Consider the following 44369-nt stretch of genomic DNA (forward strand, 5'->3'; position numbering starts at 1 on the left):
GGTTGTGGGAGAGTAGGACGCCGCCGGACAACAATTGGGCAGAGGCCACCTGGTGACAGGTGGCCTCTGCTGCATTTGGTGGCTGCATCTTGGCGCCATCACCAGTACCGTGTCATCGCACGCCCCATCTGACTTACATCTGCACAGTGAGCTAGCACCCCCGAAAGGTTTCTGTCGTGGCCGAGGAACGTCGTAGCCAGCGTCCACCCGCTCGAGGCGGCTCCAAGCCGCCGGCGCGCGGTGGCACCTCCTCCAGCCGGGGCGGAAAGCCGGACACCGGCGGCGGCAAGCCCGACTCCCGCGGCGGTCGTCCTGACGCGCGTGGCGGCAAGCCGACGTCGCGCGACACCCGTGGCGGTGCCGATCGCAAGCGCGAAGGCGACTGGAAGCGTCCCCGTGAAGAACAGCGTCCACGCACGGTCGACCAGGCTGAGTACGACGGTCCGCCGCTGCCCGAGGAGCTCACCGGGCAAGAGCTCGACCGCGCCGTGATCAACCAGCTGAAGGGTCTGCCCGAGAAGCTGGCCGCGCGCGTCGCGCGGCACCTGGCGGCTGCCGGGATGATGATCGACGACGACGCGGAGACGGCCTACCGGCACACCCTCGCGGCGAGGGCGCGCGCCTCACGCATCGCCATCGTGCGCGAAGCCGTGGGCGAGGCGGCCTACGCCGCCGGTCACTACTCCGTGGCGCTGGCTGAGCTGCGCGCTGCCAAGCGGATGAATGGTGCCACCGCCTACCTGCCGATGATGGCCGACTGCCACCGTGCACTCGGCAACCCCGAGCAGTCGCTCAAGCTCGCCAAGAGCCCCTCGGTCGCCAACTTCGCGCCCGACGCCAAGGCCGAGATGACGCTCGTCGAGGCGGGTGCCCGTCGTGACATGGGTCAGCTGGATGCCGCGCTGCGCACCCTGGAGCTGGCCCCGCTGATGTCGAAGAGCCGCTCGCCGTGGGTGGTGCGCCTTCGTTACGCCTATGCCGACACGCTCGAGGTGGCCGGCCGCGAGGCCGACGCACTGGCCTGGTTCCACCGGACCAACGCCATCGACAGCGAGCAGCTGACGGACGCGGCCGAGCGGGCCGAGCTGTTGGAGAAGCGGAACGTCTGAGCGGGCGATCTGCCACGATTCGCCCATGCGCGTAGATCCACCCACCCTCGAGGGGACCGCTGCCGTGCGTGGCGGTCGCCAGCTCAGCTTCGCGGAGTACGGCCCGGCGGACGGGCGACCGATCGTGTGGATGCACGGCACACCGGGCGCCCGCCGCCAGATCCCGATCGAGGCCCGCGCGTTCGCGGCCGAGCTCGGAGTCCGCATCATCGGGATCGACCGGCCGGGCATCGGCGGGTCCTCGCCGTACCTCTACAAGGACGTCCTGGAGTGGACCGAGGACCTCCGGCTGCTGCTGGACGCCCTCGGCGTCGACACGTTCCGCCTGGTCGGCCTGTCCGGCGGCGGTCCCTACGTGCTGGCGGCCGGCGCTGCCATGCCGGATCGGGTACTCGCGGCCGCGGTGCTCGGCGGGGTCGCTCCGACGCGTGGTGTCGATGCGGCGCCGGGCGGGCTGATACAGCTCGCGGTGCGCTGCGCGCCGCTGCTCGGTCCGATGCGCCTGCCCGCGGGGTTCGCCATCACCCAGGGCATCCGCCTCGTGCGCCCCTTGGCGGGCCCCGTTCTCGACCTGTACGGCGCGGTGCAGCCCGCGGGGGACAGGACCCTGCTCGCACGCCCTGAGTTCAAGGCGATGTTCCTCGACGACCTGCTCAACGGCTCGCGCACCCAGATGAGCGCTCCGCTGGCCGACCTGATCCTGTTCACACGCGAGTGGGGCTTCGCCCTGGCCGACGTGCGGGTGCCGGTGCGCTGGTGGCACGGCGACGCCGACCACATCGTGCCCTTCGCCCACGGCCAGCACTGCGTGGGCCGGTTGCCCGACGCCACCATGACCGTGATCGACGGGGAGAGCCACCTCGGCGGGCTGGGCATCACCCGCGACGTGATCACCTCGATCCTGGACGCGTGAGCCGCGCGCGACACGCAGGCGTTCTGGCCTGTCCCATTGGCAAACTCATGCCCCATGGGTCACAATGGGGGTCTAATCACACACGTGTCACTCCCACTCCTTGAAACCGTCGCACAGACCGCTGGGGAAGGCGCATCTCAGCGTCGGAACTTCAAGGAGGTCACGGTGACCACAAGCACTCACGCCCGCCCGGATGTTGCCGGGACCCGGGGCATTCTTTACGTGCACTCAGCGCCCTCTGCTCTCTGCCCTCACATCGAGTGGGCCGTGGGCGGAGTGCTCGGCGTTGCCGTGAGCCTTGACTGGATCCCGCAGCCCGCCCAGCCGGGCAGCTACCGCGCTGAGCTGTCGTGGGTGGGCTCGGTGGGCTCCGCGGCCTCCGTCGCCTCGGCGCTGCGTGGCTGGAACCACCTGCGCTTCGAGATCACCGAGGAACCGAGCAGTGCCAGCGAGGGCACGCGCTTCTCCTACACGCCCGAGCTGGGTGTCTTCCACGCGGTGACCGGCCTGCACGGCGACATCATGATCCCCGAGGACCGGCTCAAGGCCGCGGTCGTGAAGGCCGCCCTCGGCGACACCACGCTGCTCAACGAGATCGACAAGCTGTTGGGCAAGCCGTGGGACGACGAGCTCGAGACCTTCCGGCACGCCGGCGACGGTGCGCCCGTCCGTTGGCTGCACCAGGTCGTCTGAGCATCCGTGGGGCACGGCCACTCGCACTCGCATCGCGCCGTCGACGTTCGCACGTCCGCGCCGGTCACGCGACTGCTGCTGATCCTGCTCGCCTTGACGGCGGTCGCGACGGTGATCGGCCTGGGCGTGCTGTGGCCGAGCGGCGAACGGCCGACCACGCCGTACTCCGCAGCCGGCGTGAGCTATCCCGACGGTGAGGTGCTCCGCGTGGGCGATCCCTGTCCCGTCGTCACCGAGGAGTCCACCGAGTTCCCCGACGTCTGCGACGACGTCGACGTACGCCTCGACGACGCCGGTGAGGTGACCGGGCTGCGGGTGCCGCCCGGCGTCGCGGACGCCGTCCGTGTCGGAGACCGTGTCACGCTCGTCGCCATCCCGAAGGAGGGCGCTGACACGCCCGACTACGGCTGGGTGGGCGTGGACCGCAAGCCGCCGCTGGGCTGGCTGGCGCTGGCCTTCCTGCTCGTCGTCGCGGTGATCGCGCGGGTCCGTGGCCTGCTGGCGATCCTCGGCCTGGTCTTCGCCGGGCTGGTCATGGGCTACTTCATGCTCCCTGCGCTGCTGGCGGGGGAGTCCGGCCTGGCCGTCGCCCTCGTCGGCTCGACGGCGATCATGTTCGTCGTCCTCTACCTCGCCCACGGCCCGTCGGTGCGTACGTCGACGGCGCTGGCCGGCACCCTGGTCGGCCTGCTCATCACCGCCGGCATCGGACTGGTGGCCATCAGCACGGCGCGGCTGAGCGGGCTGGGCGACGAGTCGAGCCTGCTGCTGCGCAACCAGGCCGACCAGCTGGACTTCCGTGGGCTGCTCACCTGCGCCGTGATCGTCGCCGGTCTCGGTGTGCTCAACGACGTGACCATCACCCAGAGCTCGTCGGTGTGGGAGCTGCGCGAGGCCGCGCCGCAGCTCACCAGGCGTCAGCTCTTCACGTCCGGCATGCGCATCGGGCGCGACCACATCGCCTCGACGATCTACACGATCGTCTTCGCCTATGCAGGCACGGCCGTGGCCACGATGCTGCTCATCTCGCTCTACGACCGGCCGTTGATCGACATCCTCAGCGACGAGGCCATCGCGGAGGAGGTCGCGCGGACGCTTGCCTCGGCCATCGGCCTGGTGCTGGCCGTGCCGGTGACCACCGCGATCGCAGCCGCGACCGTGGCGCCAGCGGTTAGGGACGGCTCAGCCGGAACCGCGTGACGGGCACCTTGACCTCGTTGGGCGTGGACGGGTCGTCGTACCAGTTGAGGACCGAGCGGATGCGGAAGGTGCCGGGCACGGTGGCGCCCCGGCACAACCGGTAGGTCAACGTGTCGATGGCGTCGTCGTTGGGGCTGATGATCGCGAACGACGCGACGCCCTTGCCGCGCCGATCGACGATGGACGACTCGAGGGTCCAGTCATCGGTGGGGACCTCGACGTCGTAGGTGATGGAGTAGGTCCGGCAGCCGGGTCGCAGCTTCTGGTCGCGGGCCGTGATGGTGGCGCGTTCGACGATCTCCCCTGACGCCGGCTGCTCCGCCTCCGTGTCGCCGGTCAGGCCGTGGAGGAGGTCGCTGAGCGGGTCGCTCGTGAGCGCATGGGCGGGAGTCGAGAACGTCAGCACGATCGCGGCGCTCGCCAGCGGCGAGACGACGTGGGCGGCGGGACGGCGGGACATCAGGAGCTCCTTGTGGACGTGACCATGGACACAGGGCACAACGCGCGGCAAGCAGAGGCGTTATGCCGGGGCGGCCTTCGGCAGCCTCACAGGGGGATGTTGCCGTGCTGGCCGCGGCGCACTCCCGCGGTGTCGATCTCGTGACGGAAGGCCGCGGCGATGGCGCTGCGTGTGCGGGACGGCTCGACGACCTCGTCGACGACGCCGATCTCGACGGCCTTGTCGACGCCACCGGCGATGCGCTCGTGCTCGGCGGCCAGCTCGGCCTCGACGCGCGGGCGGATCTCGGGGGACACCTCGGCGAGCTTGCGCCGGTGCAGGATCCGGATGGCGGCCACCGAGCCCATCACCGCCACCTCCGCGCCCGGCCACGCCAGGACGCGGGTGGCTCCGAGCGAGCGCGCGTTCATGGCGATGTAGGCACCGCCGTACGTCTTGCGCGTCACCAGCGTCACGCGCGGGACCACGCACTCGCCGAACGCGTGCAGCAGCTTCGCGCCGCGGCGTACGACACCGTCCCACTCCTGGCCGACACCCGGGAGGTAGCCCGGGACGTCGACGAGCACGATGAGGGGGATGGCGAACGCGTCGCACATCCGCACGAAGCGGGACGCCTTCTCGGCGGACAGCGAGTCGAGGCAGCCACCCAGCCGGAGCGGGTTGTTGGCGACCACACCGACGGTGCGACCGCCGAACCGGCCCAGCGCCGTGACGATGTTGGGGGCCCAGCGGGCGTGCAGCTCCTGCATGGTGTCGTCGTCGAGCACCGCCTCGACGAGCGGGTGCACGTCGTAGGCGCGCTTCTTGGACTCCGGGAGGATGGCTTCGAGGTCGCGGTCCTCGACCGAGTCCTGGTCGAGGCTGCCCTGCGCGCCCAGCAGCGAGGCGACGATGCGCGCCCGGTCGAGCGCCTCGTGCTCGGACTCGGTGAGGATGTGGACGACGCCGGACCTGCGGCCGTGCGGCTCGGGACCACCGAGACGCAGCATGTCGACGTCCTCGCCGGTGACCGAGCGGACCACGTCGGGGCCGGTGACGAAGATGCGGCCCTCGGGCCCGAGGATCACCACGTCGGTGAGCGCGGGGCCGTAGGCGGCGCCACCGGCGGCCGGGCCGAGCACCACCGAGATCTGCGGGATCTTGCCGGACGCCTGGGTCATCACCTGGAAGATCCGGCCGACGGCGTGCAGGGACAGGACGCCCTCGGCGAGCCGTGCGCCACCGGAGTGCCACAGGCCGATGATGGGGACGCCGTCGGTGATGGCGCGGTGGTAGGCGTCGACCACGACCCGACAGCCGAGGTCGCCCATGGCGCCGCCCATGACGGTGGCGTCGCTGCAGAAGGCGACCGCCGTGGTGCCGTGCACCCGGCCGATGGCGGCCAGCATGCCTGAGTCGTCGTCCTCGGTGAGCAGCTCGAGGCTGCCCTCGTCGAAGAGCGCGGTGAGGCGGTGGACCGGGTTGCGCGGGTCCTGGTCGCGGGGCAGCTTGGCGGGCTTGGCTGCGGTGGCGGTCATCAGGCGCTGCCGAACGCCACGGCGACGTTGGCGCCGCCGAAACCGAAGGAGTTGTTGAGGGCCACGATGTCGCCGTCGGGCAGGGCACGAGCCGAGGTCGGGATGTCGAGGTCGACCTCCGGATCCTTGTCGTCCAGGTTGATCGTCGGCGGGCTCGTGCGGTTCTTGAGCGCGAGCACGGTGGCGACCGCCTCCAGTGCGCCGGCGCCACCGAGGAGGTGACCGGTCATCGACTTGGTGCTCGTGACGACGCACTGCTCGACGTGCTTGCCGAGAACGGTGTGCAGCATCAGGCCCTCGGCGATGTCTCCCTTGGGGGTGGAGGTCGCGTGGGCGTTGACGTGCACCACGGTGGCCGGGTCGACGTCACCCTCGCGCAGCGCCATCTGGATGGCGCGGGTGCCGCCGCGGCCCTCGGGGTCGGGCTGGGCGATGTCGTGGGCGTCGTTGCTGATGCCGGCACCGAGGGCGTAGGCGTAGATGTGGGCGCCGCGGGCGCGGGCGTGCTCCTCGGACTCGAGGACGAGCACGGCACCGCCCTCGCCGAGGACGAAGCCGTCGCGGGCCGTGTCCCAGGGGCGGGAGACGCTCGTCGGGTCGCCCTCGTTCTTGGAGAGCGCCATCATGTTGGCGAAGGCCGCCATCGGCAGTGGGTGGATTGCGGCCTCGGTGCCACCGGCCAGCACGACGTCGGCGCGGCCCAGGCGGATCAGGTCGATGGCCATGGCGATCGCCTCGTTGCCCGACGCGCAGGCCGAGGTCGGGGCGTGCACGGCGCCGCGTGCGCCGTACTTGAGGCTCACGTTGGCCGCCGGGGCGTTGGGCATGAGCATGGGTACGGCGAGGGGGGAGACGCGACGCGCACCCTTCTCGAGCAGGGTGTCGTAGTTGGTCAGCAGCGTGGTCACGCCACCGATGCCGGAGGCCAAGGACACGGCGAGACGTTCGGGCTCGAGTCCCGAGCCCTCCAGGCCGGCGTCGGCCCAGGCCTGGTCGGCGGCGACCATGGCGAACTGGCTGGCCCGGTCGAGACGGCGCGCCTTGACGCGCTCGAGGACCTCGGACGGCTCGACGGCAACACGGCCACCGATCTTGACCGGGAGCTGCTCGACCCACTCGTCGTCGAGGTGCCGGATGCCGGACCGACCCGCGAGCAGGGCGTCCCAGGTGGAGGTGACGTCACCGCCGACCGGGGAGGTGGCTCCGAGTCCGGTGACGACTACGCGAGTCGAGGTCATGTGGCTGTGTCCGTTCTGGTGGGAGTGCTGGCTGGGGGAAGCAGAGGGGCGGCCGGGCATCGGGTGGGTGCCCGGCCGCCGTGGGCTCAGTCCTGCGAGCGCTCGATGAAGGCGACGGCGTCGCCGACGGTCTTGAGGTTCTTGACCTCGTCGTCGGGGATGGTCACGCCGAACTTCTCCTCGGCGGCCACGACCACCTCGACCATGGAGAGCGAGTCGACGTCGAGGTCGTCCACGAAGGACTTGTCGAGCTGAACGTCGTCGGCATCGATGCCGGCGACCTCGTTGACGATCTCGGCGAGGTCGGCGCGGATCTCTTCAGTGGTGGCCATGGGCCTTCCTTTCAGGAGGGGTGGTGCTGTGGTGGGTGTGAAAAATCGGGGTGGTGCACGGGCTGGAGCGGGTCAGGGGACGGTGACGACCTGGGCGGCGTAGGACAGCCCGGCGCCGAAGGCGATGAGCAGGGCGGTGTCGCCCGACTTGGCGTCACCCTCGGCGATCATCCGGTCGAGCGCCAGCGGCACCGACGCCGCGGAGGTGTTGCCCTGGTCGGCGATGTCGCGGGCGATCCGCACCCGGTCGGGCAGCTTCATCGAGCGGGCCATCGTGTCGATGATGCGCATGTTGGCCTGGTGGGGCACGAAGACGTCGAGCTCGTCGAGAGTGATGCCGGCCTTGTCGAGGGCCTGCTGGCCGACCTTGGCCATGGCAAAGGCTGCCCAGCGGAAGACAGCGCTGCCCTGCATCGTCAGGTGCGGCATCATGCCGCTGCCGGGCTCGTCGACGGTGCCGACGACGTCGCGCCAGTCCTCGCGCTGTCGGATCAGGTCGAACTGCTCGCCGTCCGAGCCCCACACGACCGGCCCGATGCCCGGGGTGTCGCTGGGTCCGACGACCGCAGCTCCCGCACCGTCGGCGAAGATGAACGCCGTGCCGCGGTCGTTGAGGTCGAGGATGTCGGTGAGGCGCTCGACGCCGATGACCAGGACGTGACGGGCGCTGCCGGCGCGGACGAAGTCGGAGGCGAGCGAGATGCCGTGGCAGAAACCGGAGCACGCCGCGGAGATGTCGAAGGCCGCGGCCTGCTCGGTGCCGAGCTCGTGCGCGATCGCGGTGGCCACGGCCGGGGTCTGGAGCAGGTGGCTGACCGTCGCCACGACGACGCAGTCGATCTGCTTGGCATCGAGGCCGGCCCGCTCGATCGCGATCCGGGAGGCGGCGACGGACATCATCTGCACCGACTCCTCGGGCCCGGCCCATCGGCGCGACTTGATGCCGGAGCGCTGCTGGATCCACTCGTCGCTGGAGTCGATCGCCTCGACGACCTCGGCGTTGGGCACCGAGCGCACGGGGCGGTAGGCGCCGATCCCGAGGATCGCGGCGTGCGGAGCGCCGGTGACGGCGGAGAGCGTGCCGGTCATCAGGAGACTCCCTCGGGGTGCAGGCGCAGCAGCGGCTGACCGGGGGAGACGAGGTCGCCGTCCTCGACGAGCCACTCGACGACGCTGCCGCCGTGGCGGGCCGAGACGCGGGTGCTGTCGCGGGTGCTGGCGACCTCTCCGATGGTGCAGCCGGCGGGGAGCACGGCCAGGTCGGCCGCCTCCGCGGAACGGTGGAAGGTGCCCTTGCCCGGGGAGACGACCATCCGCCAGGTCGGCGAGGTCTCGATCATCGACGCCTCACCGTGCTTGTCGGCGAAGGCGCGGGCGTCGTCGAGCTGGTCGGGGGTCTTGAGGGCGAAGGTCTCGACACCCTTCATGGCGCGCTTGGCGATGCCGGTCAGGGTGCCCGCCGGCGGCATCTCCAAGATGCCGGTGACGCCGAGGTCGAGCATGGCCTCCATGCACAGGTCCCAGCGGACGGGGGAGGCGATCTGGCCGACGATGCGTGCCACGACGTCGCGACCGTCGTGCACGACCTGGCCGTCGCGGTTGGAGATCACCGGCGTGCGGGGGTCGTGCGTGGAGACCGAGCGGGCCAGCGCCGCCAGGTGACTGACGGCCGGCTGCATGTGGGAGGTGTGGAACGCACCGGCCACTGAGAGCGGCATCAGGCGAGCCTTCGCGGGCGGCTCGGCGGCGAAGGCCGCCAGCTGCTCGAGCGTGCCGGCTGCCACGATCTGACCCGGACCATTGTCGTTGGCGGCGGTGAGGCCGTGCTCCGCGAGTGCGGCCAGCACCTCCTCGCGGTCACCCCCGAGCACCGCCGTCATGCCGGTCGGGGTCGCGGCGGAGGCAGTCGCCATGGCGGCGCCGCGCTCGCGCACGAGCACCATGGCCTGCTCGGCGGTGATGGCGCGGGCACCGGCTGCGGCGGTCAGCTCGCCGACGCTGTGGCCTGCCACCGCGCCGATCCGGGCGAACGCGTCGGCCGGGTGCGGGAACAGGTCGAGCGCGGCGACCAGACCGGTCGCCACCAGCAACGGCTGGGCGATCCGGGTGTCGCGGATCGTCTCCGCGTCGGCGTTGGCGCCGTAGTCGGCCAGGTCGAGCCCGGCGACGGTCGAGAGCCACTGGAGCCGCGAGGCGAAGACGGGGTCCTCGAGCCACGGAACGAGGAAGCCGGGGGTCTGGGCCCCTTGGCCGGGAGCGACGATGACGAGCACACGCCCAGCCTGCCGCTTGACAGGCACTGTGTTCGCCTCGGACCCGCACGAATCTCGGTGGCAGTTCTTTGTAGGGTTCCTACAAAGAACTGTCGGGGGTGCCACGACCGGACTGCCGCCCCAGCACGAGCGCGATCTGCAAGGTGAAGGCGTCGCGTGCGGAGGTGGGCGCCAGGCCGGTCACCTCGGTGGCCTGGCGGAGGCGGTAGCGGACCGTGTTGGGGTGCACGAAGAGATGGCGAGCCGCGGCCTCGATCGCGCACCCGTGCTCGAAGTAGGCAGCCAGCGTCTCGATCAGGGTGCCGCGCGCACCCAGGAGCGGCAGGTAGACCTGGTCCACGAGGTGGCGGCGCGCGTGACCGTCGCCCGCGAGCGCTCGCTCGGGCAACAGCTCGTCGCTGCGGACCGGTCGCGGAGCCTCCGGCCAGCCCGGCGCCGAGCGGTAGGCCGACATCGCGGCGCGCGCCGAGGCGTGTGCGTGGCCGAGGTCGCCGGTCACCGGTCCCACCACGACCGGGCCGGGACCGAAGTGGTCGACGATGCGGCCCGCGGCCTTGTGCGGGTCGTTGACGCCGCCGAGGACCACGACGAGCCGGTCGCCCTGCGTGGCGCAGAGCGCATCCATCCCGGCTGCCTGCGACGCGCGGCGCACGTGCTCGAAGATGTCCGTCTCCGTGCGCTGGGCAGGCACAGCCCCCAGCACGACTGCCACATCGCCGCGTGCGCCCCAGCCGAGTGCGCTCGCGCGCGAGAGCACGGCCTCGTCGGCCTCCGACCTCAGCACCGCGTCCACGACGAGGGCCTCGAGGCGTGCGTCCCAGGCACCGCGGACCTCGGCGGCGCGGGCGTACACCTCGGCAGTGGCGAAGGCGACCTCGCGGCCGTAGCGCAGGATCGCCTGGTGCACCTCGAAGGCGTCGGCGGGATCGAGGAAGGCGTCGATGTTGGCCTCGACCACCGAGATGCTGAGCCGGACGAGGTCGACCGTCTGCTTGAGGTCGATGACGCCGGTGAGCTCACGTGGTGCGGCGCCGAAGACTGCGGCGGCGAGCGGGGGAGTGTCGCCGGGGTGCAGGCCATCCATCTCGGTGTCGTGACCGAACCAGTCGATGAAGCCCTTGATGCCGCCCTGCACGACGAGTCCGACCCAGGAGCGGTCCTGGGCGCTGAGCTCCTCGAACCACTCGAGGTCGCTGGCCATCCTGGCCATCGCGGCCGTGCTGAGCGCGCCGGTGGAGCGCTGCAGCGCCGCAGCGGCCCGGCGGCGGGAGGGTTCGGGCGTCGACACCCGTCGAATCTAGTCCCAAGGGTCACTTCCGTCACGCAGATGCTGTGCGGAGGTAACAAATCGGTCCAGAAGCGACACCCGATGTGGTCAAAGCTCCCGACATGGAACGTGTTCTGGTTGAATCGCGAAAATCATTCGACCCCCGGGAGTGCTTGTGAGCGACCTGCCTGAGCTGGAGTTCGTGGAGATCCACGGACATCGGCGTGCATTCGTCAAGACCGGCTCCGGCCCCGCCCTGCTCCTGCTCCACGGCCTCGGGTGCGACCACACCACCTGGGCCCCGGTGATCGAGTCGCTGGCCAAGCGCTACACGGTGATCACACCCGACCTCCTCGGTCACGGGGAGTCGGCCAAGCCGCGCGCCGACTACAGCGTCGGCGGCTACGCCAACGGCATGCGCGACCTGCTCACCGTGCTCGGCATCGAGTCGGTCACCGTGGTCGGCCACAGCTTCGGTGGCGGCGTCGCGATGCAGTTCGCCTACCAGTTCCCCGAGCGCTGCGACCGGCTGGTCCTGGTCTCCAGCGGCGGCCTCGGCCCGGAGGTGTCGCCGGCGATCCGGGCGATCACCACCCCGGGCTTCCACCAGGTCATGGGCCTGCTCACGCTGCCCGGCATCCGGCACATCGGCAGGACAGGCCTGCGGGCGCTCGCCGCGACCGGCAGCCGGTCCCTGCGCGACCTGGCCGAGGTGGCCGACATCTACGAGTCGTTCAAGGACCCCCACACCCGCACCGCCATCCGGCACGTCGTGCGGGCCGTCGTGGACTGGAAGGGCCAGATCGTCACCATGGCCGACCGGGCCTACCTCACCGAGAAGATGCCGATGTGCGTCATCTGGGGACGCAACGACCAGCTCATCCCGGTCCGGCACGCCAGCAACGCCGCCGCGCTCGCACCCTCGGCGCGCGTCGAAGTGCTCCCCAACTCGGCGCACTTCCCGCACAAGGATCACCCCCAGCGGTTCGTGCGGATCATCAACGACTTCATCCGCACGACCGAGCCGGCGACGTACGACCGCGACGACTGGCGCGAGCTGCTGGCCGACGGACCGCGCGTCGTGCCGCTCCAGGCCGAGGCGGGCGAGGCGCCGGTCGCGCCGGTGCACGTGCTGAGCACCGGCGCCTGACCTCAGGCGTCGCCGCCTCAGGCGTCGCCGCCCTCCTGCTTGACGTCGCGGACGGCGGTGGGGTCGTCGATGCGGTACTTCGCGGCTGCCTCGACGGCCTTGTCCATCGGCAGCTCGCCGGCGTCGGCGAGGGCCTGCAGCGCCTGCACGACGACGCTGTGGGCATCGACGTTGAAGAAGCGTCGCGCGGCCGGTCGGGTGTCGGCGAAGCCGAAGCCGTCGGTGCCCAGCACGCGGAAGTCCGCGGGGACCCAGCGCGCGATCTGCAACGGCACCGCACACATGAAGTCGGACACGGCCACCACCGGACCCGCCACGTCGGCGAGCTTGTCGGAGACGTAGGCGGTGTGCTTGGGCTCTCCGGGGTGCAGGAGGTTCCACGACTCGGCGGAGACGGCGTCGCGGGCGAGCTCGTTCCACGAGGTGACCGACCAGGTGTCGGCACGTACGCCCCACTCGTCGGCGAGGATCTGCGCCGCCTCGGTCGCCCAGGGCATCGCCACGCCCGACGCCATCAGCTGCACGCGCGGGCCGTCGCCCTCGGCGACCCCGACCCGGTGGATGCCGCGCAGGATGCCGTCGACGTCGACGTCCTCGGGCTGCGCCGGCATCGAGACGGGCTCGTTGTAGACGGTGATGTAGTAGATGACGTCCTCGGCGTCGGCGCCGTACATCCGCTCGAGCCCCGCCTGCATGATGTGGCTGACCTCGTAGGCGTAGGCCGGGTCGTAGTGCACCACCGCGGGGTTGGTCGCGGCGATCAGCGGCGAGTGGCCGTCGGCGTGCTGCAGTCCCTCACCGGTCAGTGTCGTGCGGCCCGCGGTGGCGCCGATGAGGAAGCCCCGGGCGAGCTGGTCGGCCATCGCCCAGATCGAGTCGGCCGTGCGCTGGAAGCCGAACATCGAGTAGAAGATGTAGAACGGGATCATGTGCTCGCCGTGGGTGGAGTACGTCGATCCGGCGGCCGTGGCAGAGGCGACGGCACCCGCCTCGGAGATGCCCTCGTGCAGCATCTGGCCCTGGGCCGACTCCTTGTAGGCGAGCAGCAGCTTGCGGTCGACGGACTCGTACTGCTGACCGCCGGGGTTGTAGACCTTCGCGCTCGGGAACATCGAGTCCATGCCGAACGTGCGGTACTCGTCGGGCGCGATCGGGACGATGCGGTCGCCGATCTCGGGGTCCTTCATCCAGTCCTTGAGGAGCCGGACGAGGGCCATGGTGGTGGCGATCTTGTTCTTGCCCGAGCCCTGCTTGAGCTCGGCGTACATCTCGTTGCCGGGCAGCTTGAGGTCGGCGGCGCGCTTGACGCGCTTGGGCAGTGAACCGCCCAGGGCCTTGCGGCGCTCCAGCATGTACTCGATCTCGGGGGAGTCGGTGCCGGGGTGGAAGAACGGCGCGCCACCGGTCTTCTCGTAGGACTCCTCGAGCTCGCGGTCGCTGATCGGGAGGTAGAGCCGGTCGCGGTACTTCTTCAGGTCGGCCGGCGTCAGCTTCTTCATCTGGTGGGTCGCGTTCTTGCCCTCGAGGGCGTCGATCGTCCAGCCCTTGATGGTGTGGGCCAGGATCACCGTGGGCTGGCCGGCGTGCTTCGAGGCGGCGTCGAAGGCGGAGTAGACCTTGCGGTAGTCGTGGCCACCGCGCGGCAGCTTCTCGATCTGGCTGTCGGTCATGTGCTCGACCATGGCCTTGAGCCGGGTGTCCCCGCCGAAGAAGTGGTCGCGGACGTAGCCGCCGTCCTCGGTGGAGTAGGTCTGGAACTGGCCGTCGGGCGTGGTGTTCATCTGGTTGACCAGCACGCCGTCGACGTCCTTGGCGAGCAGGGCGTCCCACTCGCGACCCCAGATCACCTTGATGACGTTCCAGCCGGCGCCACGGAAGTTGGCCTCGAGCTCCTGGATGATCTTGCCGTTGCCGGTCACCGGTCCGTCGAGCTGCTGCAGGTTGCAGTTGATGACCCAGGTGAGGTTGTCGAGCTCTTCACGGGCGGCGATGCGGATCGCGCCCAGCGACTCGGGCTCGGCCATCTCCCCGTCGCCGAGGAAGGCCCAGACGCGCTGGTCGCTGGTGTCCTTGATGCCCCGGTTGGACAGGTAGCGGTTGAACCGCGCCTGGTAGATCGAGTTGATGCCGGTGAGACCCATCGAGACGGTGGGGAACTCCCAGAAGTCCGGCATCAGGCGGGGGTGCGGGTAGGAGGGCAGGCCGGCACCGACGCCGTGCTGGACCTCCTGGCGGAAGCGGTAGAGCTGCTCCTGGGTCAGTCGGCCCTCGAGGAACGCGCGGGCGTAGATGCCCGGCGAGCCGTGGCCCTGGATGTAGATCTGGTCGCCGCCGCCGGGGTGGTCCTTGCCGCGGAAGAAGTGGTTGAAGCCGACCTCGTAGAGGCTCGCTGCGGACTGGTACGTCGCGATGTGCCCGCCGACCTCGAGGCCCTTGCGGTTGGCGCTGGAGACCATGACCGCGGCGTTCCAGCGGATGAAGGCGCGGATGCGCCGCTCGATGTCCTCGTCGCCGGGGAACCACGGCTCGCGCTCGGGCGGGATGGTGTTGATGTAGTCGGTGCTGCGCAGGGCCGGCACGCCGACCTGCTTCTCCCGCGCACGCTCCAGGAGCCGCAGCATGACGTAGCGGGCACGCTCGCGGCCGCGTCCGTCCAGCATCGCGTCGAACGAGTCGAGCCACTCGAGTGTCTCGTCGGGATCGATGTCGGGCAGCTGGGTGGGCAGGCCCTCGTGGATCACGGCTCGCGCGGTCGGCGCCGGTGCCGGTGTGGGGGTCATTGTGTTGTTCGACTCATCACTCACCCGAGCATCGTGTCACGCCAAATGCCCTCATGAAATCTACTGACGAGTTGCACAAGTGGGGGCCACGTTGCGGGACAGGGTTGCGTCGCTGCCGCAACTCCGGTGGACTACCCCCACTCCGTCGGCCATTCGCCGGCGGACAACCGAAAGCCGCCAGTACAGGCGGACCTCGACGAACGGAGGCGTGGCGTGAGCTCGACGATGGGTGGCGGAGCTGCCCAGGCAACAGGTGCCGCAGAGCGGCTGGGCATGACGCCCGGCATGGTCATCCAGGAACTCGGCTGGGACAACGACACCGACGACGAGCTCAGGGTCGCGATCGAGGACGCCATCGACGCGGACATGGTCGACGCCGACTACGGCAACGTCGTCGACGCGGTCCTGCTCTGGTGGCGCGAGGAGGACGGCGATCTCGTCGACGGTCTCGTCGACTCGCTGACCGACCTGGTCGGGGGTGGAGTCATCTGGCTGCTCACCCCCAAGGTCGGCCGTCCCAACTCGGTGGATGCCGCAGACATCGCGGAGGCGGCCCCGGTGGCCGGACTCGCGCAGACCACGACGGCCGCAGTCAGCAAGGACTGGCAGGCCACGCGACTGGTCACGCCGAAGACCCCTGCGTGACGCGCCCCCGCGACCGCCGACGACCCCAGGAACTGACTTGAGCAAGCTGACCGACCGCGCAGCCAACGTGTCCACGTCGTTGAAGGTCCTGGGGGGCGCGGGCATCATCCGGCCCTACGGCCCCCGCACCCTGGCGGGCCTGGGCCGGACCGTCGTCCGCTGGGGGACCGGTCCCGCGGGTGGCTTCATGACGCTCGCCGTGCGCCACCCGGACCGCGTGGGGCTCGTCGACGAGCTCGGTGAGCTCACGTTCGGCGAGATGCACGGGCGCAGCAACGCCCTGGCCCGTGGCCTCGCCGCCCTGGGGGTCAAGGAGGGCGACTCGGTCGCCGTCATGTGCCGCAACCACCGCGGCTTCGTGGACGCCACGATCGCCGTGGCCAAGCTCGGCGCCGACATCCTCTACCTCAACACTGCGTTCGCCGGCCCGCAGCTGGTCGACGTGATCGCACGCGAGAAGCCGGCCGTCGTGGTGCACGACGAGGAGTTCACCGACCTGCTCGCCGGCGCCGACGTCGCCACGCGCGTCGTGGGCTGGAGCGACGGGGCGATCGACGGCGTCGCCACCCTGGAGTCGCTGATCGCCGCCAACGACCACGGCGACCTCACGCCGCCCACCCGGCACGCCCGCATCGTGATCCTCACGTCGGGGACGACCGGCACGCCCAAGGGCGCGCCGCGCAAGGAGGCCGGGATCCCGGCCGCGGTGTCCCTGCTGTCGCGGATGCCGTTGCACTTCGGCTGGCGCACCCACATCGCGGCCCCGCTGTTCCACACGTGGGGCTTCGCGCACTTCGCGCTGTCGATGCTGCTCGGCTCGACCGTCGTGCTGCGCCGGCGCTTCGACCCCGAGGACGTCCTGCGCGTCGTCGAGGACAACGACTGCGAGTCGCTGGTCGTCATCCCCGTCATGCTCCAGCGCGTCCTGGCCCTCGACGAGGCCGTGCTGTCGCGCTACTCGCTGCCGACCTTGCAGGTCGTCGCGTCGTCGGGCTCCGCGCTGCCGGGCGAGCTCGCGCTGACGTGGATGGACCGCTTCGGCGACAACCTCTACAACATCTACGGTTCGACCGAGGTGGCGTGGGCGACCATCGCGACCCCCGAGGACCTGCGGGCCGCTCCCTCGTCGGCCGGCAAGCCGCCGCACAACACCGTCGTGCGTCTCTTCGACGACGCCGACCGGCCCGTGCCCACCGGCGCCACCGGCCGCATCTTCGTCGGCAACAGCCTCCTCTTCGAGGGCTACACCGGCGGCGGCTCGAAGGCCATGGTCGAGGGCCTGATGTCCAGCGGCGATGTCGGTCGCTTCGACGCCGACGGTCGGTTGTACGTCGAGGGGCGCGACGACGAGATGATCGTCTCGGGCGGCGAGAACGTCTTCCCGAAGGAGGTCGAGGACTGCCTGGTCGGTCACGCGTGCGTGGTGGAGGCGGCGGCCGTCGGCATCGACGACGCGGAGTTCGGAAAGCGCCTGCGCGCCTTCGTCGCGGTCAGCGGCGAGGTGACCGAGGAGGAGCTCAAGGACCACGTCAAGGCCAACCTGGCGCGGTTCAAGGTGCCCAAGGAGATCGTGGTCATCCCCGAGCTGCCCCGCAACGCCACCGGCAAGATCCTCAAGCGTGAGCTCGTGTCCTGGGACGAGGAGGCATGACGGGTCTGCAACTGGGAGGCCCGGCACCCGACTTCACCCTGCGCGACCAGTTCGGGCAGGACGTCACGCTGAGCAGCTACCGCGGCACCAAGGCCGTGGTGATCCTGTTCTACCCATACGCCTTCTCGGGGGTGTGCACCGGCGAGATGGCGGGCATCCGCGAGCGCCTCGACGAGTTCATGACCTTCGACACCGAGGTGCTCGCGATCTCGTGCGACCCGGTCTACTCGCTGCGGGCCTTCGCCGACGCCGAGGGGCTCAACTTCCCGCTGCTCTCCGACTTCTGGCCGCACGGCGAGATCGCGAAGGCCTTCGACGTCTTCGACGACGTCAAGGGGACCCCGCGGCGCTCCTCCTACGTCATCGACCGCGACGGCCAGCTGGCGTGGGCGGTCCACAACGCCAACCCGGAGGGCCGCGACCTCGACGAGCACCTGGCGCAGCTGCAGGCACTGGTCTGAACCAGTTGGAAGAAATTTCAGCCTGTTTTGCGCAAAACGGCTGACAGGTCTTGAACGGCCCCCGTAATCTTCCTCTTGTTGAACCGCTGGTGACCCGAGACGCCAGCGGTTCAGCTCATTTCATAGGGTGTTGCCCTGCGCGTCGGTAGCTCAGCGGTAGAGCACTCGGTTTACACCCGAGCGGTCGGCGGTTCGAAACCGTCCCGACGCACCCAGCTCCATGAGAGTCCTCTCATCGAGACCTCATCGCCTCCTCACGCCTCGCGTCCAAGGTGGATCCACCCACCGGAGCCGATGGCTCCCGACGAGAGGATCCACGATGAAGAACCTTCTCCCGACTGCCCTGCTCGGCGTCGCCGGCGCCACGGCGATCGGCCTGGTCGCCATGCAGGCCCCGGCCGTCAACGCCGACGAGGCCTTGAAGCGCGAGGACGGTGCCGTCGAGCTGGTGCTGGTCGCCGACGACGATGACGACGACACCGCCGACGGCGACACGGACGGCGGCGACGACACGCGCTCGCGGAGCCGTGAGACCAACGACAACACCAACAGCCGCTTCAGCGCGGTCAGCCGCGACCGCGACCTCAGCCGCGGCGACCTGACCCGCGACTGGACCACCGATGGTGCGGGCGACAAGAAGCGCGACTGGTCGGCGAACAGCACCAACGACCGCAGCCGCAACGACACGCGTCGTTGAGCGTCATGACGGAGCTCGCCGAGGCCGTCGGGTCGAGCTGGCGGCTCGCCGACGGGGACGCGATCACCCCCGAGCTGACGGCTGTCCGCAAGCTCGGGGGCGGAGCGGCCTACGAAGCGTGGCTCGCCTTCGACGAGGTGACCTACTCACCGGTCGTGGTCAAGCTGCTGCGCCCTGACCAGCTGGACAGCGCCTCCTCCCGTCGCGGGCTGCGTCGGGAGGTGGCGGCACTGGCCGCGGTCAACCACCCCGTCGTGGTGCGCGGTCTTCGCCACGACCTCGACGGACCCCGTCCGCACGTCGTCCTCGAGCACATCGACGGGCCACGCCTGTCCTCACTCGTACGCCGCTACGGGCCGCTGCAGGAGCAGCAGTACCTCCCGCTGGCGATCGACGTGGCCGCGGCCCTGCACTACCTGGGCCGCATCGGCTGGACCCACCTCGACATCAAGCCGAGCAACATCATCATGGGCGCTCCTGCTCGCCTGATCGACCTGTCGGTCGCCCGACCCCTGCAGGACGCGCGGGAGCTTCGGCACCTGATCGGGACCGACGCCTACATGGCGCCCGAGCAGTGCGACCCCGGCACGGTGCGACCCTGCGGCGCCAGTGACGTGTGGGGCCTGGGAGCGACCCTGTTCGAGGCCGTGGCCGGCCGTCGCGCGTTCGCCGACCCGCAGCCGCGGGCGGAGGCCCTGGAGGAGCGGTTCCCGCAGCTCGGGACGGAGCCCGGGGCGCTGCCGGACGGCGTGCCACGCGAGGTCGTGTCGGTGATCGGGGCCATGCTCGCGCGCGACCCGGAGGCCCGCCCAGCGCCGTACGAGATCGTCGACGCCCTGGCGCCGGTGCTGGCGCGGCTGCCGCGCGGCAACCTCGCCGGCTTCAAGGTCCGTCGCTGATCAGGACGGCTTGAACCGGTAGCCCACCCCGCGCACGGTCTCGACGGCGTCGCTGCCGACCTTCTTGCGCAGGTAGCCGACGTAGACGTCGACGACGTTGGAGCCCGGGTCGAAGTCATAGCCCCAGACGTGGTCGAGCAGCTGTTCGCGGGTCAGCACCTGGCCGGGGTTGAGCATGAAGATCTCGGCCAGGGCGAACTCGCGGGCCGACAGGTCGAGCACCTCCCCGTGCACCGACACCCGACGGGTCCGCCGGTCGAGCACGACGCCGGCCACCTGGAGGATCTCCTCGTGCGGGCGGGCCTCGGTGTTGTCGGCGGTGCGCAGCCGCAGTCGAACCCGGGCCATCAGCTCGGCGAAGCGGAAGGGCTTGGCCATGTAGTCGTCGGCGCCGCTGTCGAGCGCGGTGACCGTGTCGGTGACGGAGTCGCGCGCGGTCAGGATGATCACCGGCATCCGGCTGCCCTGGGAGCGCAGCCGGTCGAGCACCTCGAAGCCGTCGAGGTCGGGGAGCCCGATGTCGAGCACCATCAGGTCGTAGCGGCCGGACAGCGCCTCGTCGAGCCCCGCAGGACCGTCGCCGACCACCGTCGGCTGGTGTCCCTCGGACCGGAGGCCCTTGGCGACGAACGACGCGATGCGCTGCTCGTCCTCGACGATCAGGATCTGGGCCATGGCGTGACCTCCTCGGTCGGCAGGGTGATCTCGAACCGGGCGCCCGTGGGCCGATCCCCGGGCGAGGTGTCGGCGAGCGACACCGTGCCCTGGTGGGCCTCCGCGATCGCGCGGACGATGGAGAGCCCGAGGCCGAAGCCCTCGTCGCCGGGACGGACCTGGCCGCGTCCGAAGCGCTCGAAGATCCGCTCGCGGATCTCCTCGGGAACGGACGGGCCGGTGTCGCGCACCCAGATGGTCGCCGTGGTGTCGGTGAGCGCGGACCCGATGGCGACGGTGTCGCCCGGGTCGGTGTGCTTGACGGCGTTGTCGGTGAGCTGGAGCACCGCTTGGGTGATGCGCTGCTCGTCGACCACGACGCTGCCGTCGGCAGCCGCGTCGAGCACCCACTCGCGGTCGCCCAGGACGCGTGCCTTGGCGAGGAGGTCGGTGGTGAGCTGGCCGAGGTCGACGGGCGCCGTGGTGAGGAAGTCGGGTCGTCGGGTCTTGGCCAGGACGATCAGGTCGCCCACGAGCCGCGACATCCGGTCGACCTCGTCGAGCAGCAGGTCGCGTGTCTCTGCGACCTCCTGCGGGTCGCCGAGGTCGAGGAGCTCGAGGTGGCCGCGCATCACCGTCAAGGGCGTCTTCAGCTCATGGCCGGCGTCGTCGAGGAACCGGCGCTGGTCGGTGAACCCGGCATCGAGCCGTTCCAGCATGAGGTTGATCGTCCGGGTCAGGGCCGTGATGTCGTCGTTTCCCTGCTCCGGGATCCGCCGCGACAGGTCGGTGGTGGTGATGTCGCGCGCGGTCTCCTCCAGGGTGCGCAGGGGAGCGAGCAAGCGGCCCGACTGGAGTCCGGCGATGGCGGTGATCAGCCCCAGCGACATCAACGCGACCAGCGTGTAGGTGCGCAGGGTCCGGTCGAGCTCGGTGTGCTCGTCGGCGAGGAAGTTGACGAGCACCAGGGCGCCGTCGCCCCCGGCGTTGCTGACCGGGACCAGCGTCACCCACACCTCCCCGAACCGCTCGGAGCCGATGACGCTGGTGCCGCCGTCGCGCGACGTCCGGTCGACCGCGGCCTGGTAGGCCGGCTCGTCGAGGATCTCCTGGCCGTACCGGTTCTTGGTACGCAGCGGCTTGGTGCCCTCCACGTAGCCCACCAGCATCTCGTTGTCGTCGGGCACGTTGCGGGTCAGGAAGACGTGCAGCAACCGCCCGACGTCGTCGAAGCGCTCACCGGTGCGGGGGTCGATGCGCAGCTCGCGGAACTCCGCGATCTCCTGGTCGATCTGGTCGTTCACCGCACGCTCGATGCGTGACGACTCGAGCGTGTGCACCAGCAGCCCCGCACCCGACATCGCGAGGGCGGTGAGCAACGCGATGACGACGGTGATGCGGGTGCGGACCGAGACCTGCGCGAGCCGGCGCCCGCGATCAGTCGTCCCGGTCGTCAGCGTCGTCTCCGCCCCTCGAGTCGTCTCCGCCCCTCGAGTCGTCATCGCCCCCATCATCGCCGCTGCCGTCGTCCGCGTCGTCTGCGTCGTCCACGGCGGTCGGCTGCGGGGTGACCACGCGGGCGGTGGCGGGCGGCGGGCTCGTCGGCGCGGGTGACTCCGAGCCCGGTGCGGTCGGTCCGGGGGTACGGCGCGGCCGCCTGCTCGCAGGGGCCGTGGGGGAGGGCGGGTCGTGGATGATGACCGGCCCGCGGTCGGCGGGCTCGCCCGCGCCCGAGGAGGAGAGCGACACGGCGACGTACGCCGTCATCGGCACGACGAGCGCCAGGGCGATCAGCGCCTTCAGCCACGGGGTCATGCCGCGATGATGCACCGGCAGCGTGGCGACGAGGTGAGAAGAGGATGAGAACTCTCTCATCGAAGGGGGCGGACGAGTGGTGCTGCGTGTCACAGTATGCGCATGTTCGTGCCATTCTCCGTGACCGATTTCCTCGACCGCGCCCGCGTTGTCTACGCCGATCGGGTGGGGGTGATCGATGAACCCGACCAGCCTGCATCGCCGCTCGGCGACCTGACCTACGGGCAGGTGGCGGCGCTCGCTCGCCGCCAAGCGGCCAGGCTCGACGAGCTCGGCATCGGGGTCGGCGACCGCGTGGCCGTCGTCTCCCACAACAGCGCCCGCCTGCTGACGTCGTTCTTCGGGGTCTCCGGGTCGGGTCGCGTGCTGGTGCCGATCAACTTCCGCCTGCGCCCCGACGAGGTCTCCTACATCGTCGAGCACTCCGGGGCGCGGGTCCTGTACGTCGACCCCGAGCTCGACGAGGCCCTCGCGGGCGTCACCGCGGAGCACCGCTTCGTGCTCGGCGACGACGAGGCGCTCTATGCCGCCGAGGGCGTGGAGCCGCGCGAGTGGGAGCCCGACGAGTCGGCCACGGCTTGCATCAACTACACGTCCGGGACCACGGCGCGGCCCAAGGGCGTGCAGATCACCCACCGCAACATCTGGACCAACGCGGTCACCTTCGGCATGCACGCCGGTGTCACCGATCGTGACGTCTACCTCCACACGCTGCCGATGTTCCACGCCAACGGCTGGGGGATGCCCTTCGCCATGACCGGGCTCGGTGTCCCGCAGGTGGTCATCCGCAAGATCGACGGAGCCGAGATCCTGCGCCGGGTCGAGAAGCACGGCGTCACGGTCATGTGCGCGGCCCCTGCCGTGGTCGCGGCCGTCCTCGAGGCGGCCGCCGACTGGGACGGCGAGATCCCCGGCCGCGACAAGGTGCGGATCATCGTGGCCGGTGCGCCGCCCCCGACGAAGACGATCGTGCGGGTGGAGGAGGAGCTCGGCTGGGAGTTCATCCAGATCTACGGCCTCACCGAGACCTCGCCACTGCTCACGATCAACCGCTCGCGCGCCGAATGGGACGACCTCGCGCCCGAGGAGCGGGCGAGCAGGCTCGTGCGCGCCGGCGCCCCGGCCATCGGCGTACGCCTCGCGACCGATGCGGAGGGCGAGGTGCTCGCGCGATCCAACGTGGTGCTCGAGGGCTACTGGGAGCAGCCCGAGGAGTCCGCGAAGGCGTTGGCCGACGGCTGGTTCCACACCGGCGACGGCGGCGTGATCGGCGACGACGGCTATCTCACGATCAGCGACCGGAAGAAGGACGTGATCATCACCGGTGGTGAGAACGTCTCCTCGATCGAGGTCGAGGACGTGCTGTTCTCCCACCCGGCCGTGGCCGAGGTGGCGGTGATCGGCGTCCCCAGCGAGAAGTGGGGCGAGACGATCAAGGCGCTCGTCGTGCTGGGGCCGGGGGAGCAGGCCGACGAGGCCGAGCTGATCGCGTGGTGCAAGGACAAGGCGGCGGGCTACAAGGCGCCGACCTCGATCGAGTTCCGCGACGAGCTGGCGCGTACGGCGACCGGCAAGCTGCAGAAGTTCAAGCTGCGCCAGCCCTACTGGGACGGGCAGGACCGCCAGGTCAACTGAGGTGGCTGGCTAGATTGACGCCATGCCACTCACCCCGCCCCGGCTCCGCGACGTCGTCGACCTGATCCACGGCTGGTACCCGCCGGCCACGGCCGACTCGTGGGACGCGGTCGGGCTGGTCGCGGGCGACCCCGCGGCCGAGGTCGCCAAGGTGATGTTCGCCGTCGACCCCACCCTGGAGGTCGCGCGGGAGGCGGTCGAGTGGGGTGCCGACCTGCTGGTCGTGCACCACCCGCTCTTCCTGAGCGGGGTGCACAGCGTCGCGGCGACCACGCCGAAGGGGCGCACCCTGCACACGCTGACGCAGGGCGGCTGCGCCCTGCTGACGGCCCACACCAACGCCGACCAGGCGCTCGACGGGGTCTCCGAGGCGCTCGCCAGCGCGCTGGGCCTCAGCGACCTGACCCCGATCCGCCCGGCTCCCGGTGTCGCGTTGGACAAGGTCGTCACGTTCGTCCCGCACGAGCACGCCGAGTCGGTGCGAGCTGCCCTGGCCGCTGCCGGTGCCGGCACGCTCGGCGACTACGACTCCTGCACCTTCTCCACACCGGGCGAGGGGCGCTTCCGCCCGCTCGACGGGGCGGCGCCGGTGATCGGTGAGGTCGGCTCCCTGGAGGTCGTGCCCGAGACGCGGGTGGAGTCGGTGCTGCCGCGCACCCACCGGGCCCGCGTCGTGCGCGCCCTCCTGGCGGCGCATCCCTACGAGGAGCCCGCCTTCGACGTCCTCGAGCTGGCCGACCCCCGCACCGCCGCCACCGGCACCGGCCGGATCGGCACGGTCCCCGAGATGTCGCTGCGCGACTTCGCCGCACAGGTCGCGGCTGCGCTGCCGGCCACCGCCCACGGGGTGCGGGTCGCGGGCGACCCCGACCGGGTCGTACGGCGGGTGGCGGTCTGCGGAGGCGCGGGGGACTTCCTCCTCGACGAGCTGTCCTCGGCCGACGTGGACGCCTACGTCACCAGCGACCTCAGGCACCACCGGGCCGGTGAGTTCCGCGAGCACGCGGGCCCGGCGCTGGTGGACGTCGCGCACTGGGCGGCCGAGTCGACGTGGCTGCCGGTGGTGGAGAGGAAGCTCCGCGCCGCGATGGGCGATACGGTGGGCACTCGCGTCAGCGCCCTGTCCACCGATCCGTGGCAGTTCCGCGTCTGAGCACCCCCATCTGAAGAAGTCCGACCCGAGGAGTCCCCCGTCTTGAAGGCCGACCCGTCCGCGCAGCAGCAGCTCCTCGCCGTACAGGAGCTGGACTCGCGTGCCGACCAGCTCCGTCACCAGCGGGCGAACCTGCCCGAGATCGTCCGCATCACCGAGCTGGAGACCGGCCGTGGTGACGTCGACGACCGCCTGCGCGACGCGCGCATCGTCGTCGACGACCTCACGGTGGAGCAGAAGAAGGCCGACGCCGACGTCGAGCAGGTCAAGACGCGGCGCACCCGCGACCGCGACCGCATGGACCAGGGGCTGATCACCAACCCCAAGGACCTGGAGCGGATGCAGCACGAGCTGGAGTCGCTCGAGCGGCGGATCAACTCGCTGGAGGACTCCGAGCTGGAGATCATGGAGCGGCTCGAGGAGGCGCAGCGCACGGCTGACACCCTCGCCGCGCAGCTGGCCGAGACCGACAGCCAGATCGCCGAGCTGAAGGTCGCCCGCGACGCCCGGTGGGTCGAGATCGACGCGTCGCTCGCGGAGTGCGAGACGGCTCGCGCAGCGACGGTCGAGGGCCTGCCCGAGGACCTGCTGGCGCTCTACGAACGACTGCGCGCCCAGAAGGGTGGCGTCGGCGCGGCTGCGCTGCGCGCGCGCCAGTGCGGCGGCTGCCAGCTCACGATCGACCCCGCCGAGCTCGGTGTGATCCGGGCGAAGGCGGCCGACGAGGTCGTGCGCTGCGAGGAGTGCACCCGGATCCTGGTCCGCACCTCTGAGTCCGGCATCTGACCCGAGGCTCAGACCTCGCGCACGACCACGTCGAGCTGGCTGCCACGCAGCGTCGGCTCGCCCAGCTCGACGTGCCAGCCCAGGTCGGCGATCGCGCTCGCGAGCGCCTTGGGGGTGCGCGGGTTGGCGCCGCTCTCCAGCAGGTCGCGGATGATCCGGCCCTTGGTGGCCTTGTTGAAGTGGCTGACCACCTTGCGGGTCCCGGCGACCTCGTGGAGCACCCGCACGGTCGCCACCCGGATCGGGCTCGTGGTCGGAGGTCGCCAGAACGCGGCGTACATCGTGGACCGCAGGTCCATCAGCAGGCCGGAGCCGACGGCGTCCTCGACGGCCGAGCCCAGCACGTCGCGCCACAGGCCGGCGACCGGGCCGAGGCCGGGGAGCGAGACGTCGCCGGAGAGGCGGTAGGCCGGGATCCGGTCGCCGGGTCGGACCAGGCCGAAGACGGAGCTGGTGATCGCGACCCGGCTGGTGGCGCGTCGCTTCGCGGCGCTGGAGAGGGTGTCGAAGCCGAGTGCGTCGTAGAGGACGCCGGTGTAGACGGCGTCCGCGCGAGCGGTCGGGGCGGTGCGCACCCGCGCGTTCAGCGCGACGAGGTCGGCCTGGGTGCCGCCGAGCCCGAGCACCTCGGCTGCGTCCGGTCGCTCGGCCAGGTCGACCAGGGCGTCGAGGACCTGCTCGCGGGTGGCGGTGAGCGTGGGCGAGGAGAGGGTGCCCGTGTCGAGCGGGCGACCCCGGCGTGGAGCGGACTTGCCCTCGCTGGGCGGCAGCAGGATCAGCACGCGCGCAAGAGTAGGGGGCCGACCCGGCGACCGATGTGGCTAGGGTCTTGGGCATGGCCAGCAACCGTGTGATCACCGTCCGCACCGCCGACTCCGTCGCCGGCGAGACCCTGCGCAGGGGCATCGAGGCGATCCAGGGCGAGATGAAGGTCTCCGCCGAGTTTCCGGCCGCCGTCGAGAAGGCGGCTGCCGAGGCAGCGGCCAACCCGCGGCTGCCCGAGCTCGACCTGACCGACCTGCCCTTCGTGACCATCGACCCGGAGACGGCGATGGACCTCGACCAGGCGATGTTCCTCGAGCGCGCCGGCGACGGCTTCGTCGTGCACTACGCCATCGCCGACCTCTCGGCGTTCATCACGCCCGGTGACCCCGTCGACGTGGAGGCCAACCGGCGCGGCGAGACGCTCTACGGCGCCGACTCGAAGGTGCCGCTGCACCCCAAGGTGATCTCCGAGGACGCCGGCTCGCTGCTGCCCGACCAGGTGCGTCCCGCCCTCGTCTGGCGGATCAACGTCGACGCGAGCGGCGAGGGCACCGACGTCACCGTCGAGCGGGCCCTGGTGAAGTCGCGGGCCAAGCTGTCGTACGCCGACGTGCAGGCCGACCTCGACGCCGGCAAGGCCGACGAGATGTTCACGATCCTGCGCGAGCTCGGCGAGCTGCGACTCGCGAGGGAGGCGGCCAGGGGCGGCATCTCGCTGCCGTTGCCCGAGCAGGAGATCGTCGACGAGGACGGCACCTGGCACCTCGAGTTCCGCCAGATGCTCCCGGTCGAGAACTGGAACGCGCAGATCTCGCTGCTCACCGGCTTCGCCGCTGCCTCGCTGATGGTCTACGCCCGCGTGGGACTGCTCCGCACGCTGCCGCCGGCCGACCCCCGCGACGTACAGCGTCTGCACCGCACGGCCCGCGCGCTGAAGATCGAGTGGCCGGCCGAGGTGCTCTACCCCGACTTCATCCGCTCGCTCGACGTGTCCTTGCCCAACCACGCGGCGATGGTGGTCGCGTGCACCCGGCTGCTCCGCGGCAGCGGCTACGTCGGCTTCAACGGTGAGCTGCCCGAGCAGGCCCAGCACTCGGCCCTGGCCTCGGAGTACGCCCACGTGACGGCGCCGCTGCGACGCCTCGTCGACCGCTACGCCCTCGAGATCTGCGTCGCGCTGTGCGCCGGTGAGGAGGTGCCCGACTGGGTGCTCACCAAGCTCGCGGACCTGCCCGACACCATGCGCGAGTCGGGTCGCCGGGCCAACCAGTACGAGAACTCGGTGCTCAACCTCGTCGAGGCCGCCGTCCTCGCGCCGCGTGTGGGGGAGTCGTTCCAGGGCGTCATCGTCGAGGCCGACGAGAAGGACGACCGCCGCGGAGAGGTCACCGTGCAGGACCCGGCCATCGAGGCCGTCGTCGCGGGATCGGCGTCGCTGCCCGTCGGGCAGGACGTCACCGTGAAGCTGACGACCGCCGACGTGACGACCCGCAAGGTCGAGTTCACCCTGGAGTGACGCTCACCGCAGGACGGGGAACCTTCGCACGAGCTTCGTCTCGGCCCACTGGGTCCCGAGTCCCCAGGTGTCACCAGCGAGCGTGAGGGCCAGCACCACGACAGTGACGGCACCGAGCAAGTGGGCGTCCAGGACGGGGTTGGTCTCGAGGGGCAGCGACGCGATCCACATCATCAGGTAGAGCGCGGCGCCGGTGATCCCCGCGAGCCTGATGCTGACGCCGAGGGTGAGCGCGACGCCGAGGCCGAGCAGTCCGAGCATGAAGAGCCAGTTGGCCCACGCGTCCCCGGCGATGGCGTTGAAGAACCCGCGGAACGGGTTGTCCTCGGGCACCCCGAAGCTGAGGAACCCGAACGTGGGGCTGCCGCCGTTGATCCACGCGTCCGGACCGAACCGGTCCACGACACCGGTCTCGGCGTTGCGGCCGGTGGCGAAGCCGAGGGCGAGCAGCTTGTCGAAGAAGGCCCACAGGAACGTGAGGCCGAAGCCGATCCGCAGGACCGCGAGGCCGCGGCGGGTGATCTCGTGGGTGACGACGTCTCGCTCGACGAGGACGTCGACGGGCTGGTGGTGCTGTACGGCGGTCATGTCATGGCCTCCTGGTCGTGGGGCCGACAGGGCCCCCGGTGGTTCGAATCGGTGTGGTTCCTCGAGGCCAAGCCAAGCGGGTGCCGGGCGCCTGCGGCAGGGCCGAGGGGCAGGTCCCGGACGGGTCCTTGGTCCCGCGGACGTCAGGACCGCAACACCTCGTCGACGGGCCTGCGCGGCGTGCGTGGCAGCTCACGGCGACCGATGGCCTGCCACCCGATCCGCACCAACAGGTGTGGTTCGAGGGTGCCGCGAAGCAGGGCTTGCAGCTCGGCGCGCGTGGCGGGCACCTCGACCGGTTGGCTGAGCGGGACGACGGACAGACCGGTCCGAGTGGCGCGGAGCCACAGGGCACTCAGTGCTTCCCCCGTTCGCAGCCACGACCCGAAGCTGTCCCCCTCGCCACCGAGCACGATCAGGCCGTCGCTGCTCCTGACCTCGGCACGGGTGTCGTTCAGGAGCCCGTCGCCGAACCGGCTGAGGCGGTCGTCCCCCGGCGGGGACTCGGGAACGACCTGGAGAGGGACGCCGTCGTCCCCGGAGCGGCCGGTCCACAGGGCTTGCTCGGCTGTGGCGATCGCGTCGCTCGCACGCAGGTCGAGCGCTCGGCGGATCGACGACTCGAGGCGGAACCGGGTGGCGAGATCGAGCACCGGGAGGGCGGTCGCGTCCCAGGTGCTGGCTTCCTCGGCCAGGGCCTCGAGGCGCTCGTCCGGCACGGGCCACGACGTGAAGCGGCGCCGGTCGGTGCAGCGGGCGCGCATGCTGTCGAGGACCTCGCCCGCGTCGTCATGGAACGGCGTGCGCGCCAGCCGCACCTGCGCCATCAGCATCGGGTCGTCGCCCTCGGGGAGCCGCTTCACCTCGGCCCGCCACCCGAGCGCCTGGGCGGCCAGCTGGAAGTGGTGCAGCGCGGCGCCGCAGCTGATCACCATGTTGCGGCGGAGCGGATCCTCCACCCGCAGCTGCCTGGTGTCGTCGGCATAGAGACGCGCTTCGCGATCGCTCAGCCGCCAGGCCCATGGCTGGGTGTTGTGGATGCTGGGTGCCAGGGTCGCGAGCTCGACGATGCGTCGGACCACCTGTCCCGGGGGTGCATCGAGCCGAGTGCTGGCGGTCATGGGCCTGACTCCTGTCGATCGTCCGGGCACCACAGCGGCCCGGGCTCCCAGCGTGTTCCGTGCTCCGGCGCCAGAACAGGGACGAAGGTCCCGAGCACAGGGGGCGTTCAGGGTGCAGTGGCGTGGCCGGCGGGGGACTAGCGTGCAGAGATGACCGATTCTGCTGACACCGGCCAGGTCCCGATCCGGGTGTTTCTCCTCGATGACCACGAGGTCGTCCGCCGTGGCATCCGCGAGCTCCTCGAGGCCGAGGGCGACATCGAGGTGATCGGCGAGTCAGGACTGGCGACCGAGGCGGCGTCCCGCATCCCTGCCCTGCGTCCGGACGTGGCCATCCTCGACGGGCGGCTTCCGGACGGATCGGGTATCGACGTGTGCCGGGAGATCCGCTCGCGTGACCCCAGGATCGCGGCCCTCATCCTCACCTCCTACGACGACGACGAGGCGCTGTTCTCGGCCATCATGGCCGGCGCCGCCGGCTACGTGCTGAAGCAGGTGCGCGGCAACGACCTGGTCGACATGGTTCGTCGCGTGGCTGCGGGCCAGTCCACCCTCGACCCGGCAGTGACGGCGCAGGTCCTGGAACGCATCCGCACGGGACCACCGGTGAACAAGGAGCTGCAAGGCCTCACGGAGCAGGAGCGGCGCATCCTGGAGCTCATCGGTCGCGGCATGACGAACCGGCAGATCGCGCAGGAGATGTTCCTCGCCGAGAAGACGGTGAAGAACTACGTCTCCTCCATGCTCTCGAAGCTGGGACTCGCGAGCCGTACGCAGGCAGCGATCCTCGCAGTCAGGCACGACAAGCAGGGGGAGGCCTGACCGCGCTGGTCCGGGTCCTCCGGGACATCGGGCCTGGCCCGATGGGGTCGCTGCTAGCGTGAACGCGCCCGGTCCAGAAGCAACGAGAGCGGGAAGGGGAGCGCGATGGACGAGCCCGGCCACGGCCTCCATGCAGTGGAGTTCGAGCACCTCATCAACGCCGTCTCGGCGCGCATGCATGGCGCCCTCGACGAGCAGGCACGGCTGAAGCTGCTCCTCGACGCGGTCGTCACCATCTCGGCCGATCTCAGTCTCGACGGCGTCCTGTCGCGGATCGTGGCCATCGCGAGCAGCCTGGTCGACGCGCAGTACGCCGCCCTCGGGGTCCTGAGCGCCAGCCCGAACAAGCGGCTGCGCACGTTCGTCCACCACGGCATGGATCCGGACCTTGCGGTCGAGATCGGTCACCTGCCCGAAGGACACGGCCTCCTGGGCCTCATCATCGACCAGCCCGAGCCCCTGCGGCTCCATGACATCGCGCAGCACCCGGCGTCGTACGGGTTCCCGGACCACCACCCGCCGATGAAGTCGTTCCTCGGGGTCCCGGTCCGGATCCGGGGGCGCGTGTTCGGCAACCTCTACCTCACCGAGAAGGCGGGCGACGGAGACTTCACGGCCGAGGACCAGGAGATCGTGATCGCCCTCGCGGCGGCTGCCGGGGTCGCGATCGAGAACGCCCGCCTGTACGAGGAGGCGACCGGACGCGAGGCCTGGCTCAAGGCCACGGCGGAGATCACAGCCCTCCTGTCCGATCCCACGCAGGCCGAGGATCCGCTCCGGCTGGTGGTGGACCGGGCACGAGAGGTGGCCGGCGCAGACGTGGCGTGGATCATGTCCAGCTCGCCCGACTCGTCCCTCCAGGTGGAGATCGTCTCGGGGTTCGAGGTCGACGCCGAGATGCTCGGCTCGCTTCCGGTCGAGGACGCCCTGGCCCGACTTGTCCTGGAGAAGGGCGAACCCGTCTCGATCGAGGACGTGGTCGGCGCCCCCCGTGCCCTTGCCGTGAGCGGTCTGCCCGGGCTCCCTGACCTCGGCCCAGCGATCCTGGTGCCCATGGGGCACGCCTCGCGGGCCGAGGGCGTCCTGGCCATTGCCTGGTCGCGCGAGCGGGCCGACCACTACTACACGATCGACGCCGAGCTGCCGGCCAGGTTCGCGGAGCAGGCGGCTCTGGCGCTCCAGGTCGCCAAGGCCCGCGAGGACCAGCGCAGGCTTGCACTCTTCGAGGACCGGGACCGCATCGGACGCGACCTGCACGACCTCGTCATCCAGCGCCTCTTCGCCGTGGGCCTTGGCCTGCAGGGCGCCGCGCGGTTGTCCGACCAGCCTGAGGTGGCGGAGCGTTTGGAGCGGGCGGTCGACGACCTCGACTCGACGATCAAGGACATTCGCCGGGCCATCTTCGGGTTGGGGGCGCTGGAGTCCGCGGGAGACGTCCAGTCGGAGATCACCAGCCTGGTCGACAGGGCCGCGTCGACACTGAAGTTCCGCCCCTCGCTGCGCTTCGAGGGCCCGGTGCGGACCGTGATCGACGCCGACGTGGTGCCGCACCTGCTCGCTGTGCTCGGGGAGGCGCTCGCCAACGCGAGCCGCCACTCCGAGGCGACCGCGGTCGAGGTCGTGCTGTCGGCTGGGGACGAGGTGTCGCTCGTCGTGCGGGACAACGGCCGCGGCTTGAGCGGTGCGGTCGCCGAGAGCGGGCTGGCCAACATCCGGCATCGCGCGGAGCAGTGCGGCGGGACCTTCGACGTCGAATCCGGGGCAGGCGAGGGCACGACGTTGCGCTGGGCCGTGCCGACCCGCTGAGCTGGGTGGGCAGGACGCGCTGGCCGTAGGGACCTTCGGCCCGGAACTCTGACGACCATGGCCCCTGCCGGCACGACGGATGCCCGCACAGGATCAAGTGCATGGACAGAGTCGAGCAGAGGCCCATCGTCGTCGTGCGGCAGCAGTCCCGCATGTCTGACATGGTGGTAGGGCGACCCATGGTCGTGGACACGCAATGAGGGAGCCCGTCATGGTCCCGGTGACCAGCCCGACAGATGCCCGTCCGGGGTCGAGTGCGGCACAACGAGTCGGCTCGCCGGGGCTGATGCTGGCCCTGGCCACGCTCGGGTTCGCGGTCAACTTCTGGGCCTGGGCCCTGATCAGCCCCCTCGGCCCGATGTTCCGCGACTCCGGCGCGCTGGGTGCCCTGAGCGAGTCGGACGTCGCGCTCCTGGTGGCGGTGCCGGTGCTCGTCGGCTCCCTCGGTCGCATCGTCGTCGGGGCGCTGACCGACCGCTACGGCGGCCGGATCATGTTCCCGGTCATCTCCGCCGTGACCATCCTGCCGGTCCTGTTCATCGCGTTCGTCGCCCTCGACTCCTACTCCCTGCTGCTGGTCGGCGGGTTCTTCCTCGGCATCGGTGGCACCGTGTTCGCGGTCGGTGTCCCGTTCGTCAACGCGTGGTTCCCTCCGGAGCGCCGCGGGCTGGCCATCGGGGTGTTCGGTGCCGGCATGGGCGGTACGGCGATCAGTGCCCTCACCACCGTCAAGCTGTTCACCGACGCAGGTGAGAAGGCACCGTTCCTGATCACCGCCGTCGTGCTCGCGGCGTACGCCGCCGTGGCCTGGGCCCTGCTGCGCGACGCACCCGGCCGGGTGGTGCCCACGACCAGCCTCGCGAGCCGGCTGAACGCCAACGCCCGGCTCCCGATCACCTGGCAGGCCTGCCTCCTGTACGCCGTCGCCTTCGGCGGCTACGTCGCGTTCTCGGTCTACCTGCCGGCGTACCTCAAGGCCGCCCACGGCCTCACCGCAGCGGACGCTGCCAACCGGATGGCCGGCTTCGTGCTGGTCGCCGTGATCATGCGACCGGTCGGCGGTTGGCTCTCCGACCGGTTCGGGGCGATCCCGGTGCTGGCCACGTCGTACGCCGTGGTCGTCGTCGGCGCCGCGATCTCGGCCAGCACGCCTCCGCTCAACGGCGTCGGCACCGTCGCCTTCCTGGCCATGGCTGCCGCGCTCGGCGCCGGCAGCGGCGCGACGTTCGCCCTGATCGCCAAGGTCACTGACCCGAGCCGGGTCGGCGGCGTGACCGGACTGGTCGGTGCCGCCGGTGGCCTGGGCGGCTTCCTGCCCCCGCTGGTCATGGGGTTCGTCTACGGCCGCACCGACTCCTACGCGATCGGCCTGTGGATGCTGTCGATCACGGCAGCGCTCACCCTCGCACTCACCCTGACCATCGTCCGCCGCACGGCCCAAGGACAGGAATTGCATTGAGCAAATCGACGAACAAGGACATCGGCATGGACGGCCCGCTCACGGACGCACTCGTGCGGAGCCGGCGGTTCTTCACCAAGAGCACGGTCTCGGAGGACCTGCGAACCATCTCCAAGGTCGGCGGCCGCGAGGCCGACGACTTCTACCGGGACCGGTGGAGCCACGACAAGGTCGTCCGCTCCACCCACGGCGTCAACTGCACCGGGTCGTGCTCGTGGAAGGTCTACGTGAAGGACGGGATCATCACCTGGGAGACCCAGCAGACCGACTATCCGTCGGTCGGTCCGGACTCCCCGGAGTACGAGCCCCGCGGCTGCCCGCGCGGCGCGGCCTTCTCCTGGTACACCTACTCGCCGACCCGGGTCCGCTACCCCTACGTCCGCGGTGTCCTGCTGCAGATGTTCCGCGAGGCGAAGGCCCAGCACGACGGGGATCCGGTGCGTGCCTGGGAGCACATCGTCGAGAACCCGCAGCGCGCCAAGGCCTACAAGTCCGCCCGCGGCAAGGGCGGCCTCGTCCGCGCCACGTGGGAGGAGGCCAGCGAGATCGTCGCGGCCGCGCACGTCCACACGATCAAGAAGTACGGCCCGGACCGCGTGGCCGGCTTCTCGCCCATCCCGGCGATGTCGATGGTGTCGCACGCGTCGGGTGCCCGGTTCGTGAACCTCATCGGTGGCTCGATGCTGAGCTTCTACGACTGGTACGCCGACCTGCCGGTCGCCTCCCCGCAGGTCTTCGGCGACCAGACCGACGTCCCCGAGTCGGGTGACTGGTGGAACGCCGGCTACCTGATCATGTGGGGCTCCAACATCCCGGTCACCCGCACCCCCGACGCGCACTGGATGGCCGAGGCCCGCTACCGGGGACAGAAGGTGGTCGCGGTCGCGCCCGACTACGCCGACAACGTGAAGTTCGCCGACGAGTGGCTGCCGGCCAAGCCGGGCACGGATGCTGCGCTCGCGATGGCGATGGGTCACGTCGTGCTCAAGGAGTTCTTCGTCGACCGGGACACGCCGTACTTCACGCAGTACGTCAAGACCTACACCGACCTGCCCTACCTGGTGAAGCTGGTTTCGACAGGCTCAACCGGCGACGGGGACGCCCAGTTCACCGCCGGCAAGTTCCTCACCGCCTCCGACCTGGTTTCGACAGGCTCAACCGACGGTGACGCAGAGAACGCCGCGTTCAAGACCGTCCTCATCGACGCGCGCACCGGCGAGCCCGTCGTGCCCAACGGCTCGCTCGGGCACCGGTACGGCGACGCCGGGATCGGCAAGTGGAACCTCGAGCTCGGAGACGTCGACCCGCAGCTGTCGCTGCTCGAAGGCGCTGAGGAGACCGTGCTCGTCCGGTTCCCCCGCTTCGACACCCCCGACGGCGCGGCCGCCGACCTCCCGCGTGGTGTTCCGGCGCGCCGGGTCGACGGCCACCTCGTCACCACGGTCTTCGACCTGCTCCTCGCGCAGTACGGCGTCGGCCGCGACGGCCTGCCGGGGGAGTGGGCCACGGGCTACGACGATGCGGAGTCGCCGTACACACCCGCGTGGCAGGAAGTCATCACCGGCATCCCGGCCGCGACCGCCGCCCGGATCGGCCGGGAGTTCGCGGCCAACGCCGAGGAGTCCAAGGGCCGCTCGATGATCGTGATGGGAGCCGGCACCAACCACTGGTTCCACTCCGACACGATCTACCGCGCCTTCCTCACCCTGACCAACCTCACCGGCTGCCAGGGCGTCAACGGCGGCGGCTGGGCGCACTACGTCGGGCAGGAGAAGGTCCGCCCGATCACCGGCTACACCCAGATCGCCAACGCGCTCGACTGGAACCGGCCGCCGCGCAACATGATCCAGACCGCCTACTGGTACCTCCACACCAACCAGTTCCGCTACGACCAGTTCGGCGCCGACACCCTGTCCGCGACCACCGGCAGCGGCCAGCTGGCCGGCAAGTCCACCGCCGACGTCATCGCCCAGAGCGCCCGGATGGGCTGGATGCCGTCCTACCCGACCTTCGACCGCAACCCGCTCGACCTCAGCGACGACGCCGCCGCCGCGGGCAAGCCCGTGGGGGAGTACGTCGTCGAGCAGCTCAAGTCCGGCGAGCTCGACTTCGCCGGGGAGGACCCGGACGCGCCGCAGAACTACCCGCGCATCCTGTCGATCTGGCGGGCCAACCTGCTCGGCTCGTCCGGCAAGGGCAACGAGTACTTCCTCAAGCACCTGCTCGGCACCGACTCGTCGGTGCGGGCGACCGAGACTCCCGAGGACCAGCGCCCCGTCGACGTGACGTGGCGCGACAAGGCGCCCGAGGGCAAGCTCGACCTGTTGATGACCATCGACTTCCGGCAGACCAGCACCACGATCTTCTCCGACGTGGTCCTGCCCGCGGCGACCTGGTACGAGAAGCACGACCTGAACACCACCGACATGCACCCCTTCGTGCACTCCTTCAACCCGGCGATCGCGCCGCCGTGGCAGACCCGCACCGACTGGGACGCCTGGCAGACGATCGCCGAGAAGTTCAGCGAGCTGGCGAGCACCCACCTCGGCGTGCGCAAGGACGTCGTCGCCGTACCCCTCACGCACGACACCCCGGACGCGATGGCCAACCCGCACGGCGTGGTCCGCGACTGGAAGAAGGGCGAGTGCGAGCCGATCCCCGGCGTCACGATGCCCAAGCTGGTCGAGGTCGAGCGCGACTACGGCGCGGTCGCCGAGAAGATGAACGCGCTCGGGCCGCTGGTCGACACGCTCGGCGCGACGACCAAGGGCGTCACCTTCGAGCTGGGCAAGCAGGTGGACTACCTGCGCGCCAAGAACGGCGCCGTACGCGGTGGCGTCGCCGACGGTCGCCCATCGTTGAAGAAGGACGTCAACGTCTGCGAGGCGATCCTGGCGATGTCCGGGACCACCAACGGGCACCTCGCCACCCAGGGCTTCAAGACCCTCGAGAAGCGGACCGGAGTGCGGCTGGCCGACCTGGCCGAGGAGCACGAGGGCAAGCAGATCACCTTCGCCGACACGCAGGGTCCGCCGGTGCCGGTGATCACCTCGCCGGAGTGGTCGGGCTCCGAGACCGGTGGTCGGCGCTACTCGCCCTTCACTATCAACGTGGAGCGCAAGAAGCCCTGGCACACGCTGACCGGGCGGATGCACTTCTACCTCGACCACGACTGGATGACCGAGCTCGGCGAGGGCTTGCCGGTCTACCGGCCACCGCTCAACATGGCGGCCCTGTTCGCGGAGCCCGCTCTGGGCAACGTCTCCGACGGCTCGTCCGTCGATGGTGTCCCTCAGGTCGAGGGACTGACCGTGCGCTACCTGACGCCGCACAACAAGTGGTCGATCCACTCGGAGTACCAGGACAACCTGTTCATGCTCTCGCTGTCGCGCGGCGGCCAGAACATCTGGATGAGCGACCGGGACGCGGTCAAGGTCGGCATCAAGGACAACGACTGGATCGAGGCGGTCAACCGCAACGGAGTCGTCGTGGCCCGGGCGATCGTCTCGCACCGGATGCCGGAGGGAACGGTGTACATGTACCACGCCCAGGACCGGCTCATCGACGTACCGCTCGCGGAGACGTCGGGCAAACGCGGGGGCATCCACAACTCCCTGACGAGGCTGCTGGTGAAGCCCTCCCATCTCATCGGCGGGTACGCCCAGCTGACCTACGCCTTCAACTATCTCGGGCCCACCGGCAACCAACGTGACGAGGTCACCATCATCCGCAAGCGAAGCCAGGACGTGACGTACTGATGAAGGTCATGACGCAGATGGCGATGGTGATGAACCTCGACAAGTGCATCGGCTGCCACACCTGCTCGGTGACGTGCAAGCAGGCGTGGACCAACCGGTCGGGCACGGAGTACATCTGGTTCAACAACGTCGAGACGCGGCCCGGCCTCGGCTACCCGCGGACCTACGAGGACCAGGAGAAGTGGAAGGGCGGCTGGGAGGTCAACAAGCGCGGCCGCCTGAAGCTCAAGGCCGGCGGCCGGTTGAAGAACCTGGCGACGATCTTCTCCAACCCCAAGCTGCCCTCGATCGGCGAGTACTACGAGCCGTGGACCTACGACTACTCCACGCTCACCGACGCTCCCGCCCAGGAGCACACCCCGGTCGCACGGCCGAAGTCGCTGATCAGCGGCAAGAACATGAAGATCGAGTGGTCGGCCAACTGGGACGACGACCTCGGCGGCTCCACCGAGAACGCGCACCGGGATCCGATGCTCGCGAAGATCGCCGAGAAGGTGAAGTTCGAGTTCGAGCAGACCTTCATGTTCTACCTGCCCAGGATCTGCGAGCACTGCCTGAACCCGTCGTGCGCGGCCTCGTGCCCCAGCGGCGCGATCTACAAGCGCGAGGAGGACGGCATCGTCCTGGTCGACCAGGACAAGTGCCGTGGCTGGCGCAAGTGCGTCTCCGGCTGCCCCTACAAGAAGATCTACTTCAACCACCGCACCGGCAAGGCCGAGAAGTGCACGTTCTGCTTCCCGCGGATCGAGGTGGGCCTGCCCACCGTCTGCGCCGAGACGTGCGTCGGGCGGCTGCGCTACATCGGCCTGATGCTCTACGACGCCGACAAGGTCCTGGAGGCCGCGTCGATGGAGGACGAGCACGGGCTCTACGAGGCCCAGCGCGACGTGTTCCTGGACCCGTTCGATCCCGAGGTGATGCGTGAGGCCGAGAAGGCCGGCATCGCCCGCGACTGGATCGACGCCGCCCAGCGCTCGCCGATCTATGCGCTGATCAACACCTACAAGGTGGCGCTCCCGCTGCATCCGGAATATCGCACCATGCCGATGGTCTGGTACATCCCGCCGCTCTCACCGGTCGTCGACGTGGTGCAGGAGACCGGAGAGGACGCCGAGGACAAGGGCAACCTCTTCGCCGCCATCGACGCCCTGCGGATCCCGGTGGAGTACCTCGCCGAGCTCTTCACCGCGGGCGAGGTCGAGCCGGTGGACGCGGTGCTCAAGAAGCTGGCCGCGATGCGCTGCTACATGCGCGACATCAACATGGGGCGCGACCCGGACGCCTCGATCCCGGCCGCCGTCGGGATGACCGAGGAGGAGATGTACGACATGTACCGCCTCCTCGCGATCGCGAAGTACGAGGACCGCTACGTCATCCCGCCGGCGCACGCCGAGCAGGCGCACTCCCTGGAGGAGCTGTCCACGGAGTGCTCGGTCTCGGAGTACGGCGGTGGCCAGCAGGACCTCTTCGGCGAGGGCTCCGGCGTACCCACGCCGATCGCCGTCGAGAACTTCCAGATGCTGCAGGACCGCCAGACCTCCGACTCACTGGCCGGGCCGGAGAACAAGGGAGCCCGCGTGAACCTGCTCAACTGGGACGGCAAGGGCTCGCCGCCCGGCCTGTTCCCGCCGAAGGGGAACGACTCATGAGCGGCCGTCGTGCGAAGCCGGCGCTGGCGCCGGAGCAGCTGAGCGTCGTGTGGCAGTCGGTGTCGTTGTTGCTCGACTACCCCGACGAGGAGGTCCTGGCACGTGCCGAGCTGATCGGGGCGGCCTCGACCGGGCTCCCGACCGCGATCGGGGACTCGATCCGCACCTTCCTGGACCACCTCGGGTCGACGCCCCTGCCGGAGCTGCAGGCCGACTACGTCGAGACGTTCGACACCCGGCGGCGCTGCAACCTCTTCCTGACCTACTTCGCCCACGGCGACACCCGCAAGCGAGGGATGGCCCTGCTGCGCTTCAAGCAGACCTACCTGCGCGCCGGGTTCGAGCTGGACGACAAGGAGCTGCCCGATCACCTGTGCGTCGTGCTGGAGTTCGCCGCCACCATCGACCGCGACCTCGGCCGGGACCTGATGCTCGACCACCGGGCCGGGCTCGAGCTGCTGCGGCTCTCGCTGCGGGACAAGCGCTCCCCGTGGGCGAACCTGCTCGACGCGGTCACCGCGACACTGCCGCCGCTGCGCGGCGAGGAGCGCGACGCCGTACGGCGACTGGCTGCCGAGGGACCACCCGAGGAGGAAGTCGGACTGGCGCCCTTCGCCGCCCCGCAGTTCAGCCCCGGTTCGGCCACCGAGAAGACCCTGCTGCCCATGCCTTCGTTCCCGGGAGTCCGCGCATGAACGAGTTCCTCTTCGTCGTCGTCCCCTACATCTGCCTGACCACGTTCGTCGTCGGGCACCTGTGGCGCTACCGCTACGACAAGTTCGGCTGGACCACCCGCTCGTCCCAGCTCTACGAGAACCGGCTGCTGCGGATCGGCAGCCCGCTGTTCCACTTCGGGATGCTCGGCGTCATCGGGGGTCATGTCTTCGGGTTGCTGATTCCCCAGTCGTGGACCGACGCGGTCGGGATCAGCGAGCACACCTATCACGTGGCCGCGGTCGGGGGCGGCCTGCTCGCGGGTGTCGCGACCGTGGTCGGGATGGCGATCCTGATCTACCGGCGCCGCACCGTGGGGCCGGTCTTCTCCGCGACGACGGTCATGGACAAGGTGATGTACGCCTTCCTGGCCATGGCGATCGTGCTGGGCATGTGGAACACCGTCGCCGGCTCGATCCTCACCATCGGCGGGGAGTACAACTACCGCGAGGGAGTGTCGGTCTGGTACCGCTCGTTCCTCGCGTTCCAGCCTGACGCCGACCTGATGGGCGAGGCGCCCCTGGGCTTCCAGCTCCATGCGCTGGTCGCGTTCGGGCTCTTCGCATTGTGGCCGTTCACCCGGCTGGTGCACGTCTTCAGCGCACCCCTCGGCTATCTCACCCGTCCCTACATCGTCTACCGCAAGCGCGACGACACCCAGCTCGGCAGCCACCGGCCCCGCCGCGGCTGGGACCGGGTCGGCTGACATGTGCGAGCACTGCGGGTGCCGGGGCGTCCCCCCGATCGCTGAGCTGATGGAGGAGCACGGCGCCCTCATGGGTCAGGCCCACTTCGTCCGTCGAGAGCTGGGCGCAGGGGACCATGCGGCGGCGATGGCGCTGCTCGTCGAGCTCGTCGCCCACCTCGACCGGCACGTGCAGCGCGAGGAGGACGGCATCTTCCGGGCGCTGCGCGCGCAGGGCGAGTTCATCGACGAGATCGACGGGCTGGAGGGCGAGCACCGAGACCTCGCGGCCGCCGTCGCCGTGCTCGACCCGAGCTCACCGGACTTCGCGACCCGCGTCACGCGCCTCCTCGACGACCTCGACGCCCACGTCGAGCGCGAGGACCTCGGGATCTTCCCGGTCTCCGTCGTGACCCTGGGCGCCCAGGGTTGGGCGACCGTCGACGAGGCCCACACCAGATCACCGAGCTTCCTGCTCGATCAGCCGATCCACTGAGGAGAACCCATGCAGAAGGAATCACTGACGGCCCTGGTCCGCCACCACCTGGTGACGGCATCGACCGCCTCCAGCGGTCGCAGCGCCCACACGATCTACGGAGGTCACGAGCACTCCCTGCGCCAGACCCTGATCGCGCTGCGAGCCGGCTCGAGGCTGGACGAGCACGAGAACCCCGGCGAGGCAACGCTCCAGGTGCTCCACGGACGCGTCACCCTGGCCGCCGGCGAGAACAAGTGGAACGGCTCACCCGGTGACCTCATGACCATCCCGGACTCGCGGCACTCGCTCGATGCCGTCGAGGACTCGGCCGTCCTGCTCACGGTGGCCGTGCGGAGCTGACCACGGGTCATGACCTTCATCGGGACGGACGGGACCTTCGACCCCTCCGCCTCCCTGTCGCGGCGTGGTCGTGTGGACCCAGAGGCTCTCCTCCCCAATTGAAGAGCCGTGCCCCCTGCACCCACACGACTCGGAGATCCCCATGCTGTCCACCCAGTCCGCCACCGTCGTCAAGGCCACGCTGCCCGTCATCGGAGCCGCGATCGGCGACATCACGCCGGTGTTCTACCAACGCATGTTCGCCGCACACCCCGAGCTCGAGCGTGACCTGTTCAACCGCGGCAACCAGGCCCAGGGCGACCAGCAGAGCGCGCTGGCCGGAGCCATTGCTGCCTACGCCACCCTCCTGGTGGCCGACGACGGTCGCGACCCGGTCGAGGTGCTGGCCCGGATCGCGCACAAGCACGCCTCGCTCGGCATCACCGAGGACCAGTACCCGATCGTCCACGAGCACCTGTTCGCCGCGATCGTCGAGGTCCTGGGTGACGCGGTCACCCCCGACGTCGCCAGTGCCTGGGACGAGGTCTACTGGCACATGGCCGGAGCCCTGGTCACCATCGAGAAGCGCTTGTACGCCGACACCGGCGTGGCGGACGGCGACGTGTGGCGCACCCTGGTCGTGCGCCGCCGGCTCCAGGAGTCGCCCGACACGGTGTCGTTCGTGCTCGGCACGGCCGACGGGAGCGCATTGCCGCGAGCGCGCGCGGGCCAGTACGTGTCAGTCCAGGTGACGCTCCCGGACGGCGCCCGCCAGATCCGCCAGTACAGCTTCACCCGCCCGTCCGCGGCCAGCGAGTGGAGCATCTCGGTCAAGGCTGTCCCTGCCAGCCGGGCCGGTGACGACACGATCATCCCGGCTGGTGAGGTGTCGAACCACCTGCACCACAACCTCTTCGAGGGCGACGAGATCAGCGTCTCGGCGCCCTTCGGCGACCTGGTGATCGAGGACTCCGACCGGCCGCTGGTCCTGATCTCTGCGGGCATCGGCGCCACCCCGATCATCGGCATCCTCCACCACCTGGCGGGCATCGGCTCGACCCGCGAGGTGCTGGTCCTGCACGCCGATCGCTCACCGGCACGGCACGCCCACCGCCAGGAGCTGAAGGACCTCGTGGCAGCGATGCCGACCGCGTCCCTGCACCGGTGGTACGAGGACCTCGGCGTCCGCCCGACCCGCGACGTCCTCAGGGCCGGCCGAGTCGACCTGGGGACCGTCGAGATCCCCACGGACGCGCAGGTCTACCTGTGCGGACCACTGCCCTTCATGGAGTCCGTACGCACCAGCCTGCTGGAGCACAACGTCCCCGAGGCCGACATCCGCTACGAGGTCTTCGGGCCGGACAAGTGGCTGGCGTCGGCCTGAACCAGCCGAGGCCCGAGGCGCCGGGGCTGGTGCGAATGGGCTGGCCTGTAGGCCGGGTTCTGTCCGCACCGGCCGGAGCCGGGGCGAGGCGACCATCCATCTACGAGAGCCGTTGCCGACTCCCTCCAGCGATCTACCCGTGCACTCGGGCGGGCCGCCCTCGAACGCACACTGTCTGATCTTGCTCCGGGTGGGGTTTACCTAGCTGCACCGGTCGCCCGGTGCACTGGTGGGCTCTTACCCCACCGTTTCACCCTTACCGCTCGTCGCCGAAGCACCGAGTGGCGGTCTGTTTTCTGTGGCACTGTCCCGCGGGTTGCCCCGGATGGCCGTTAACCATCACCCTGCCCTGTGGAGCCCGGACCTTCCTCGGCCCACCGCACGTTGCCGTGTGGCGGAACGCGGTCGCCCGGCCAGCCCATTCGCAGTCGCGAGTCTAGGGGTTGGTGAGGACCTCGGCACCCTCGGCGGTGACGAGGAGGGTGTGCTCGAACTGCGCGCTCCGCTTGAGGTCACGCGTGACGACGGTCCACTCGTCGTCCCACATCGTCCACTCGTGGGTGCCGAGGTTGAGCATCGGCTCGATCGTGAAGGTCATGCCGACCTGGATCTCCTCCGCGTGGTAGTCGGAGTCGAAGTGCGGGATGACCAGGCCGGAGTGGAAGCTGGTGCCGATGCCGTGCCCGGTGAAGTCCCGCACGACGCCGTACCCGAAGCGGGCGGCGTAGGCCTCGATGACGCGACCGATGACGTTGACGCGTCGTCCGGGCTTGACGGCCTTGATCGCGCGGTCGAGGGACTCCTTGGTGCGCTGCACCAGCAGCCGCGACTCCTCGTCCACGTCGCCGGCGAGGAAGGTCGCGTTGGTGTCGCCGTGCACGCCGTTGAGGAAGGCGGTGATGTCGATGTTCACGATGTCGCCGTCCTGCACGACCGTGCTGTCCGGGATGCCGTGGCAGATGACCTCGTTGATGCTGGAGCACAGCGACTTGGGGAAGCCGCGGTAGCCGAGGGTCGAGGGATAGGCGCCGTGGTCGCAGAGGAACTCGTGGCCGAGGCGGTCGAGCTCGTCGGTGGTGATCCCGGGAGCCACTGCCGCGCCCACGAGCTCGCGGGCCTGCGCGGCCAGGCGGGAGGCGATCCGCATCTTCTCGATCGTCTCCGCGTCCTTGACCTCCGAACCGGTGAAGGGGGCCGGGGCAGGCTTGTCGACGTATTCCGGGCGGACGATGCCCGCCGGCACTGCTCGACGCGGGGAGATGACGGCGGGGGCTACTGGACTCACGTCGGCGAGTGTAGTTTCTCCTGCATGAGTGACAGCGAGTACTGGTTCTGCCTCACCCACCGCGCCGTCGAAGGTGAAGACGGATGCCGCAACCAGGACCGTCTCGGGCCCTACGCGTCGGCTGAAGAAGCCGGCCGCGCCCTGGACAAGGTCGAGGAGCGCAACGAGGAGTGGGACAACGACCCCGCGTGGAACGACGACGGTCCGGGGTCCGGCGACGGCATGACCGACGGGACCCCGGACAACTGACGTCGGTTACTTCTTCGACTTCTTCTTGCTGGACTTGACCTTCTTGGTCTTGGCGCCCGACTTGTCCTTGCCCTTGCCGGTCGCCTTGGCGGCCTGGTCGACGACGGCCTGGGTCGCCGCGGCGGCCTTGCGTGAGTTCTTCTCCACGGTGGCGCTCACGTCGGTGATCGCCTTGCGGACCTCGTCGGCGATGCGGGTCGCGACGTCGCGCGCGACGCGCTCGGCGGTGTCCTGGGCGATCTTCTGGACCGCGACCGCGGAGTCGACTGCCTGAGCGCCGACGGCCGTGGCGCGGCCGACGGGCGTACGCCGCTTGGTGCCCGCCGGGGGAGTGGCGGCCGCGACCTTGGTGGGCGCGGCGGCGGGGGCGGTCTGCTTGGCGGCGGTCTTCTTCGCGGGTGCCTTCTTCGTGGGCGCCTTGGC

The 44369-nt window shown here is 70.3% G+C and carries 41 protein-coding genes, 1 tRNA gene and 1 other RNA gene; 26 read left to right on the forward strand and 17 right to left on the reverse strand.

Annotated features, from left to right (window positions below):
• Positions 1–176 precede the first annotated feature (176 nt).
• From CF8_RS05420 to CF8_RS05435, 4 genes are all read left to right on the forward strand, one after another.
• Positions 177–1109: a hypothetical protein gene (locus CF8_RS05420; protein ID WP_010832129.1), complete on the forward strand. Its 933-nt coding sequence runs from the start codon at positions 177–179 to the stop codon at positions 1107–1109.
• Between the two features lie 25 nt (positions 1110–1134).
• A complete protein-coding gene (locus tag CF8_RS05425; RefSeq protein WP_010832130.1) occupies positions 1135–2022 on the forward strand; it encodes an alpha/beta fold hydrolase in 888 nt (295 codons plus the stop codon).
• A gap of 222 nt (positions 2023–2244) precedes the next feature.
• A complete protein-coding gene (locus tag CF8_RS05430) occupies positions 2245–2715 on the forward strand; it encodes a DUF3145 family protein (RefSeq protein WP_036490318.1) in 471 nt (156 codons plus the stop codon).
• Positions 2716–2808: 93 nt separating this feature from the next.
• Positions 2809–3915 carry a YibE/F family protein gene (locus tag CF8_RS05435; RefSeq protein ID WP_232211581.1) on the forward strand — a complete coding sequence of 369 codons (1107 nt, stop codon included), beginning with the start codon at positions 2809–2811 and terminating at the stop codon, positions 3913–3915.
• Here CF8_RS05435 and CF8_RS05440 read toward each other — a convergent pair.
• From CF8_RS05440 to CF8_RS05470, 7 genes are all read right to left on the reverse strand, one after another.
• On the reverse strand, positions 3887–4375 hold the full coding sequence (locus tag CF8_RS05440) for a hypothetical protein (RefSeq protein WP_036490319.1): 489 nt from the start codon (positions 4373–4375) through the stop codon (positions 3887–3889). The two genes, CF8_RS05435 and CF8_RS05440, sit on opposite strands and share 29 nt — an antisense overlap.
• Before the next feature lie 86 nt (positions 4376–4461).
• Positions 4462–5892 (reverse strand): acyl-CoA carboxylase subunit beta, encoded by a 1431-nt coding sequence (locus CF8_RS05445; protein ID WP_010832134.1) that lies wholly within the window; start codon positions 5890–5892, stop codon positions 4462–4464.
• The gene (gene fabF, locus CF8_RS05450) at positions 5892–7130 is read right to left on the reverse strand and encodes a beta-ketoacyl-ACP synthase II (protein ID WP_010832135.1); all 1239 of its coding nucleotides are present in this window, start codon (positions 7128–7130) and stop codon (positions 5892–5894) included. The genes CF8_RS05445 and fabF overlap by 1 nt, the downstream gene beginning before the upstream one ends.
• An 86-nt stretch (positions 7131–7216) precedes the next feature.
• Positions 7217–7462 (reverse strand): acyl carrier protein, encoded by a 246-nt coding sequence (locus CF8_RS05455; protein ID WP_010832136.1) that lies wholly within the window; start codon positions 7460–7462, stop codon positions 7217–7219.
• Between the two features lie 72 nt (positions 7463–7534).
• Positions 7535–8551, reverse strand: coding sequence for a beta-ketoacyl-ACP synthase III (locus CF8_RS05460; RefSeq protein ID WP_010832137.1), 1017 nt, complete (start codon positions 8549–8551; stop codon positions 7535–7537).
• A complete protein-coding gene (locus CF8_RS05465; protein ID WP_010832138.1) occupies positions 8551–9735 on the reverse strand; it encodes an acyltransferase domain-containing protein in 1185 nt (394 codons plus the stop codon). Before CF8_RS05465 ends, CF8_RS05460 begins: the two co-directional genes overlap by 1 nt.
• Before the next feature lie 79 nt (positions 9736–9814).
• A complete protein-coding gene (locus CF8_RS05470; RefSeq protein ID WP_010832139.1) occupies positions 9815–11023 on the reverse strand; it encodes a PucR family transcriptional regulator in 1209 nt (402 codons plus the stop codon).
• A gap of 154 nt (positions 11024–11177) precedes the next feature.
• Between CF8_RS05470 and CF8_RS05475 the strand changes: the two genes are divergently transcribed.
• A complete protein-coding gene (locus tag CF8_RS05475) occupies positions 11178–12152 on the forward strand; it encodes an alpha/beta fold hydrolase (RefSeq protein ID WP_010832140.1) in 975 nt (324 codons plus the stop codon).
• A gap of 17 nt (positions 12153–12169) precedes the next feature.
• On the opposite strand, the gene aceE is transcribed toward CF8_RS05475, so the two are convergent.
• A complete protein-coding gene (gene aceE / locus CF8_RS05480) occupies positions 12170–14932 on the reverse strand; it encodes a pyruvate dehydrogenase (acetyl-transferring), homodimeric type (RefSeq protein WP_051204121.1) in 2763 nt (920 codons plus the stop codon).
• Between the two features lie 225 nt (positions 14933–15157).
• Between aceE and CF8_RS05485 the strand changes: the two genes are divergently transcribed.
• The 6 genes from CF8_RS05485 (at position 15158) to CF8_RS05510 (ending at position 19285) form a co-directional block, all read left to right on the forward strand.
• Complete coding sequence (locus CF8_RS05485; protein WP_036492281.1) at positions 15158–15577, forward strand: DUF3052 domain-containing protein; 420 nt, start codon at positions 15158–15160, stop codon at positions 15575–15577.
• A 37-nt stretch (positions 15578–15614) separates the two neighbouring features.
• A complete protein-coding gene (locus CF8_RS05490) occupies positions 15615–17228 on the forward strand; it encodes an AMP-binding protein (RefSeq protein ID WP_010832143.1) in 1614 nt (537 codons plus the stop codon).
• Positions 17225–17689 (forward strand): peroxiredoxin, encoded by a 465-nt coding sequence (locus CF8_RS05495; protein ID WP_010832144.1) that lies wholly within the window; start codon positions 17225–17227, stop codon positions 17687–17689. Before CF8_RS05490 ends, CF8_RS05495 begins: the two co-directional genes overlap by 4 nt.
• 139 nt (positions 17690–17828) lie before the next feature.
• A tRNA-Val gene (locus tag CF8_RS05500) sits at positions 17829–17900 on the forward strand.
• Between the two features lie 108 nt (positions 17901–18008).
• Positions 18009–18386, forward strand: a complete 378-nt coding sequence (locus CF8_RS05505; protein WP_010832145.1) for a hypothetical protein — start codon at positions 18009–18011, stop codon at positions 18384–18386.
• Between the two features lie 5 nt (positions 18387–18391).
• Positions 18392–19285, forward strand: a complete 894-nt coding sequence (locus CF8_RS05510) for a serine/threonine-protein kinase (RefSeq protein WP_010832146.1) — start codon at positions 18392–18394, stop codon at positions 19283–19285.
• Here CF8_RS05510 and CF8_RS05515 read toward each other — a convergent pair whose 3' ends face one another.
• Genes CF8_RS05515 through CF8_RS22360 form a run of 3 tightly spaced genes read right to left on the reverse strand, consistent with a single transcriptional unit; the run spans position 19286 to position 21754 of the window.
• Entirely contained in the window at positions 19286–19960 is a 675-nt protein-coding gene (locus CF8_RS05515; protein ID WP_010832147.1) for a response regulator transcription factor, read from the reverse strand. It lies immediately after the preceding gene.
• Positions 19945–21441, reverse strand: a complete 1497-nt coding sequence (locus CF8_RS05520) for a sensor histidine kinase (RefSeq protein WP_036490321.1) — start codon at positions 21439–21441, stop codon at positions 19945–19947. Before CF8_RS05520 ends, CF8_RS05515 begins: the two co-directional genes overlap by 16 nt.
• The gene (locus CF8_RS22360; RefSeq protein ID WP_036490323.1) at positions 21377–21754 is read right to left on the reverse strand and encodes a hypothetical protein; all 378 of its coding nucleotides are present in this window, start codon (positions 21752–21754) and stop codon (positions 21377–21379) included. The genes CF8_RS05520 and CF8_RS22360 overlap by 65 nt, the downstream gene beginning before the upstream one ends.
• A 102-nt stretch (positions 21755–21856) precedes the next feature.
• Here CF8_RS22360 and CF8_RS05530 point away from each other — a divergent pair, with 102 nt between their 5' ends.
• From CF8_RS05530 to CF8_RS05540, 3 genes are read left to right on the forward strand one after another with little or no spacing between them, the layout of a single operon-like run.
• Positions 21857–23389: an AMP-binding protein gene (locus CF8_RS05530; RefSeq protein ID WP_010832150.1), complete on the forward strand. Its 1533-nt coding sequence runs from the start codon at positions 21857–21859 to the stop codon at positions 23387–23389.
• A 22-nt stretch (positions 23390–23411) separates the two neighbouring features.
• Positions 23412–24542, forward strand: a complete 1131-nt coding sequence (locus tag CF8_RS05535) for a Nif3-like dinuclear metal center hexameric protein (RefSeq protein WP_010832151.1) — start codon at positions 23412–23414, stop codon at positions 24540–24542.
• Positions 24543–24584: 42 nt separating this feature from the next.
• Entirely contained in the window at positions 24585–25328 is a 744-nt protein-coding gene (locus CF8_RS05540) for a zinc ribbon domain-containing protein (RefSeq protein WP_010832152.1), read from the forward strand.
• An 8-nt stretch (positions 25329–25336) separates the two neighbouring features.
• Here CF8_RS05540 and yaaA read toward each other — a convergent pair whose 3' ends face one another.
• On the reverse strand, positions 25337–26110 hold the full coding sequence (gene yaaA, locus CF8_RS05545) for a peroxide stress protein YaaA (protein WP_010832153.1): 774 nt from the start codon (positions 26108–26110) through the stop codon (positions 25337–25339).
• A 53-nt stretch (positions 26111–26163) separates the two neighbouring features.
• Between yaaA and CF8_RS05550 the strand changes: the two genes are divergently transcribed.
• Positions 26164–27609 carry an RNB domain-containing ribonuclease gene (locus CF8_RS05550; protein WP_036490326.1) on the forward strand — a complete coding sequence of 482 codons (1446 nt, stop codon included), beginning with the start codon at positions 26164–26166 and terminating at the stop codon, positions 27607–27609.
• Positions 27610–27612: 3 nt separating this feature from the next.
• On the opposite strand, the gene CF8_RS05555 is transcribed toward CF8_RS05550, so the two are convergent.
• Entirely contained in the window at positions 27613–28197 is a 585-nt protein-coding gene (locus CF8_RS05555) for a hypothetical protein (protein WP_010832155.1), read from the reverse strand.
• A 143-nt stretch (positions 28198–28340) separates the two neighbouring features.
• The gene (locus CF8_RS05560) at positions 28341–29318 is read right to left on the reverse strand and encodes an Acg family FMN-binding oxidoreductase (RefSeq protein ID WP_051204122.1); all 978 of its coding nucleotides are present in this window, start codon (positions 29316–29318) and stop codon (positions 28341–28343) included.
• A 150-nt stretch (positions 29319–29468) separates the two neighbouring features.
• Between CF8_RS05560 and CF8_RS05565 the strand changes: the two genes are divergently transcribed.
• The 10 genes from CF8_RS05565 to CF8_RS05610 all read left to right on the forward strand — a co-directional run bounded on the left by CF8_RS05565 (position 29469) and on the right by CF8_RS05610 (position 42412).
• Positions 29469–30140, forward strand: coding sequence for a response regulator (locus tag CF8_RS05565; RefSeq protein ID WP_010832157.1), 672 nt, complete (start codon positions 29469–29471; stop codon positions 30138–30140).
• Between the two features lie 105 nt (positions 30141–30245).
• Positions 30246–31946: a GAF domain-containing sensor histidine kinase gene (locus CF8_RS05570; protein WP_010832158.1), complete on the forward strand. Its 1701-nt coding sequence runs from the start codon at positions 30246–30248 to the stop codon at positions 31944–31946.
• Positions 31947–32142: 196 nt separating this feature from the next.
• Positions 32143–33405 carry an MFS transporter gene (locus CF8_RS05575; RefSeq protein WP_232211582.1) on the forward strand — a complete coding sequence of 421 codons (1263 nt, stop codon included), beginning with the start codon at positions 32143–32145 and terminating at the stop codon, positions 33403–33405.
• Positions 33406–33431: 26 nt separating this feature from the next.
• Positions 33432–37163 carry a nitrate reductase subunit alpha gene (locus tag CF8_RS05580; protein WP_051204123.1) on the forward strand — a complete coding sequence of 1244 codons (3732 nt, stop codon included), beginning with the start codon at positions 33432–33434 and terminating at the stop codon, positions 37161–37163.
• The gene (gene narH, locus CF8_RS05585) at positions 37163–38812 is read left to right on the forward strand and encodes a nitrate reductase subunit beta (protein WP_010832161.1); all 1650 of its coding nucleotides are present in this window, start codon (positions 37163–37165) and stop codon (positions 38810–38812) included. The genes CF8_RS05580 and narH overlap by 1 nt, the downstream gene beginning before the upstream one ends.
• The gene (gene narJ / locus CF8_RS05590) at positions 38809–39507 is read left to right on the forward strand and encodes a nitrate reductase molybdenum cofactor assembly chaperone (RefSeq protein ID WP_010832162.1); all 699 of its coding nucleotides are present in this window, start codon (positions 38809–38811) and stop codon (positions 39505–39507) included. The genes narH and narJ overlap by 4 nt, the downstream gene beginning before the upstream one ends.
• The gene (gene narI / locus CF8_RS05595) at positions 39504–40232 is read left to right on the forward strand and encodes a respiratory nitrate reductase subunit gamma (RefSeq protein ID WP_010832163.1); all 729 of its coding nucleotides are present in this window, start codon (positions 39504–39506) and stop codon (positions 40230–40232) included. The genes narJ and narI overlap by 4 nt, the downstream gene beginning before the upstream one ends.
• Position 40233: 1 nt before the next feature.
• Positions 40234–40707 (forward strand): hemerythrin domain-containing protein, encoded by a 474-nt coding sequence (locus tag CF8_RS05600; RefSeq protein WP_051204124.1) that lies wholly within the window; start codon positions 40234–40236, stop codon positions 40705–40707.
• Between the two features lie 9 nt (positions 40708–40716).
• The gene (locus CF8_RS05605; protein ID WP_010832165.1) at positions 40717–41049 is read left to right on the forward strand and encodes a cupin domain-containing protein; all 333 of its coding nucleotides are present in this window, start codon (positions 40717–40719) and stop codon (positions 41047–41049) included.
• Positions 41050–41191: 142 nt separating this feature from the next.
• Complete coding sequence (locus CF8_RS05610) at positions 41192–42412, forward strand: globin domain-containing protein (RefSeq protein ID WP_010832166.1); 1221 nt, start codon at positions 41192–41194, stop codon at positions 42410–42412.
• Positions 42413–42444: 32 nt separating this feature from the next.
• Here CF8_RS05610 and rnpB read toward each other — a convergent pair.
• Together rnpB and map are read right to left on the reverse strand one after the other, a co-directional pair.
• An RNA gene (rnpB, locus tag CF8_RS21295) (RNase P RNA component class A) lies at positions 42445–42833 on the reverse strand.
• A 15-nt stretch (positions 42834–42848) separates the two neighbouring features.
• Complete coding sequence (map, locus tag CF8_RS05615) at positions 42849–43697, reverse strand: type I methionyl aminopeptidase (protein ID WP_084622793.1); 849 nt, start codon at positions 43695–43697, stop codon at positions 42849–42851.
• Positions 43698–43721: 24 nt separating this feature from the next.
• Between map and CF8_RS05620 the strand changes: the two genes are divergently transcribed.
• Entirely contained in the window at positions 43722–43946 is a 225-nt protein-coding gene (locus CF8_RS05620; RefSeq protein ID WP_036490334.1) for a hypothetical protein, read from the forward strand.
• A gap of 6 nt (positions 43947–43952) precedes the next feature.
• Here CF8_RS05620 and CF8_RS22365 read toward each other — a convergent pair.
• On the reverse strand, positions 43953–44369 hold a 417-nt coding region (locus CF8_RS22365; RefSeq protein WP_036490337.1), incomplete at its 5' end, for a hypothetical protein.

It is taken from the genome of Nocardioides sp. CF8 (assembly GCF_000389985.1).
Classification (GTDB): Bacteria; Actinomycetota; Actinomycetes; order Propionibacteriales; family Nocardioidaceae; genus Nocardioides; species Nocardioides allogilvus.

Bases quoted from the DNA above. Each gene is read 5' to 3' on its own strand.
- CF8_RS05535 (WP_010832151.1), top strand. From the start codon at position 23,412: ATGCCACTCACCCCGCCCCGGCTCCGCGACGTCGTCGACCTGATCCAC.
- CF8_RS05520 (WP_036490321.1), bottom strand. From the start codon at position 21,441: ATGACGACTCGAGGGGCGGAGACGACTCGAGGGGCGGAGACGACGCTG.
- CF8_RS05605 (WP_010832165.1), top strand. From the start codon at position 40,717: ATGCAGAAGGAATCACTGACGGCCCTGGTCCGCCACCACCTGGTGACG.
- CF8_RS05440 (WP_036490319.1), bottom strand. From the start codon at position 4,375: ATGTCCCGCCGTCCCGCCGCCCACGTCGTCTCGCCGCTGGCGAGCGCC.
- aceE (WP_051204121.1), bottom strand. From the start codon at position 14,932: ATGACCCCCACACCGGCACCGGCGCCGACCGCGCGAGCCGTGATCCAC.
- CF8_RS05510 (WP_010832146.1), top strand. From the start codon at position 18,392: ATGACGGAGCTCGCCGAGGCCGTCGGGTCGAGCTGGCGGCTCGCCGAC.
- CF8_RS05485 (WP_036492281.1), top strand. From the start codon at position 15,158: ATGGGTGGCGGAGCTGCCCAGGCAACAGGTGCCGCAGAGCGGCTGGGC.
- CF8_RS05610 (WP_010832166.1), top strand. From the start codon at position 41,192: ATGCTGTCCACCCAGTCCGCCACCGTCGTCAAGGCCACGCTGCCCGTC.
- CF8_RS05575 (WP_232211582.1), top strand. From the start codon at position 32,143: ATGAGGGAGCCCGTCATGGTCCCGGTGACCAGCCCGACAGATGCCCGT.
- CF8_RS05580 (WP_051204123.1), top strand. From the start codon at position 33,432: ATGGACGGCCCGCTCACGGACGCACTCGTGCGGAGCCGGCGGTTCTTC.
- CF8_RS05570 (WP_010832158.1), top strand. From the start codon at position 30,246: ATGGACGAGCCCGGCCACGGCCTCCATGCAGTGGAGTTCGAGCACCTC.
- fabF (WP_010832135.1), bottom strand. From the start codon at position 7,130: ATGACCTCGACTCGCGTAGTCGTCACCGGACTCGGAGCCACCTCCCCG.
- CF8_RS05455 (WP_010832136.1), bottom strand. From the start codon at position 7,462: ATGGCCACCACTGAAGAGATCCGCGCCGACCTCGCCGAGATCGTCAAC.
- CF8_RS05565 (WP_010832157.1), top strand. From the start codon at position 29,469: ATGACCGATTCTGCTGACACCGGCCAGGTCCCGATCCGGGTGTTTCTC.
- CF8_RS05620 (WP_036490334.1), top strand. From the start codon at position 43,722: ATGAGTGACAGCGAGTACTGGTTCTGCCTCACCCACCGCGCCGTCGAA.
- narJ (WP_010832162.1), top strand. From the start codon at position 38,809: ATGAGCGGCCGTCGTGCGAAGCCGGCGCTGGCGCCGGAGCAGCTGAGC.
- CF8_RS05505 (WP_010832145.1), top strand. From the start codon at position 18,009: ATGAAGAACCTTCTCCCGACTGCCCTGCTCGGCGTCGCCGGCGCCACG.
- CF8_RS05445 (WP_010832134.1), bottom strand. From the start codon at position 5,892: ATGACCGCCACCGCAGCCAAGCCCGCCAAGCTGCCCCGCGACCAGGAC.
- CF8_RS05555 (WP_010832155.1), bottom strand. From the start codon at position 28,197: ATGACCGCCGTACAGCACCACCAGCCCGTCGACGTCCTCGTCGAGCGA.
- narH (WP_010832161.1), top strand. From the start codon at position 37,163: ATGAAGGTCATGACGCAGATGGCGATGGTGATGAACCTCGACAAGTGC.
- CF8_RS05550 (WP_036490326.1), top strand. From the start codon at position 26,164: ATGGCCAGCAACCGTGTGATCACCGTCCGCACCGCCGACTCCGTCGCC.
- CF8_RS05425 (WP_010832130.1), top strand. From the start codon at position 1,135: ATGCGCGTAGATCCACCCACCCTCGAGGGGACCGCTGCCGTGCGTGGC.
- CF8_RS22360 (WP_036490323.1), bottom strand. From the start codon at position 21,754: ATGACCCCGTGGCTGAAGGCGCTGATCGCCCTGGCGCTCGTCGTGCCG.
- CF8_RS05495 (WP_010832144.1), top strand. From the start codon at position 17,225: ATGACGGGTCTGCAACTGGGAGGCCCGGCACCCGACTTCACCCTGCGC.
- CF8_RS05560 (WP_051204122.1), bottom strand. From the start codon at position 29,318: ATGACCGCCAGCACTCGGCTCGATGCACCCCCGGGACAGGTGGTCCGA.
- CF8_RS05515 (WP_010832147.1), bottom strand. From the start codon at position 19,960: ATGGCCCAGATCCTGATCGTCGAGGACGAGCAGCGCATCGCGTCGTTC.
- narI (WP_010832163.1), top strand. From the start codon at position 39,504: ATGAACGAGTTCCTCTTCGTCGTCGTCCCCTACATCTGCCTGACCACG.
- CF8_RS05460 (WP_010832137.1), bottom strand. From the start codon at position 8,551: ATGACCGGCACGCTCTCCGCCGTCACCGGCGCTCCGCACGCCGCGATC.
- CF8_RS05530 (WP_010832150.1), top strand. From the start codon at position 21,857: ATGTTCGTGCCATTCTCCGTGACCGATTTCCTCGACCGCGCCCGCGTT.
- CF8_RS05600 (WP_051204124.1), top strand. From the start codon at position 40,234: ATGTGCGAGCACTGCGGGTGCCGGGGCGTCCCCCCGATCGCTGAGCTG.